This window comes from Rathayibacter festucae DSM 15932 (assembly GCF_004011135.1).
Taxonomy (GTDB): domain Bacteria; phylum Actinomycetota; class Actinomycetes; order Actinomycetales; family Microbacteriaceae; genus Rathayibacter; species Rathayibacter festucae.
This window is the reverse complement of the sequence record NZ_CP028137.1, coordinates 167235-221037: the sequence shown is the minus strand read 5'-3', so window position 1 is coordinate 221037 and position 53803 is coordinate 167235. Positions and strand designations below refer to the sequence as shown.

The following is a 53803-nucleotide window of genomic DNA, read 5'->3' as shown; positions in this document are numbered from 1 at the left end:
CCACCAGCCCGGCTGCTCGCCGTTCAGGCGCCCGCCGAGGATCTCGGCGCCACCCGGGACGAACTCGGAGCTGCCCGCCACGCGCTGGCCGTCGGCGGTCGCGGTGATCGGGCGCGACGGGGCGGCGACCTCGTCGAGCGGCAGCACCGTCTCGGAGACGCCGGAGTCGGGCGCGGCGGCCTCGACCGCGCGTCCCACCTGCCACTGGCCGAGGGCCGCGAAGAGCCCCGCGATGACGAGGGCCAGGGCCAGGGCCGCGAGCCAGCGCGGTCGCCGGGCGACCTGCCAGACCGTGCTCTGCGGCGGGGCGCTCTGCGTCATGCGTTCCTCGTTCGGGGCGGATCCGCTCGGCGGCGGCGGACCGGTGAAGCCTAACGAACCAGGGTGGGAGGACCCTCGGATCGTGACCCCTCGTGCTGGTCGAGCAGCCCCGCAGGAGCGTCTCCCATGCTGGTCGAGTAGCCCCGCAGGGGCGTCTCCCATGCTGGTCGAGTAGGCCCGCAGGGGCGTATCGAGACCCGACGTCATCAGCACGGCGGGCCCGCAGACTCGTCCTTCTGATTCACGCGGATCTCGATACGCCCGCTCCGCGGGCTATTCGATCAGCAGAGGGCGTCCGCCGAGCAACCGCGCCGGGTGGATCAGTAGTCGGGCTCGCGCGGGCGCCGCGGCCGGTCGGAGTCGATGCCGTCGGACTGCTGCATCGCCTGATCGATGAGGGCCTGCCGCATCGGGTCCGGGAACTCGTCGTCCAGCTCGTCGGGCTCGACGGGTCGGCGTGGGCGGGGAGCCGGCTCGGCGACCGGCGCCTCGGCGGGGTCGGCCGCCGGACGCTCGTCCGCCGTCCCGTCCGCCATCGCCGCCTCGACCAGAGCGAAGTCCTCCTCCGCCATCGCGCTGCGGGTGGCCGGCTTCGGCCGGTGCCGCCGCCGCGAGAGGAACTGCCCGATGCTCTCCGAGCGCGACGCGAGGATCGGGCCGACGATCGCCATGATCAGCACGTAGAGACCGGCGAACGGCTGGATCCGCTCGTCGAGCCCCGCCGAGAGCGAGAGCGTCGCGAGGATCAGCGCGAACTCGCCGCGGTTGTGCAGGATGAACGCCGCGTTCAGCCCGGCGCGCGGACCCAGCTTGTTCAGCCAGGCGACGAACTGGCCGGCGCCAAGGTTGAGCACGATCGTCATCACCGCGGCGGCGATCACCGGCAGCACGACGTCGGGGAAGGCTCCCGGATCGAGGCCGAGGCCGAAGTTCACGAAGAAGAAGGCGCCGAAGACGTCGCGCAGCGGGATCGCGATCCGCTCGACCCGCGCGCGGAACCGGGTGGCGCCGATCACCAGGCCGATCAGGAACGCGCCGATCGCGTCGGTCACGCCGAGCACCTCGCCGATCCCGCCGAAGAGGATCGCGAGACCGAAGAAGAGGATCGTGAACAGCTCGTCGTCGCGGGTGCGGAAGAACCGGGAGACCACCCGGCCGCCCCAGCGCGCGATCGCGAACATCACCACGAGGAACGCGAACGCGATGACCAGCTTCAGCACGACCGGCCACGGCTCCGTCTCGCCCGAGAGCACGACCGACACGATCGCCAGGTAGACCGCGATGAAGATGTCCTCCACGACGGTCACGCCGAGGATCATCGGCGTCTCCGGGTTGGCGAGGCGCTTGAGCTCGATCAGCAGCTTCGTCACGATGGCGCTCGAGCTCGTCGCCGTGATGCCCGCGATGATCAGCGCCTCGCGGCTGCCCCAGCCGAGCACGAAGCCGAAGGCGAGCCCGGCGGCCATGTTGACGGCGATGTAGGAGCCGCCGGAGAGGATGAGCCGCGCCGCGTTGCCGTAGAACTCGTCCTGATCGAACTCCAGGCCGAGGTTGAACAGCAGCAGGATCAGCCCGAAGACCGCCGTCAGCTCGATGTAGGACGACTCGAAGTCGAGCGGGAAGAGGTGGAAGTTCGGGCTGGCGAGCAGGCCGACGACCATGTAGATCGGGATGGCCGGAAGGCCGATCGTGCGCCCCAGCCGCCCGAGGACGTAGGCGACGACGAACAGGACACCGAGGACGATGAGGTCTTCGCCGTGGTGCATCCTCAGGCTCCGGGCGGCGTCTCGGGAGCCTTGGCGAAGACGCCGGAGCGGAAGAAGGCGAAGGCCTTGGCGACCTTCTCGGGGCTGCCTGCGACGACGAGCGTGTCGCCCGGGAACACCCGGAAGTCGGGGGCGGGAGCCGGGTTCGCGGCGTCACCGCGCACGACGGCGACGACGGTGAGGCCGACGATGCCGCGGTCGGCGGGCTTGCCGAGCTGCTGGCCCGCGATGTGGTCGTCGTAGTCGACGGTGAACCAGTCGATGGAGAGCCCGGGGATCTGATCGAGGGCGGTGAGCGACTCGGTGATCTGGGTGCCGCCGAGCAGCTCGGCGAGGGTGTGCGCCTCGTCGTCGCTGAGGCGGAGCGAGACCTTCGCGCCGTCCTGGTCGCCCTCGGCGAAGGTGATCAGGTCGCTGTGACCCGAGCGGTGCGCGATGACGCCGACCTTGCCGCCGTCGGCGGTGAGGAAGGTGTGCAGGACACCGACACCGGGCAGCTTGACCCTGCGGACCTCGACCATGCGTGCTCCATCCGCGCCTGACAGCGCTCCGACCTCGGGATTCCTCCCAGTTTAGGCGGCCACCGCCCACCCCCGACCCGCGTTCGCCCACGGAGGACCCGACCACCGGCCACCGGTCGCCGCGGCCGAGGCGTCCCCGAACGGTCGAGACGTCCACCCGCAGCAGGACGTCTCGACCACAGTGGGACGCCTCGCTCTCCACAGGGCGTCGCGCGCCGTCCACAGAGGTGGGAAGAGGTCGGCCGATGAGGGCGCCCGGAGTGGGAGGGTTCCGGAATGACACGGGTGGAGCTGTTCCGGGGAGGGGCCTGCGGGAGGTCGGCGGAGTTCGTCCGCCTCCGACGCGGGGTCCACGTGCGCGCGGCGGAGTGGGCGAGCGCCTCAGTCGACGCGCGCCACCGCGCCCGCATCGACGCGGTCGCCGCGACGTGGGGCCGGCCCGTCTTCCTCCGTGAATCCGCCGCCGCTGTCTGGGACCTCCCCCTGGTCGAGCCGCTCGACGAGACCGTGCACGTCGCGGCGTCGCCGGCGGTCGGCAGCCGATCGCGCAACCGCGTCGCGGAGCACCGCGGCGTGTCATCCGATTCGGTGGTGGTCGTCGACGGGCTGACGATCTCCGATCTCGCGCAGACCGTGCTCGACCTCTGCCGCTTCTCGTCCTTCCGGCGCGCCGTCACCGCGGCGGACCACGCCCTGCGGATGCGCGGCAGCCACGGCGAGCACCTTCTCGAGCTGGAGGAGCTGAGGGAGCGCCTCGCCGTCCTTCCCGGCGGGGCCCGCGGCCGTGCGGCGGCGGCGCGGGCGATCGACTTCGCCGACGAGCGCGCCGACTCGCCCTTGGAGTCGATCAGCCGGGTCGCGATGCACCAGGCGGGGCTCCCCCGTCCTGTGCTCCAGCGGCCGTTCCACGACGACGAGGGCCTGATCGGCCCGGTCGACTTCTTCTTCGAGGACGCCGACGTCATCGGCGAGGCCGATGGGGCGCACAAGTACACGGATCCGCGGTTCCTCCGCGGGCGCAGCCCCGAGCAGGCACTGCTGGACGAGAAGCGACGGGAGGACCGCCTCCGCGCTCTCGTCAGCGGTGTCGTCCGCTGGCGCTGGCAGGACGCCTACGCCGCGCGCCCGATGCTCGCCGCCCTCGCGCGCGCCGGAGTGCGCCCCACCGAGACGTCCTCGACCGGAGTGCCTGCTAGCTGGGCTGGTAGGGGGCGACGACGACCTCGACGCGCTGGAACTCCTTGAGGTCGGAGTAGCCGGTGGTCGCCATCGAGCGGCGCAGGGCGCCGATCAGGTTGGCGGTGCCGTTCGCGTCGGTCGCGGGGCCGTAGAGGACCTGCTCGAGCGTGCCGACGGTGCCGACCTGGACGCGGCGACCGCGCGGGAGCTGCTGGTGGTGCGCCTCGGCACCCCAGTGCCAGCCGCCGCCGGGCGCGTCGGTCGCGCGGGCGAGCGCGGAGCCGAGCATCACGGCGTCGGCGCCGACCGCGACGGCCTTGACGATGTCGCCGGAGGTGCCGAGGCCGCCGTCCGCGATGACGTGCACGTAGCGTCCGCCGGACTCGTCGAGGTAGTCGCGGCGAGCGCCGGCGACGTCGGCGACCGCGGTGGCCATCGGCGCCTGGATGCCGAGCGTCGCGCGGGTGGTCGAGGCGGCGCCGCCGCCGAAGCCGACGAGGACGCCCGCGGCGCCCGTGCGCATCAGGTGCAGGGCCGCCGTGTACGTCGAGGCCCCGCCGACGATGACCGGCACGTCGAGCTCGTAGATGAACTTCTTGAGGTTGAGCGGCTCCGTGTCCCGCGAGACGTGCTCGGCCGACACGGTCGTGCCGCGGATGACGAACACGTCGACCCCCGCGTCGACGACCGTCTGGTACAGCTCGGCGGTGCGCTGCGGCGACAGCGCGCCCGCGACGGTCACGCCGGCCGCGCGGATCTCCGCGAGCCGCGCCGTCACCAGCTCCGGCTTCACCGGCTCCGAGTAGATCTCCTGCATGCGCTGCGTCGCGCGCTCCGCCGGCAGCTCCCGGATCTCCGCCAGCAGCGGCTCCGGGTCCTCGTAGCGCGTCCACAGCCCCTCGAGGTCGAGGACGCCCAGCGCCCCCAGCCGGCCCAGCGTGATCGCCGTCGCCGGCGACACCACCGAGTCCATCGGGGCCGCGAGGATCGGAGTGCTGAACTGGTACGCGTCGATCGCCCACTTCACCGAGACCACCTCCGGGTCGCGGGTCCGGCGGCTCGGGACCACCGCGATGTCGTCGAAGGCGTAAGCGCGGCGAGCGCGCTTGGCGCGCCCGATCTCGATCTCCATATGTGCATTTTAGCCGTGCGCCTCGCTGCGCTCGTTGCACGGCCGCGGTCGGCTCAGGCAGGTGGCCGCGTCCCGCAGAGCGTCGTCCGTCCGCGCACGCCGATCCGCTGGCACGCGGATCGCCGGGCGGTGCTTCCTGCGCCGTGCGCCTCGCTGCGCTCGTTGCACGGCCGCGGTCGGCTCAGGCAGGTGGTCGCGTCCCGCAGAGCGTCCTCCGTCCGCGCACGGCGATCCGCTGGCACGCGGATCGCCGGATAGCGCTCCCACCTCTCTGCCGAGCGTGTCTGACGGGGCAGTCGCGGCGGGCACAGCCCGCTCGCGCTGCCGACAGCCGGCGCAGTCGCGGCGGCGCGTCAGCGCCGCTCGCGCTGCGTCTCTCGGTCTCCCCCAGGTCCGCATGCCCCGAGTGGGAGGCGTCGGGTCGTGAGGGCGGCCCCTCCGGCGTGGTGGGCGTATGGGCCGAAGGCCCATCGGGCAGAGGGGCCGCCCTCACGACCCGACGCCGACCCCCCTCAGACCCCAGCCACCAGCAGCAGCAGCAGCAGCCTCAGCGCCGGTAGTTCGGCGCCTCCACCACCATCTGCACATCATGCGGATGCGACTCCTTCAGCCCCGCCGCCGTGATCCGCACGAACTTCCCCCGCTCCTTGAGCTCCGAGATCGTCCGCGCCCCCACGTAGAACATCGACTGCCGCAGCCCGCCCGCCAGCTGGTACGCCACGTTCGCGAGCGGCCCGCGGTACGGCACCTGGCCCTCGATCCCCTCGGCGATCAGCTTGTCGTCGGTGGGGACGTCGGACTGGAAGTAGCGGTCCTTCGAGTAGGAGGTCCGCTCGCCGCGGGTCTGCAGCGCGCCGAGCGAGCCCATCCCGCGGTAGGTCTTGAACTGCTTGCCGTTCTGGAAGACGAGGTCACCGGGGCTCTCCTCGCAGCCCGCGAGGAGCGAGCCGAGCATGACGGTGTCGGCGCCGGCGACGAGCGCCTTCGCGATGTCGCCGGAGTACTGCAGCCCGCCGTCGGCGATCACCGGGACGCCCGACTCGCGGGCGGCGAGCGACGCCTCGTAGACGGCGGTCACCTGCGGCACGCCGACGCCGGCGACGACGCGGGTGGTGCAGATCGAGCCGGGGCCGACTCCGACCTTGATGGCGTCGGCGCCCGCGTCGACGAGCGCCTGGGCGCCGGAGCGAGTGGCGACGTTGCCGCCGATGACGTCGACGCCGGCGAAGGCGGGGTCCGACTTCAGTCGGCGGATGATCTCGAGGACGCCGGCGGAGTCGCCGTTGGCGGTGTCGACGACGAGGACGTCGACCCCGGCGTCGAGGAGCGCGGTGGCGCGCTGCCAGGCGTCGCCGAAGAAGCCGATGGCGGCGCCGACGCGCAGGCGACCCTCCTCGTCCTTGGTCGCGTTCGGGTACTGCTCGGACTTGTCGAAGTCCTTCACCGTGATGAGCCCGGCGAGCTTGCCCTGCGCGTCGACGAGGGGCAGCTTCTCGATCTTGTGCTGCGCGAAGAGCGCGATCACCTCGCTGTCGGGGATGCCGACGCGACCGGTGATCAGGCCGGCGCTCGTCATCACGTCGCGGACGAGGGTGGACGCCTTCTCGAACGGCGAGACGAAGCGCATGTCGCGGTTGGTGATGATGCCGACGAGGACGCCGCTCGCGTCGACGACGGGGAGGCCGCTGATCCGGTACTGGCCGCAGAGGTCGTCGACCTGCGCGACCGTCGCCTCGGGAGTGGTGGTGACGGGGTTCGACACCATGCCCGACTCGCTGCGCTTGACGCGGTCGACCTGGTCGGCCTGATCCGCGATCGAGAGGTTGCGGTGCAGGATGCCGAGCCCGCCCTGACGGGCCATGGCGATCGCCATCCGCGACTCGGTGACGGTGTCCATCGCCGCGGAGAGCAGCGGGGTCGCGACCGTGATGCGCTTGGTGAGCCGGGAGGCCGTGTCGGCCTCGCTCGGGATGACGTCGGTGTGCCCGGGGAGGAGCATGACGTCGTCGTAGGTGAGTCCGAGGAATCCGAAGGGATCCGGCTGGTCCATCAATGCCCCTTAGCAGGTCGTGCGGGTGGCCCGGTGGTGGAGGTCGCGCATCCGGTCACGGGTGTCCCGGATGCTCAATCTTAAGCGCGGCGACGCGCCCGGTATTCCTGCCCGGACGTCCCTCGGATGTGCTCCGGGCGCGCTCGCGACCCGTGCGGGGGACACGGGAGCGCTCTCCGCCCCGCATAATGTCGTCACGCAGTAGTGCAGGTGGGGAAACACCGCCGACACATGCGGAACGTATGGTCAACCAACGTTGTTTGACGACGGCGATCCGGGCGCGCCCGAGGACCCCATCCGTCTGTGCACCCTGACGAGAGGTAGACGTCTTGCTCACAGCCAGCCGTTCGACGCGCCACAAGCGCGCGACGACCCTGCATCCGACGGACCGGGAGGCTCCCCGTGCCTAGGCGGCTCCCCACACTCCGCACGCTCCGCGACGGCCTGGTCGCACTCGGCCTGCTCGCCGCGACCCTGACCGGCGTCGCCGCCGCAGCACCCGCCGCGACCGCCGAGACCACGGCCGACCAGTCGATCATCGCCTGGGTCCGCGTGCAGGGCACGAACGAGAACCTGGTGGGGGTGACCGTCGAGCTCGGCGGCGACGCCACCGCGACCCTCACCACGGGCGACGACGGCCGCGCCGTCTTCCCGCTCGAGGAGGCCGGCACCTTCAGCGTGACGGTCGACGAGGAGACGCTCCCCGCCGACAAGGGCTACCCGGCGGCGGGGCAGAACCCGAAGCAGGTGACGATCGTCTCCTCGCAGAACCAGATCGTGAACTTCATCGTCTCGACGGCCAACCCGATCGGCACGGGCGCGAGCGCTCCGGTCCCGACCGACTCCGCCGCCCCCACGAACCCCGCCACCGAGGGCACCACGGGCAACGACGCGACGAACCCCGACGGGACCTCGACCGCGGCGAACCAGCCGGTCACGGCGAACACCTTCTGGATCATCTTCTGGCCCAAGGTGGTCACCGGACTGATCTTCGGACTCCTGATCGCCCTCGCGGCGATCGGCGCCTCGCTGATCTACGGCGTCACCGGGCTGAACAACTTCGCCCACGGCGAGCTGGTCACCTTCGGCGCGCTGATGGCGTACCTCTTCTCCGGCGTCTTCGGGCTGCCGGCGCTGCTGGCGATCCCGATCGCGGTGATCCTCGGCGGGGTGTTCGGCTTCGCGCAGGACGGACTGCTCTGGAAGCCGCTGCGCAAGAGGAACATCCAGCTCATCCCGCTGATGATCGTGACGATCGGCCTGTCGCTCGCGCTGCGCTACACCTTCGTCTTCTTCTTCGGCGCGGACCGCCTCTCGCTGCCGAACAGCACGGCGCCGTTCTTCACGGTCCCGGCGCTCGGCATCAGCCTGAAGTTCACCGACCTCGTCGGCGCGGCCGTCGGCATCGTCTGCATCGTCGGTGTCGCCCTGCTGCTCACGAAGACCAAGATCGGCAAGGCGATGCGCGCGGTGTCCGACAACCGGGCCCTCGCCTCCGCCTCCGGCATCAACGTCGAGCGCGTCATCCGCGTGGTCTGGGTGCTCTCCGGAGCCCTCGCCGCGCTGGCCGGCGTCTACATCGGCTACTACCAGTCGCTGCGCTGGGACACCGGAGCGTCGATCCTGCTGCTGATCTTCGCGGCGATCACGCTCGGCGGACTCGGCTCCGCCTACGGAGCGCTGGTCGGCTCGCTCATCATCGGCCTGATGATGAACATCTCGACGATCTGGATCCCGGAGAACCTCAAGTACGTGGCTCCGCTCGTCCTCATGATCATCATCCTGCTGGTCAGACCGCAGGGCATCCTCGGTCGCAAGGAACGGATCGGCTGACACCATGAACCTCAACTTCATCTGGCTGGCGATCGGGCAGATCGTCGATCCCACCGTCGCCGCCTACGCGCTCGCGACCATCGGCCTGGTCATCCACTTCGGATTCACCGGCCTCCTCAACTTCGGCCAGGCCGGCTTCATGGCGGTGGGCGGCTACGCCTTCGCCATCACCTCGGTCAAGTTCGAATGGCCCGTCTGGGGCTCCCTGCTCGCGACGATCGTCGCGGCGACCCTCTTCGCCCTCATCCTCGGCATCCCGACGCTGAGACTGCGGGCGGACTACCTCTCGATCGTCACGATCGCGGCGGCCGAGATCGTCCGGCTCTCGGTCAAGACACCCGAGTTCTCGGCGGTGACCGGCGGCTCGGAGGGCATCAACGGCGCGGCGAAGGCGTTCAACGACCTCAACCCGCTGCCGGAGGGGCGCTTCGGGATCGGGATCCTCACCTACAACCAGGACCAGTGGTGGGTCCGCATCGTCGGCTGGGGCCTCGTGCTCCTGGCCTGCCTGCTGGTCTTCCTGCTGATGCGCAGCCCCTGGGGCCGCGTCATCAAGGGCATCCGCGAGGACGAGGACGCCGTGCGCTCGCTCGGCAAGAACGTCTTCTCCTACAAGATCCAGGCGCTGATCCTCGGCGGCGTGCTGGGCGGCCTGGCCGGAGCGCTGTTCATCCTGCCGCGCTCGCTGCAGCCCGACAACTACGGCACCCAGCTGACGTTCTTCCTCTACACGATCATGCTGCTGGGCGGTGCCGCGACGGTCTTCGGGCCGGTCGTCGGCTCGATCATCTTCTGGGTCGTCCTCGGTCTGACCGACGGACTGCTCACGCTCGGGATCGACACCGGGGTCCTCAACAACGACCTCATCAAGCTCACCACCGTGCAGACCGGACCGATCCGGTTCATCGTGGTGGGTGTGGCCCTCATGCTCCTGGTGATCTTCAGACCCCAGGGCATCTTCGGCAAGAAGAAGGATCTGCACTTTGCCTAAAACGCCGGTCTCGGACATCACCGAGCAGGAAATCGTCCCCGGGGTCGTCAAGAAGGACCCCATCCTCGTCGCCGACGGCGTCAGCCGCCGCTTCGGCGGCCTGACCGCGGTCGACGTCGCCCACGTCGAGATCCCGCGCGGCTCGATCACCGCGCTGATCGGCCCGAACGGCGCCGGCAAGACCACGTTCTTCAACCTGCTGACGGGCTTCGACAAGCCCAACACCGGTCGCTGGAACTTCAAGGGCAAGAACCTCGCGAACGTCCCCGCCTACAAGGTGTCCCGGATGGGCATGGTCCGCACCTTCCAGCTCACCAAGGCCCTCGGCGGCATGACGGTGCTCGAGAACATGCTCCTCGGCGCCAAGGGGCAGAAGGGCGAGAACATCCTCACCTCGCTCATCCGGCCGCTGTGGTCGAAGGAGGAGGAGTCGATCGAGAACCGCGCGATCCGGCTGCTGGAGAAGTTCAAGCTCGACACCAAGAAGGACGACTACGCGTCGAGCCTCTCGGGCGGCCAGAAGAAGCTGCTGGAGATGGCGCGCGCCCTGATGTCGGAGCCCGAGCTGGTCATGCTCGACGAGCCGATGGCTGGCGTGAACCCGGCGCTGACGCAGTCGCTGCTGGGCCACATCGTGAACCTCAAGGACGAGGGCATGACCGTGCTCTTCGTCGAGCACGACATGCACATGGTCAACACGATCGCCGACTGGGTGATCGTGATGGCCGAGGGCAAGGTCGTCGCCGAGGGTCCGCCCTCGACGGTGATGAACGACCCCGCGGTCATCGACGCCTATCTCGGCGCGCACCACGACACCGACCTCGGCACCATCGAGGGCCAGCTCGAGGTGGCGGAGGAGATGGACTCGGACCTCGTCCGCGAGGACGTCGAGAAGCGGGCCGAGGCGGCCGGCGTCGACGTGCACCCGCACCACGACGACGCGCCCGCCGCGGCCACCGCCGCGCCCTCCCCCGCCGTCGCGCACGCCGTGGACGCCGCCCCCGCGACGGCCGCCCCCGCGGACGGCGCACCGACGAGCATCGCGCCGACCACCGACGCGCCCGCCGTCGACTTCGGAAAGGACGAGAAGTGACCCAGAACACGCTCGAGACGCACGACCTCCACGCGGGGTACGTGCCGGGAGTCAACATCCTGAACGGGTCGAACGTCTACGTGAAGAAGGGCGAGCTCGTCGGCATCATCGGCCCGAACGGCGCCGGCAAGTCGACGCTGCTCAAGGCGATGTTCGGGCTGGTGAACATCCGCCAGGGCACGGTCCTGCTCAACGGCGAGGACATCACCGGCTTCAAGGCCGACAAGCTGGTCTCCAAGGGCGTCGGCTTCGTGCCGCAGAACAACAACGTCTTCCCGTCGCTCACCATCGAGGAGAACCTCGAGATGGGCATGTACCAGAAGCCGAAGATGTTCAAGGACCGCCTCGAGTTCGTGACGGAGCTCTTCCCCGAGCTGACCAAGCGCCTCAAGCAGCGCTCCGGCTCGCTCTCGGGCGGCGAGCGCCAGATGGTCGCGATGTCGCGGGCGCTGATGATGGACCCGTCGATGCTGCTGCTCGACGAGCCGAGCGCCGGTCTCTCGCCGATGCGCCAGGACGAGACCTTCGTCAACGTCCAGCGGATCAACCGCGCCGGCGTCTCGATCATGATCGTCGAGCAGAACGCCCGCCGCGCGCTGCAGATCTGCGACCGCGGCTACGTGCTCGATCAGGGCCGCGACGCCTACGAGGGCCCCGGCCGCGAGCTGATGAACGATCCGAAGGTGATCGAGCTCTACCTCGGCACGCTCGCGACGACCAACGAGGTCACCACGAGCACGCCCACCGTCGGCGGCTGAGGCCGCCGCACCCCCGGGCCCGTCACCCGCCGAGAGGCGGGGGCGGGCCCGTCGTCGTCGAGGAGGAGGACCGGATGCGCCGCCGCGCCGCTCTGATCGTCGTCGCGCTCGCGGCGGGGCTCCTCTCCGGCTGCGCACCCGGGCCGGTCTCGGAGCTGCCGGCGGGCGTCTCCGTCGGCGTGCAGCAGAACCGCGACGACTACGGTCCCCGCCGGCTCGAGGTCCTGGTGACGAACACCGCCGACGAGCCCCTGGACGTCTGGGAGGCGCGGCTCGACTCCCCCGCCTTCACCGACCCGGCCGCCACCGACGGCCCGACCACGGTGCGCCCGGGGACGACGACCGCGCTCCGGCTGCAGCTCGCTCCCCCGGACTGCGCGGACCCCGGCGCCGACGCCCGTGTGCGGCTCGCCTTCACGCAGGGCGGGGTGTCGGGGACGGCCGTGGTCGCGCCGGACGATCCGCTCGGCAGCCTGCCGCGCATCCACGCCGAGGACTGCCTCGCGCAGCGCGTGGCGGCGGTGGTGTCGATCGTGCCCGGGGACGCCGTCACGGTGGCGCAGGAGGGCGGAGAGCCCGTCGCGCACCTGGAGGTCGTCATGACCCCCACGGGGGCGGAAGGAGGCGTCTCGATCGCGGCGATCGGCCGGACGATCCTGCTCCGGCCCGCCTCGGGAGCGGACACCTGGCCCGTCGGCGTGCGCGTGGACGCCGACGCGGACGCCGCCCGCGTCGACCTCGCGATCCTGCCGAGCAACTGCAACACGCACACCGTCTCGGAGGACAAGCGCGGCACGTTCCTCCCGGTCGCCGTCACGCTCGACGACGGCACGTCGGGAGTCGTCGCGGTCGGCGTCTCCGACGCCGTGCGCGGGGCGCTCTACCGCTTCATCGCCGAGGACTCCTGCCGCTGGCAGTGACCACCGGCGCCTCACGGACATCGAGTCTCTCTCTGCGCTGGGACCCCCCGCCCGAGGGTCAGGACAGCGGCCGCCGTGCCGTAATTTTGGGGACAAGAAACATCGGCGCCGACACCTCGACCGGACTCCTCTCCCCCTGATCAGGGCCGGATTCCCGCCCCCCTCGGCACCGATTCCTTCCCCTTCCGCGTCCCCTCCCGGCGCCGCGGTCCCCGTCTTCGAAGGAGCCGACCCATGAAGAGCTACACCCCCGCACCCGTCGCCCTCGGCGCGACCTTCGGCACCGGTGCGATCGGCGACTACGAGCGCTGGTCCGTCGTCGGCGTCTACGCGCAGGTCGTCATCGCCGAGACCACCGGCGGCAAGCGCCGCAACTACAGCCGCTCGTTCGTGACCTACCGCCTGGCCCAGGAGGCGGAGCTCCTCCGCGCCTCCTGAGGCCGCACCGCCACGTCGTCGAGCGCGCGTCCCCCCGGGGGCGCGCGCTCGCTGCGTCGTACGGCACCGGGAGGGAAGGAGCGGGGACCCACGTTCGTTCGGTGGTGGATCTCGATACGCCCTCTCCGAGGGCTACTCGATCAGCATGGAGATGGCCTGCCGATCTGGATCGGCGCTTCATGCTGGTCGAGCAGCCGCGCAGCGGCGTATCGAGACCCGCCCGCCGGTCCTGCAGCGCTGAGCGCCGCGTCCGTGCCGATCGACGGCCTCCCGGGCACGACGAAGGGGCCCGGTCGGATGACCGGGCCCCTTCGCGCGTCGCGGCCGGAGCCGCAGGCGGGGTGCTAGTTCAGCGAGCCGTCGACGGTCTCCTCGAACGAGGTGACGTTGCCGGGGCCGTACTTGTAGATCGACACCGACGCCTCGGTCGGGTCGCCGTTCTCGTCCCACGAGATCGGGCCGGAGAGGCCGTCGTAGTCGATGTCCTCACCGTCGGCGAGCATCGTGGCGCAGTCGGCGAACGTGGTGCACTTCGTGCCCTCGGTCGAGACGTCCTGCAGGTTGTCGCGGATCGTCGCTCCGTCGGTCGCGCCGCCCTTGAGCGCGGCGAGAGCGGCGAGCACGGTGGCGTCGTAGGACTCGGGGGCGTAGCTGAACACCGTCAGCGCGTCGTTCCCCTGCTCCTCGACGAGAGCCTGGAGGTTCGACTGGAACTCGTCGGACGCCTGCACACCGGGGTTGGTGAACTGGGCGCCGTCGATGTCGACGTTGGTGTCCGCATCGGTGATGACGCCGTAGTTGCCGTCCGTGCCGTAGAGGTTCGCGAAGTCGAAGCCCTTGGCCGCGAGCTGCTCGGCGATCGTGGTGATCTCGTCGAACGAGATGACGACGAGCGCGTCCGGGTTCGGGGCGAGCAGCGAGGTCAGCGCCGAGTTGAAGTCGGTCGAGGCCGGCTCGAAGATCTCCTCGGCCGCGACGGTCGCGCCGCCCGCCTCGAGGGTCTCCTTGATGTTCGACTCGAGGCCGGTGCCGTACGCGTCGTTCAGGTACAGGATCGAGACGTTGGTCTTGCCGTCGCCGAGGATCTTGTTGCCGAGGATGCGGCCCTGGAGCACGTCCGAGGGGGCGGTGCGCCAGTAGTAGCCGTCGTCGTCGTAGGTGGTGAAGTCCGGCGAGGTGTTGGCCGGCGAGATCTGGACGACGCCCGCCTGGGTCACCTGGTCGATGAACGTCTTCGAGACGCCCGAGGAGGCCGCACCGATGATGACGCTCGCGCCGTCGGCGATCAGCGAGGTCGCGGACTGCGTCGCGATGTCCGTCGTGGTGTCGCCGGAGTCCTTCTGCTCGACATCGATGGTGAGGCCGGCAGCGGCGTCGTTGATGTCCTTGACCGCGAGGTCGACGCCCGCGATCTCGGGCGGGCCGAGGACGGCCAGGGTGCCGGTCTGCGGGAGGATCGTGCCGATCTTCAGGGACAGGTCGCCGGACTCGCCGCCGTCGGTGCCCGCGTCTCCGCCGCCGCCGCTGGCGCAACCGGCGAGGACGAGAGCGCTGGCGCCCAGGAAGGCGACCCCGCTCAGGGTCGCCCGGAGGGATCGCGTACGGGCCGTCCCGGCCTTCGCGTGAACGCGCATGTTTCTCCTTGAGAGGTTCTGTCGTGGGAGCGGTGCCGGAGGCAACCGCTCGGCCAACCTAACCTTCGGAGAAGCCGTGAACAATACGGGGGTGTTTCAGATGCGTTTCGCGACCTGATCGTTACTTTTCGTCGTCGGAGCGCTCTCCCGCGACGCGATCCGCAGGTCCGACCGTCACGCGCCGCCTCCGGCGCTCGGCCGAGACGAGGTCGACTGAGAAGATCGCCAGGGCCGCCCAGACGAGCGCGAAGCCGATCCAGCGCTCCGGCGGCATCTCCTCGTGCAGGAGGAAGGCGCCGACGACGAACTGCAGCACCGGCGTCAGGTACTGGATGAAGCCGACGATCGAGAGCGGCAGCCGCCGGGCGGCGCCCGCGAAGAGCAGCAGCGGCACGGCGGTGACGATGCCGGCCGAGGCGAGGATGAGCGCGTGCCCCGTGCCCTCCGTCGCCAGCGTCAGCCCGACGGTCGAGCCGACGACCAGCAGCTGCACGATCGCGAGCGGCGTGAGCCAGAGCGTCTCGAGAGTGAGACCGCTGACCGCGTCCATCCGACCGCCGACCCGGCTCTTCACCAGGCCGTAGAGGCCGAAGGAGAAGGCGAGCGCGAGCGAGACCCAGGGGAAGGAGCCGTAGCCGACGGCGATCACGAGGACGGCGACGGCGCTGATCGCCATCGCGACCCACTGCGCCCGCCGCAGCCGCTCGCGCAGCACGATCACGCCGAGCAGCACCGTGACGAGCGGGTTCATGAAGTAGCCGAGGGCCGCCTCGATCACGTGGCCCGTGGTCGTCGCGATGACGTAGACCTGCCAGTTGATGTAGATCAGCACGCCGGCGATCGCCATCACGCCGACCAGCCGCGGCTCGCGCAAGAGCGCCGCGAAGCCGCGCCAGCTGCGCGTCACCGTGAGCAGGAGCAGGCAGAAGACCAGCGAGAAGAGCACCCGCAGCGCGACGATCTCGAACGGCGAGGCGGGGGCCATCGCGATGAAGTAGAGCGGCATCGCGCCCCAGAGCAGGTAGGCGGCGAAGCCGAACCAGAGGCCGGTCGACGACAGCGCGCCGCCGGCGCCCGTCACGGGCAGGGCCTCGACGCCCTCGCCGGCCGCGGCATCGCCCGTCGTCGGCGAGGCGGGATCGGCGGGGAGGCGGGAGGCGGGCACCCGTCCGATGCTACGCAGGCCCGGAGCCCGCGGACCGCCCGGAACGGTCACCGGACGTCAGGATCAGGCCACCGGTCGCGAAGAGGACCGGGCGCACGACGAAGGGCCCGGCGACTCGCGTCGCCGGGCCCTTCGGGGATCCGTCTCTAGCGGACCACGACCGCGAGGACGTCGCGGGCGGAGAGGACCAGCAGGTCGTCCCCACCGAACTTGACCTCGGTTCCGCCGTACTTGGAGTAGATGACCTTGTCACCGACGGCCACGTCGAGCGGGACGCGGTTGCCGTTGTCGTCGATGCGGCCGGGGCCGACGGCGACGACTTCGCCCTCCTGGGGCTTCTCCTTGGCGGTGTCGGGGATGACGAGACCGGAAGCAGTGACCTGCTCGGCCTCGACCTGCTTGATGACGATGCGATCTTCGAGCGGCTTGATGGACACCGACACGGTTGACCTCTTTCTTGACGACGACGGGGGCGGAGCGCCGCCGTTGGCAGACACGCTCCGAGAGTGCTAGCTCCACTGTAGAGGCTCCGCTGGCACTCGTGCAATCAGAGTGCCAGGCAGGCGCGCCGCGTCGTGCGGAGGGCGTGGCCTAGCATGGCCGGATGCAACGCGCCGAGCTGGTCGAGCTCCTCTCCCCCGAGGGCCTCCGGCTCCTCGACTCGCTCGACGGCTACCGCGCGGACGACCTGGTGCGCGCCGTCGCCGCGCTCCGCTCCGCCGGCCACTCCCCCGGCCTGGTGTCGGCCGTGCTGACCCAGGCTCGGCTGCGGGCGAAGGCGACCGGGAAGTTCGGCGAGTTCGCCCGGTCGATGCTCTTCACGGACGCCGGGCTCGAGCAGGCGACCCGCCTCCGAGTCGCGGCGCTGCACGCCGGCCGCTTCTCCTCGGCCGGGCTCACCCGCATCGCCGACCTCGGCAGCGGCATCGGCGGCGACGCCCTCGCGATGGCGGCCATCGACCTCGAGGTGACCGCGGTGGACGCGGACGAGATCACCGCGACCCTCGCCAGCTTCAACCTCGCCCCGTTCCCCTCCGCTCAGGCCGTGCACGGCGACGCCGAGTCGTTCGACCTGGACGGCTTCGACGCCGTGTACCTGGACCCGGCCCGCCGCACCGCCGGCCACCGGGAGACCCGGCGCCTCGACGATCCCGACGACTACTCCCCCTCGCTCGACTTCGCCTTCGGCCTGGCCGAGGCGCGGCCCGTGGGCGTGAAGCTCGGGCCTGGCTTCGACCGCGAGCGAATCCCGGCGGACGCGGAGGCGCAGTGGGTGTCGGTCGACGGCGAGCTCGTCGAGACGGGCCTGTGGTTCGGTCCGCTCGCTCGGCCGGGCGTCCGCCGGTCCGCGCTCCTGCTCTCGGCGACCGGCGCCGTGGAGCTCACCGCACCGGCCGACAGCGACGACGAGGAGGTGGGCGACCTCGGCGCGTTCGTGCACGAGCCGGACGGGTCGGCCATCCGCGCGCGCCTGCTCGGCGAGCTGGCCCGCACCAGCGGCTCGCGGATGCTCTCGCCCGGCATCGCCTACCTCACGGGCGACGAGCCGTCCGCGTCGCCGTTCCTGCGGAGCTTCCGCGTGCTCGCGGAGCTGCCCCTGGACGAACGCACCCTCGCGCGCGAGCTGCGCGCCCGCGGCATCGGCGTCCTGGAGATCAAGAAGCGCGGCGTCGATGTGGACCCCGCGCGCTTCCGCAGGAAGCTCGGCCTGGCCGGGCGGGGCAGCGCCGTCCTGATCCTCACCAGGATCCAGGGGCGCCACCGCGCCCTGCTCGCCGAGCGCGTCTCCTGAGACCCGCCGCCGGCGCCTAGTAGCCGGAGGAGGAGGTCGCCGCGTCGAGGGCGACCACGAAGATCACGATCGTGACGGCCAGGTAGATCAGCGAGACCACGACGCCGGCGATGCCGGTGATGATCGCGGTCAGCGCGAAGCCGCGTGCTCCCGGCTCGCGACGGCGGCCGAGGAAGCCGAGCACGATCGCGGGCGCGGACAGGATGAAGCCGAAGCCCCAGCCGAAGATCGAGATCACCAGGCCGACGATGCCGAGGATCATGCCGGTGAGGCTCAGGGTCTTGGGCACCGTCGTGGGCGCCGGGACGTAGGCGTACTGCGGCGGCGCGGCGCTCGGGGCCGGCGGGAGCGGCGTCCCGTACGCGGGCGGCGGGGTGTCCTGGGCGCCCTGTCCCGGTGCCGTCGGGGTGCCACCCGAGTACGCGGGCGGGGCCGGGGGCGCCGGAGTGTCGCCGGAGTGCACCGGCGGGGCCGGGGGCGCGGTCGGCACGGGGGGAGCAGGGGGGACGGGAGGGCCCTGTCGGTCGTCGGACCCGGGCCGGCTGCTGTCGCTCATGCCTCGAAGTCTAGAACGAGGCCGCCGACCGGCTCAGGCCGGGAGGTAGCCGTCCGTCCGGAGTCCGCCGACGAAGGCCGAGTAGGCGAGAGCGCCGACCAGCAGCAGCACGAGCGCGAGGTAGCCGAGGAGGAAGCCGGCGATCGCGAGTCCGCGGCCGCGCTGCCCCGAGCGGCGCGCCTGCGCGAAGCCGACGTGCCCGAGGACGATCGCGGCGGGCGCGAGCCCGAGGATGCCGCAGATCAGGGCCGCGACGGCGAGGCCGTTCAGCGGCGGGCGCGGCGCGGGAGCACCGGGATGCGCGGAGCCGTCGAAGGCCTCCTGGCCGCTCGGGGCTCCGGGGGGAACGGCCTCCCCGGTCCAGCCGGACGCGGCACCGGCGGCCGGCGGAGCGGAGGCGGGGGACGGTGCTCCGGAGGGCGGCGCGTACCGCGGCGGCGGGGGCGGCACCGATCCCGGTGCCGGATTGCCGGTGGACTCGTCGTTCACGTCGCCCTCCTCGAGCGCTCCGCCGTCCCCGCCGTGCTGGGCGGGGCGGTGGGGATCAGTAGTTCGTCGTGCTCGCGATGCCCGCGAGGGAGAACAGCGCGACGGCGGAGATGATGGTGATGATGATCGCGACGAAGCCGATCACGACGGCGGCGATCGCGAGGCCGCGACCGCGCTCACCGGTCCGCTTGATCTGCGAGAGGGCGATGAAGCCGAGGACGATGCCGACGATCGAGACGAAGAACGAGGCGATGAAGCCGATGATCGCCAGGATGTTGTAGCGATCGGACGCGGGCGTGTACGGAGCGGTCATGGTGGATCCCCCTTGATCAGGAACGAGTGGATGCGCTCAGCGTGGCAGCGTCCCCGGAGGGCTGTCAAAACCCTGGCGGCGCTTGTGACGCGCGACGGCACTGCGGTAGAGCGCCTAGCGCACCTGGATCTCGGTGACGGGCAGCGTGGAGTCGGCGCCGAAGGAGAGGCTCGAGGGCGCGTGCCCCGCCTCGATCAGCTGCGCGCCGAGCGCCGCGATCATCGCACCGTTGTCGGTGCAGAGCGAGAGCGGGGGGATCCGCAGCGCGATGCCCGCCGCCGCGCAGCGCTCCTCGGCGAGCTCGCGGACCCGCGCGTTGGCGACGACTCCCCCGCCCAGCAGCAGCCGGGGCACCTCCCGGTCGACGCAGGCCGCGATCGCCTTGGTCAGCAGCACATCGGCGACCGCCTCGCGGAAGCTCGCGGCGACGTCGGCGACCGGCACCGCCTCGCCCGCGTCCTGGCGCTTCTCCACCCAGCGCGCGACGGCGGTCTTCAACCCGGAGAAGGAGAAGTCGTAGCGGTGCTTCTCCCTGTCCTTCGGGAGGGTGAGGCCGCGGGGGAAGCGGATGGCCCGCGGATCGCCGTCGGCGGCGACGCGGTCGATCTGCGGGCCGCCGGGGTAGGGCAGGCCGAGCACGCGGGCGACCTTGTCGAACGCCTCGCCGGCCGCGTCGTCGATGGTCTCGCCGAGCAGCTCGACGTCGGAGACGAGATCGCGCACGTGCAGGAGCGAGGTGTGCCCGCCCGAGACGAGCAGCGCGATGGTGGGCACCTCGACCGGGCCGCCCTCGCCGCCGTCGGCGCGCAGGACGTCGGCGCCGACGTGCCCGACGAGGTGGTTGACCGCGTAGAGCGGCTTCCCGAGCGAGACCGCGAGCGCCTTGGCCGCGCCGACGCCGACCATCAGCGCCCCGGAGAGCCCGGGACCGCTGGTGACCGCGATCGCGTCCAGCTCCTGCAGCGAGACGCCGGCCTCGGCGAGCGCCGTCCGCAGCGTCGGCTCGAGCGCCTCGAGGTGCGCGCGGGCGGCGACCTCGGGCACGACGCCGCCGTAGCGGGCGTGCTCCTCCATCGACGAGGCGATGGTGTTGGCGAGCAGCGTCGTGCCGCGGACGATGCCGATCCCGGTCTCGTCGCAGCTGGTCTCGATGCCGAGGACGAGCGGACCGGCGGTCATGGCGACTCCTGTCGAGAGGCGGCGATCGGCGCGCGCATCACGAGCGCGTCGACGCCGTCGGGCTGGTAGTAGGCGGGGCGGACCCCGATCTCCTCGAAGCCCTCCGAGCGGTAGAGCGACTGGGCGACGGGGTTGTCGGCGCGGACCTCGAGGAAGACCTCGCGGGCACCGCGCTCCGCCGCCGTGGCGACGAGCGCGCGCAGCAGGCGCCTGCCGAGCCCGGTGCGGCGGGCGGAGGCGAGCACCGCGATGGTCTGCACGTCTCCCTCGTGCGCGCCGACCGGGCAGAGCAGCCCGGCGTAGCCGACCAGCTCGCCCGCGTCCTCGGCGACCAGGTAGCGGGTGTGCCGGCTGCGGATCTCCTCGCGCATCATCGTGCGCGACCAGGCGTCACTGGTGAACTCCGACTCCTCGATCGCCATGATCGCGTCGAGGTCGTGGACGGTGGCGTCGCGCAGCTCCGCGCTCACGCGGTGACCCGCTTGGGACCGGCGGAGAGCGTGACGTCGGGTGAGCGGAGGTAGAGCGGCTCGTCCGCCGCGGGGGCGCGGCCGGCCGCGCGGGTGAGCGCGGCCACGACGCCCAGCTCGGCGGCGGACACCGTCTCCGCCTCGAGGCGGGGCAGCTCGGGGAAGGGCAGCGCGGGCGGCTTGTCGAGGCCGGGACCGGCGGTCCGAACGGGGAGACCCCGCTCGTCGAGGCCGGCGTAGGCGCTCCAGTAGAGCTCGCGGCGGCGTGCGTCGGTGACGACGAGGAAGCCGTCGGCGCGGCCGTGGCGCAGGGCGCCGAGCGCGACCGCGTCGTGCGAGACGACCGGCAGGGTGGGCACGCCGCGGCCGAACGCGAAGGCGCGGGCGGCGGCGATGCCGACCCGGAGTCCGGTGAAGGGGCCGGGGCCCATGCCGACGGCGACGGCCTCGATCGCGTCCGGGCCGATGCCGGCCGCCTCGAGGGCCTCCTCGATCAGCCGGCCGACGACCTCGGCGTGCCGCATGGTGTCGGTCTCGGTGCGCTCGGCGCGGACCTCGCCGTCGATGCCGACGACGGCGACGGAGGTACCGGAGGAGGTGTCGATCGCGAGCAGCACCCTGACAGGGTACCCGCGGGCGGACGGGCTCCGACCGAGGAGCCTGCGGCGCTCCGCAGTCGCTCGGTGGATCTCGATACGGCCTCTCCGAGGGCTCCTCAATCAGCAGGCACATCATGCTGGTCGAGTAGCCGCGCAGCGGCGTATCGAGACCCGCCGTGCTGGACTCGGTGGATCTCGATACGCCCTCTCCGAGGGCTACTCGATCAGCATGACGGCGGCCCTCTCCGAGGGCTGCTCGATCGGCAGGCACATCATGCTGGTCGAGCAGCCGCGCAGCGGCGTATCGAGACCCGCCGTCAGCAGAGCGGTCAGCGCCAGCCGGTGCCGCGGAAGCGCACCGTGCGCGGCTCGATCGGCTCCTCGCCGTCCTCGGCGTCGGAGCCGCCGGTCGGGCGCTCGATCACGATGTCGAGCCACGACTCGGCGACGCCGTCGAGCAGACCGGCGCCCCACTCGACCACGACGACCGAGTGCTCGAGGTCGAGGTCGAGGTCGTCCAGCTCAACCGCGGAGCCGACCCGGTAGGCGTCCACGTGCACGAGCGGCGGGCCGCCGTGCAGCGGCGGGTGCGTCCGCGCGATCACGAAGGTCGGGCTGGTCACCGGCCCGCGCACCCCGAGCCCCTCGCCGAGGCCGCGGGTGAAGGTCGTCTTGCCCGCGCCGAGCGGCCCGGTCAGCACCAGCAGGTCGCCCGCGCGCAGCACCCGGCCGAGGGAGCGGCCGAGCTCCTCCATCGCCTCCGGATCCGCGATCTCGACGGTGCTGTCGGCGAACCGGTCGCGCTCAGGCACGGACGCCTCCCGCGGCGCCGCCGACCGTTCTGCGCGGAACACGGTGCCCGATCCGCGTGACCAGCTCGTAGTTGATCGTGCCGCACCAGCGCGCCCACTCGTCGACCGACGGGACCCCGGTGGTCGGGTCGCCCCAGAGCGTCACCGGGTCGCCGACCGCGACGGGAGCGTCTCCGACGTCGACGACGAACTGGTCCATCGCCACCCTCCCGGCGATGCGGTGCCGGCGCCCGCCGATCGAGACCTCGGCGACTCCGGACGCGGCGCGCGGGATCCCGTCGGCGTAGCCGAACGGCACCAGCGCGAGCGTCGTCTCGCCGGACGCGCGGTAGGCGTAGTCGTAGCTGACGCCCGTCCCCGCGGGCACCCGCCGGACTCCGGCGACTCGCCCCTGCAGGGTCATCGCGGGTACGAGGCCGAGTCCGAGCGACGTCTCGTCGTCGAACGGCGAGAGCCCGTAGACGCCGATGCCGGTGCGCACCTGGTCGAGCCGCGCCTCCGGCAGGCGGAGCGCCGCGGCCGTGGCGGCCAGGTGCACCAGCGGCGCCGGCGTCCCGTGCGCGCGCAGCACCTCCTCCGCCCGGCGCAGGAGGGCGAGCTGCGCGAGGTCCTCCTCGCGCGAGGTGTTCGAGAGGTGCGAGAACAGCCCGGTGAGCTGCAGCGAGCCGCGCGCCGCGTGGTGGACGAGGGACTGCGCGAGCGGCACCCACTCCGCCTCCGCGGCGCCGTTCCGGCTGAGACCGGTGTCGACCTTGAGCTGCACCGCCCCGCGCACCCCGCGGTCCTCGGCGGCCTGCGCCAGCCGGTCGAGCTGCCCGACCGAGGACACGGCCACTTCGATCCCGTGCTCGAGGGCGGTGTCGAAGTCCTGCTCGGGGTCGTGCAGCCAGCAGAGCACCGGCGCCAGGATCCCGGCCTCGCGGAGGGCGACCGCCTCGTCGAGATCCGCCGTGCCGAGCGCGTCCGCGCCGCCGGCCAGCGCCGCCTGCGCGACCGCGAGGGCGCCGTGCCCGTAGGCGTTCGCCTTGACGACCGCCATCAGCCGGGGAGCAGCGGTCAGCTCGCGGAGCCGCGCGGTGTTCGCCGCGACGGCGTCCAGGTCGATCAGCGCCTCGCGGAAGGCGAGCGGCGCGATCACGACTCGGCCACCACGAACGCGCAGGCGACCCCGGCGTCGTGGCTCATCGAGAGGTGCACCCGCGCGATCCCGCGCGACTCCGCCGCCGCTCGAGCCGCACCGTGCAGGACGAAGGACGGATTCCCGTGCTCGTCCCGCTCGACCACCATGTCGTGCCAGCGCGCGCCGGCCGAGTCGCCGAGCGCCTTGATCAGCGCCTCCTTCGCCGCGAACCGTCCGGCCAGCGAGGCCGTCGGCAGGTCGCGTTCGCTCTCGGCGAACAGCCGCTCGCGGAGCCGGGGCGTGCGGGAGATCGCCCGCTCGAAGCGCGCGAGGTCCACCACGTCCACGCCGATCCCGACGATCACGGCAGGGTCACTCGACCGTGACCGACTTGGCGAGGTTGCGCGGCTGGTCGACGTCGAGGCCCTTCGCCGAGGCGAGCTCCATCGCGAACATCTGCAGCGGCGTCACCGCGAGCAGCGGCTCGAACAGCGGGTCGGCCAGCGGGATCGGCACGACCTCGTCGGCGATCTGGATCGCGGCGGCGTCGCCCTGCTCGGCGATCGCGATCACCCGGGCGCCGCGCGCCTTGATCTCCTGGATGTTCGAGATCACCTTGCGCTGCAGCTCGTACGACTCGCTCGGGCTCGGCACGATGACGAAGACGACCTGGCCCGGCTCGATCAGCGCGATCGGCCCGTGCTTGAGCTCCCCCGCGGCGAAGCCCTCGGCGTGGATGTAGGCGAGCTCCTTGAGCTTGAGCGCGCCCTCGAGGGCCACCGGGTAGCCGACGTGGCGGCCGAGGAAGAGCACCGCGCGGGTGTCCGCCATCCAGCCGGCGAGCTGGGCGATCGCCTCGGAGGCGTCGAGCACGCGCGAGAGCTTCTCCGGGATCGCCGCGAGCTGGGCGGCCTGCGAGGCGATCAGCTCGGGCGTGGCCGCGCCGCGCACCGCGGCCAGGTGCAGGCCGAAGAGGTAGAGCGCCGCGATCTGGGCGACGAACGCCTTGGTCGAGGCGACCGCGACCTCCGGGCCGGCGTGGGTGTAGAGCACGGCGTCGGACTCGCGCGGGATCGTCGCGCCCTGGGTGTTGCAGACGGAGAGCGTCTTCGCGCCCTTCTCGCGGGCGTACTTGACGGCCATCAGCGTGTCCATGGTCTCGCCGGACTGGCTGATCGAGACGACCAGGGTGCGCGGGGTCAGCACCGGGTCGCGGTAGCGGAACTCGTGGCTCAGCTCGACCTCGACGGGCACGCGCGCCCACTTCTCGATGGCGTACTTGGCGACCATGCCGGAGTAGGCGGCGGTGCCGCAGGCGATCACGGTGATGCGGTCGATGTCGGTGAGGGTCGCGTCGAGCGACGCGAGCTCCGGCAGGACGATCGCGCCGTCCTGGATGCGGCCGAGGAGCGTCTTGGCGACGGCCTCCGGGCCCTCGCTGATCTCCTTGGCCATGAAGCTCGACCAGCCGCCCTTCTCGGAGGCGGACGCGTCCCAGGCGATCTCGAACGGCTCGGTCTCGACGGCGTTGCCGAAGAAGTCGGTGACGGTGACCTCGTCCGGCGTGATGGTGACGATCTGGTCCTGCCCGATCGCGACCGCGCGGCGGGTGAACTCGACGAACGCGGCGACGTCGGAGCCGAGGAAGTTCTCGCCGTCGCCGAGGCCGATCACGAGCGGGGAGTTGCGGCGCGCGCCGACGACGACGCCGGGCTGGTCCTGGTGCAGCGCGAGCAGCGTGAAGGCGCCCTCGAGGCGCGCGACGACGGCCTGGAACGCGAGCACGAGGTCGCCGGTGCGGCGGTGCTCGCGGGCGATCAGGTGCGCGGCGACCTCGGTGTCGGTCTCGCTCTCGAAGACCGCGCCCTCGGCGAGCAGCTCCTCCTTGAGGGGCTGGAAGTTCTCGATGATGCCGTTGTGGATGACGGCGAGGCGCCCGTCGTCCGCGAGGTGCGGGTGCGCGTTGCGGTCGGTCGGGCCGCCGTGCGTCGCCCAGCGGGTGTGCCCGATGCCGGTGGTGCCCTGCGCGATCGGGTGCGCCTCGAGGTCGTCGACGAGGACGCTGAGCTTGCCCGAGCGCTTGCGGCTGTCGATCCGGCCGTCGGCGTCGATCACGGCCACACCGGCGGAGTCGTACCCGCGGTACTCCAGTCGCTTCAGTCCCCCGAGCAGCACGGCCAGGCTGTCGCGCGCGCCGACGTATCCAACGATTCCACACATGCGCTCGATCCTAATCGCGCGCGGGGGCGCTCCTGCGGCGACGGGGCCGAGCCGCGGCGGCCACTAGGATCGTGCAGATGTCCTCGTCAGCTCGCGAACCCGGGCGCGAGGCGCACCCCTCCCCGTTCGTCGAGATCGTCCGCTCCGACTGGGCCGAGCTCGCCCGCAGCACCGAGCTGCCGCTGAGCGAGACCGAGGTCGTGCAGCTGCGCGGGCTGGGCGACCGGCTGAGCCTCACCGAGGTCGCCGAGGTGTACCTCCCGCTGTCCCGGCTGCTGACCCTCTACGCCGGCGGCGCGCGCCAGCTGCACCGGGCGACGAGCACCTTCCTCGGCGAACGCGCGCGGCCCACCCCGTTCGTGATCGGCGTGGCCGGCTCCGTCGCTGTCGGCAAGTCGACCATCGCCCGCCTGCTCCGCGAGCTGCTCGCCCGCTGGGACGACACCCCGCGCGTCGAGCTCGTGACGACCGACGGCTTCCTCCTGCCCAACAGCGAGCTGGAGCGGCGCGGGCTGATGAGCCGGAAGGGCTTCCCGGAGTCGTACGACCGCCGCGCGCTGCTGCGCTTCGTCTCGGAGGTGAAGGGCGGGGCGGCCGAGGTGCGTGCTCCGTTCTACTCGCACCTCTCCTACGACATCGTCCGCGACGCCGAGATCGTGGTGCGGCGGCCCGACGTGCTGATCGTCGAGGGCCTGAACGTCCTGCAGCCGCCCGCGCCCGGGCACGGCCTCGCGGTCAGCGACCTCTTCGACTTCACGGTCTACGTCGACGCGCGGACGAGCGACATCGCGCGCTGGTACGAGGAGCGGTTCCTCGCGCTGCAGCAGGGCGCCTTCGCGAGCCCGAACTCCTACTTCCACCGCTACGCCTCGCTGACGCCCGACGAGGCGCGCGAGCGGGCCCGCAGCATCTGGTCCTCGATCAACGAGCCGAACCTGCTGCAGAACGTGCGGCCCACCCGCTCGCGCGCGAGCCTCGTCCTGCGCAAGCAGGCCGACCACACCGTCTCCTCGGTGCTCCTCCGCAAGATCTGACGCGGGATCGCCGACGGCTCACGCACTGGCGACGGCGGGTCTCGATACGCGCCTGCGGCGCTACTCGACCAGCAGGGGAGGCACAGCCCTCCACTCGGTGAGCGGGCGCCGCTCATGTTGATCGAGTAGCCCCGCAGGGGCGTATCGAGATCCCCGGGCCAGCGGCGGGTGAGGCCGCTAGGCCGCGACGCGCAGCTGCTCGAGCACGACGGCGGCGAGGGACTCGGCCAGCCGGTCGGCGGTCTCCTTGGTGGAGGCCTCGACCATGACGCGGACCATCGGCTCGGTGCCCGAGGGGCGGAGCAGCACGCGCCCGCCGGTGCCGAGCTCGCGCTCCGCCTCGGCGATGGCGGCCGCGATGACGGCGTCGTCGTGCACGCCCTCGCGGTCGACGCCGCGGACGTTGACGAGCGTCTGCGGGAACACCCGCATCACCGAGGCGAGCTCGGCGAGCGACTTCCCGGTCCGCGCCACCTCGGCCGCGAGCTGCAGCCCGGTGAGGACGCCGTCGCCGGTCGTCGCGAAGCGGCTCATGATCACGTGGCCCGACTGCTCGCCGCCGAGCGAGTACCCGCCCTCGTTCATCGCCTCGAGCACGTAGCGGTCGCCCACGCCGGTCTCGATCACGCGGATGCCGGCATCGGCCATCGCCGTCTTGAGGCCGAGGTTGCTCATCACCGTGGCGACGAGCACGTTCTCGCGGAGGACGCCGCGCCGCGCCATCGACGTCGCGAGGATCGCCATGATCTGGTCGCCGTCGACGACGCGCCCCTCGGCGTCGACCGCGAGGCAGCGGTCCGCGTCGCCGTCGTGCGCGATGCCGAGATCGGCGCCCGCCTCGCGGACCGCCTCGGCGACGTGGTCGAGGTGGGTCGATCCCACGCCGTCGTTGATGTTGATGCCGTCCGGATCGTTGCCGATCACGGTGACGGTCGCGCCGGCGTCGGTGAAGACCTCCGGCGAGATGCCCGCGGCGGCGCCGTGCGCGCAGTCGATGACCACGTGCAGTCCGTCCAGGCGGGTGCTGCCGAGCGAGCCGAGCAGGTGGAGGACGTAGCGGTCCTCGGCATCGGCGAAGCGGCGGATGCGGCCCACGTCCGGGCCGAGCGGCGTGAGCGGCGGGACCCCGAGAGCCGCCTCGATGCGGTTCTCGAGCTCGTCCGGGAGCTTGCGGCCGCCGGCCGCGAAGAACTTGATGCCGTTGTCGGCGGCGGGGTTGTGCGACGCCGAGATCATCACGCCGAAGTCGGCGCTCTCGTCGGCGATGAGATAGGCGGCGGCGGGCGTCGGGATCACTCCCGCGTCCAGCACGTCGACGCCGGCGCTCGCGAGGCCGGCCGCGACGGCGGCACCGATGAACTGGCCCGAGATCCGAGGATCGCGGGCCAGGACGGCGAGGGGCCGACGGCCCTCCGCCCGGGCGGCCGCACCGAGTACACGGGCGGCCGCCTGAGCGAGGCCGAGGGCCAGGTCGGCCGTGACGTCGCGATTCGCGAGGCCACGGACGCCATCTGTTCCGAACAGGCGCGGCATGATGCCAGTCCCCTTCTGAAGCTGCTGATCGGCGGCCACGGGGGCCGCAGCGACTAGCGCTTCGAGAACTGGGACGCCTTGCGGGCCTTCTTGAGACCGGCCTTCTTGCGCTCGATGACGCGAGCGTCGCGAGTGAGGAAGCCGGCCTTCTTCAGGATGGCGCGGTTGTTCTCGCGGTCGATCTCGTTCAGCGCACGCGCGATCGCGAGACGGAGCGCACCGGCCTGGCCGGAGGGGCCGCCGCCGGTGATCTTCGCGACGACGTCGTACGAGCCGAGGAGGTCGAGGACCTTGAACGGGTCGTTGATCAGCTGCTGGTGCAGCTTGTTCGGGAAGTACTCCGCGAACTCGCGGGCGTTCACGGTCAGGCTGCCGGAGCCCGGGACCAGGCGCACGCGGGCGATGGCCTGCTTGCGACGGCCCACGGCTGCGCCGGAGACGTTGAGGACGGCGCGGGGCGTCGAGGACGCCTCGGTGGCCGGGCTTTCGGTGGAGTAGCTCTCGGGAGCCACGTCGATCTGGTCTGCGATCTTCGCCACGGTGTAGGTGATCCTTTGTCTTCGAAGTCTGGGGTGTCGGGGAGGGCCGGAGCCTACTGGGCGACCTGGGTGAAGGCGTACGCCTTGGGCTGCTGAGCCGCGTGAGGGTGCTCGGTGCCCGTGTAGACCTTCAGCTTGCGCAGCTGCGCACGACCGAGGGAGTTCTTGGGGAGCATTCCGCGGATGGCCTTCTCGACGGCGCGGATCGGGTTCTTCTCGAGGAGCTCGGCGTACGTGGTGGCCGTGAGGCCGCCCGGGTAGCCGGAGTGGCGGTACGCCTTCTTCTGGAGGAGCTTCTGCCCGGTGAGGGCCACCTTCTCGGCGTTGACGATGATGACGAAGTCGCCCATGTCCATGTGCGGCGCGAACGTCGGCTTGTGCTTGCCGCGCAGGAGCGCAGCGGCGTGGGTGGCCAGACGGCCGAGCACGACGTCGGACGCGTCGATGACGATCCAGTCGTGCTGGACGTCAGCCGGCTTCGGAGAAAAAGTGCGAGTCACGTGAGTGCTGCTTTCTGATCGGAGTGAGGAGTTCGTGAATCCCGCTCCGTGGCCGTTCGACCCGCGAGGGGGCCGAACCGATCCGGTGGAGGGCTCAACTTCGGGTGCCGGCACGCGGCCGAGAACACCAAGGGTCGACAGTACAGCAATCCGGACCGGAGCGGAAGCTCACGGGCTCGCCGCCGCTCTCCCCCGGGCGGTCCGGGTCAGGAGTCGTCCTGCCCCAGCGCGGCCAGGACCTCGGTCGCCAGCTCCTCGAGCGGGGCCTGGCCGCCGACGTAGGAGCGGAGCGAGAGCAGCCGGTCCCCGGCGAGCACGACCACCGTGGCGGCCGGGTCGACCGCCGGGTCGCCGGCGCGGAAGAAGGCGGCGTCGCCGAGCCCGCTCGGCTCGACGGGGGCCTCGGACTCCTGCGCGGCGACGTCGGCGGTGGTGGCGCCGGTCGCCGTCTGCAGGACGAGCGCGGCGGGGTTGCCCGCCATCGCCCAGGCGCAGCCCGAGCCCTGGTCCGAGGCGGTGACGAAGCCCTCGGGCAGCTCGAGGGCCGCCTCGATCGCCGTCACCGGCAGCACCGCGGCGCAGTCGAGGACCTCGACCGTCGCACCGGCGGTCGGCTCGGCCGCGGGAGCGGTCGGCACCGCGGTGGGCACGGCGGTCGGCGCGGTGGAGTCGACCGCGGCGGCGGGCGCCCGGTGCGGCACGTCGATCGCCGACGACGAGCAGCCGGCCAGCAGCAGCGCCGCCGGCAGGACGAGCGCGGCGACGAGCGCCCTCACGCGGTGGTTCCTGCGGATCACTCGTCGTCCTCCCCCTGGGCGTCCCCGCCGGGCAGGGTGCGCTTCACCCGGGTGAGCACGGCCCGCTCGGCCAGTTCCGAGTCCTCAGGGTAATCGACCTCGCGCAGGATGAGGCCGCGCGCCGGCATGACCGCGAAGGCGTTCGTGCGGCGGGCGGCGTCGCGCAGCAGCGGGAGCTCGCCCGCGTCCAGCTTGCCGATCCCCACGGCCACGCAGGAGCCGACGAGCGCCCGCACCATGCTGTGGCAGAAGGCGTCGGCGCGCAGGTGCGCGTGCAGCACGCCGTCCTCGTCGCGCTCCCAGGTGAAGTCGAGGAGGCTCCGGATGGTGGTGGCTCCGACGCGCGCGCGGCAGAACGAGGCGTAGTCGTGCAGGCCGAGCAGCGACTCGGCCGCCTGCGCCATCACGCCCTCGTCGACCGCCTCGTTGATCCAGGTCGTGAAGCCGCGCTCGAGCGGCCGCCGCAGCGAGGTGCGGTCGGCGAGCCGGTACTCGTAGCGCCGCCAGCGCGCGGAGAAGCGCGCGTCGAAGCCCTCGGGCGCCCGGGTCACCCGGTGCACGGACAGGTCCGAGTACTGACCGAGGATCCCCTGCAGCTTGCGCTGGAGCACGACCTCGGGCGCGACCTTCTCGGTGCCGGCCCGCGGGCTGCCGTTCAGGCGCGACCACTGCTGGGGCGTGAGGTCCAGGTGCGCCACCTGAGCGCTCGCGTGCACGCCGGCGTCGGTACGGCCCGCGACGGTGACCACCGTCCGCTCCTCCGAGCGCAGCAGCACGCCGAGCGCGTCCTCGAGGACGCCCTGCACCGTGCGGAGGCCGGGCTGGAGCGCCCAGCCCGCGAAGTGGGTGCCGTCGTAGGCCAGATCGAGGCGGACGCGGTGGAGCACCCGACGAGTCTAGGTCGTCCGCCGCGCCGTTCCGGGTCGCCGGATCAGCCGGCCGAGAGCCGAACGCCGAGCGAGTCGAAGACGGCCACCGCCCAGTCGGCGAGGACGTCCTGGTCCCCGACGAAGGACTCGACGTGCAGCTCGTAGCCGCCCGCCAGCACGGCCAGCTGGGACGGCGTCGCCGCCGAGCCGTCGAGCCGGTAGGCCGCCTCCCCCAGCGGAGCCGGCACGGCGCCGACGGCCTCGCCCGCGCCGGCGAACGTCTCCGCGAGCCGCGCGGGCCCGACGCTGACGAGGACCGCCGACGGGTTGCCGGCGATGCCGTAGGAGCAGGTGTCCCCCGCCTGGACGAGCGCAGCCGTCCCGGCGGGCAGACCGACCGCCGTCTCGACCGCCGAGGCGGGCAGGGCCGCGGAGCAGTCCAGCTCGGGAGCCGGCGCGACGGTCGCAGCGGTCGCGCTGGGCACGGACTCGGGGGCGGCGACCGCGCTCGGCGCCGTCGTGCGCGCCGACTCCGGCACGTCGACGACCCCGGTGGAGGAGCAGCCCGCCAGCAGGGCCGTCGCGGCGAGGAGCAGGACCGCATGGTGCGCGCGCACGGAACTCCTCCTGCTGGCCGACGAAGACGGGGGTCCGGGGATCCGGACGCATCCCGTCCCTCTGTCGGGACGATCCCGCCATCGTAAGCGACGTTCCGCGCCACCGAGCACGCAGGAGTGCCACGGCCGGGAACGACGAGAGCCCTCCGTCCCCGAGGGGGCGGAGGGCTCTCGAGACGTGCTCGGGACTACTTGGTCTCGGCGGTCGTCTCGACCGGGGCGTCCTCGACGGGCGCGTCCTGGACGGTCGCGTCGGCCTCGGTCGTGTCGGCGACGGGCGCCTCCTCGACAGTGGCGTCCTCGGCGGGGGCGTCTGCGACGACGTTCTCGTCCTCGACCGGAGCCGAGACGGGAGCGGCGCCGGTGCGCGACTTCTTGACCTTCGGCGTCACGGGCTCGAGGACGAGCTCGATGACGGCCATCGGGGCGTTGTCGCCCTTGCGGGGACCGATCTTCGTGATGCGGGTGTAGCCGCCCTCACGCTCGGCGACGAGCGGCGCGATCTCAGTGAAGAGCTCGTGCACGACGCTCTTGTCGCCGATGGTCGCGAGGACGCGGCGGCGGGCGTGCAGGTCGCCGCGCTTCGCGAACGTCACCAGACGCTCGGCGAGGGGACGCAGGCGCTTGGCCTTGGTCTCGGTCGTCTTGATGCTCTTGTGCGTGAACAGGGCCGCGGCCAGGTTCGCGAGCAGCAGACGCTCGTGTGCGGGACCGCCTCCGAGGCGGGGGCCCTTCGTGGGCTTGGGCATGGCTTTACTCCAGTACTAAAGGGGTGTCAGAAGGTCGAACGCCGGAGCGGAGACCTAGATGCTCTCGTCGTCGTAGCTGTAGAAGTGGGCGCCGTCGAACCCGGGGACCGAGTCCTTCAGCGACAGGCCCAGCTCCGTCAGCTTCTCCTTGACCTCATCCACCGACTTCTGACCGAAGTTGCGGATGTTCATGAGCTGCGTCTCCGAGAGGGCGACGAGCTCGTTGACGTTGTTGATGCCCTCGCGCTTGAGGCAGTTGTAGCTACGCACCGAGAGGTCGAGGTCCTCGATGGGCATGGACAGCTCGGTCGAGAGGACGGCGTCGACCGGCGCGGGGCCGATCTCGATGCCCTCGGCCGCGTTGTTCAGCTCGCGGGCGAGGCCGAACAGCTCGGTCAGCGTGCGACCGGCCGATGCGATGGCGTCGCGCGGCGTGATGGCCGGCTTCGACTCGACGTCGACGACGAGGCGGTCGAAGTCGGTGCGCTCGCCGGCGCGGGTGGCCTCGACGCGGTAGGTGACCTTGAGCACGGGCGAGTAGATCGAGTCGACCGGGATCTGGCCGGCCTCGGAGAACTCGCTGCGGTTCTGGGTCGCCGAGACGTAGCCGCGGCCGCGCTCGATGGTGAGCTCGAGCTCGAACTTCGCCTTGTCGTTCAGGGTCGCGATGACGAGGTCCGGGTTGTGGATCTCGACACCGGCCGGAGCCGAGATGTCGGCGGCGGTGACCTGGCCGGCGCCCTGCTTGCGCAGGTAGGCGGTGATCGGCTCGTCGTGCTCGGAGGAGACGACGAGTCCCTTGATGTTCAGGATGATCTCGGTGACGTCCTCGCGGACGCCCGGGACGGTCGTGAACTCGTGCAGGACTCCGTCGATCCGGATGCTGGTGACAGCGGCGCCGGGGATGGAGGACAGCAGGGTGCGACGCAGCGAGTTGCCGAGCGTGTAGCCGAAGCCGGGCTCGAGGGGCTCGATGACGAAGCGGGAACGGAACTCCGAGATGTTCTCCTCGGTGAGCGTCGGACGCTGTGCGATAAGCACTGTTGATTCCTTTCGATCACGTGTCCGCTATATGACACGTGCGTTTGCGAGTCTGAAGTTGTGAAAGAAATGCGCGATCCGCCGGCCGGCCTCACGCCACGCTGGAGAGCGCTTCGTTCGGCCGGCCGACGGCTGCGAGTGCTGCGTTAGACGCGACGGCGCTTCGGCGGGCGGCAGCCGTTGTGCGCCTGCGGGGTGACGTCGTTGATCGAGCCGACCTCGAGGCCTGCGGCCTGGAGCGAGCGGATCGCGGTCTCGCGACCCGAGCCCGGGCCCTTCACGAAGACGTCGACCTTCTTCATGCCGTGCTCCTGCGCCTGACGCGCGGCCGACTCGGCAGCGAGCTGGGCGGCGAACGGCGTCGACTTGCGCGAGCCCTTGAAGCCGACTCCACCGGACGAGGCCCAGCTGATGACGGCCCCGGCGGGGTCGGTGATCGACACGATGGTGTTGTTGAACGTCGACTTGATGTGGGCCTGGCCCACAGCGATGTTCTTCTTCTCCTTGCGGCGCGGCTTGCGCGCGGCCGACTTGGGGGTAGCCACTTGTTATCTCCTCTAGGTCCGTGTCGCCCGCGTTACTTGCGGCCGGCCTTCTTCTTGCCGGCGACGGTGCGCTTCGGGCCCTTGCGGGTGCGAGCGTTCGTCTTGGTGCGCTGTCCACGGACCGGGAGGCCGCGACGGTGGCGGATGCCCTCGTAGGACCCGATCTCGACCTTGCGGCGGATGTCGGCGGCGACCTCGCGGCGGAGGTCTCCCTCCACCTTGTAGTTGCCCTCGATGTAGTCGCGGAGCGCGACGAGCTGGTCGTCGGTGAGGTCCTTGACGCGGATGTCGCCGTCGATCCCCGTGTCGCTCAGCGTCTTCAGCGCGCTGGTGCGGCCGACTCCGTAGATGTAGGTCAGTGCGACCTCCACGCGCTTCTCGCGCGGGATGTCTACTCCTGCCAGACGTGCCATGGTGGCTTCTCCTGTGAGTGAGTGGAGGTGTGAAGCAACGTCGGTGCCTCGGCCTCCGACCGAAGGTGTCCTCGCCGTTCACTCCGGGAGACCCGGAGTGCTGCGCGATTTCTGACGTTGCGGGGTGGTGTGTTGCCGTGCTGCTGGGCGGTTTCCCGCCCGCGCTCCTCGCAGGAGCGCCGGGAGTCCCGGAGGACTAGCCCTGGCGCTGCTTGTGGCGGGGGTTGCTGCTGCAGATGACCATCACGTTGCCGTGGCGGCGGATGATCTTGCAGTGGTCGCAGATGCGCTTGACGCTGGGGTTGACCTTCATTGTTCTGTTCCTTGTTTTCGCTGGCGTCGTGCTCCCGGCGGATGCCGGGGCCGTTCCTTACAGGACACGCACGTCGCGAACTGAGCGGAGCGAACGTCTACTTGTAGCGGTAGACGATCCGGCCGCGGGTCAGGTCGTAGGGGCTGAGCTCCACGATCACGCGGTCCTCGGGGAGGATGCGGATGTAGTGCTGACGCATCTTGCCCGAGATGTGGGCGAGAACCTTGTGTCCGTTGGTGAGCTCCACGCGGAACATCGCGTTGGGGAGCGCCTCGACAACCGCACCTTCGATTTCGATGACACCGTCTTTTTTGGCCATAGCCTCACTGTCGTTCGGAAGTAGTGTGTGTACTGGTCGTGCGAATGCTTCCGCGACGATCCTCCCCCCGGGCGGAGCCTGGGGAGCGGTGCGCGGGCGTGCCGGAGCACGCGCAAACACCAAGGGTCGATACTACGCGAATCCCCGCTTCTCCGCCAGCCCGGGCGTGTCGCCTCAGGGCGGGGGCGGGCACCCGCCGGGGACGGCGGTGTGCGCGCCGCGGAGCGCGAGCACGACGGCCGCCGCCTAGGCTCTCCCTCGTCGAAGGGACCGCGGATGGCGCGCACGGAGAAGACGACGGACGGCACGGCGAGGAGCCGGCGGAGCTGGTACTCGCACCCCCTGGTGACCGTGCTCGTCGCGATCGTCGTCATCGCCCTCGTGCAGACCTTCTTCGTGAAGGTGTACACCGTGCCGACCGGCTCGATGGAGAACACCCTGCAGGGCGGCGGCTTCTTCGGCGACCGCATCCTGGTCGACCGCACCGCGGCGCTCCACGGCGAGCCGGAGTCGGAGCAGATCGTCGTCTTCTCGCGGGACGCGCGCTGGGGCGCGACCGACGCGGTCGGGAACCCGCTCTCCGAGGCGGTGAAGTACTTCGGCGACGTCACGAGCATCGGCCCGTCGCACGAGGAGTTCCTCGTGAAGCGCGTGATCGCGACCGCCGGCCAGACGGTCTCCTGCTGCGACGCCGAGGGGCACGTGCTCGTGGACGGGCAGCCGCTCGCGGGCGACTACGTCTTCGAGGACTTCCCGTTCATCCCCGGCACCCAGGACTGCGACTCGCAGCCCGCCTCCACCCGCTGCTTCCAGGAGTACACGGTGCCGGAGGACACGCTCTTCGTCCTCGGTGACCACCGCTCGAACTCCAACGACTCGCTCGGCGACTGCCGCGGAGCCCCGGGTCCGATCGACTCCTGCGTGAAGACGGTGCCGATCGAGCGGGTGGTCGGGCGCGTCTTCGCCGTCGCCTGGCCGCTGACCCGCTGGCGCCTCTTCTAGCCCGGGTCGCGTTCCGGATCGCGGCGCGAACCGCGAAGGGGCGGGGCCGGATGCCGGAGCACCCGATCCCGCCCCTCCGGACGCGGCCTCGCGAGGGTCAGCCGCGGACGACCGCGACGACCTGCTCGAAGAGCGGGTGGTCCGCGCCGAGGCCGGTCACCTCGGCGACGAACTCCTCCGGCGACAGCGCCGCCAGGTTCTCCTTCAGCTCGACGCTCTGCGGGTCCTCCGGCACGTCGAAGCGGAGGGCCGCGCCGATCGCCGTCAGCAGTCCGCTCGGCACGTGCCCGCGCTCGGCGAGCTCGGCCGCCGGGCCGATGAAGCGCTCGTGCCGCGAGAGCTTGCGCAGCGGCTGGCGCCCGACCCGGTCCACCGTGTCGGTCAGACCCGGGTTCGCGAAGCGCTTCAGCGTCTTCTGGAGGTAGGCCTCCTGCTCCTCGTCGCTGAAGCCGTGCTTCTCGACGATCAGCGTCTTGGTGTCCTCGAGCGCGGCCTTCACCGCGTCGTGCACCTCGGGCAGCGCGAGCGCGTCCGACAGCTTGTGCGCGCCGGCCGCGAAGCCGACGTACGCCGCGGTGGCGTGCCCGGTGTTCACCGTGAAGAGCTTGCGCTCGATGAACGGCTCGAGGTCGTCGACCCAGGTGGCGCCGGGGATCTCGGGCTCGGAGCCCTCGAACGGCGTGCGGTCGACGACCCACTCGAAGAAGCTCTCGACCGTGACGTCGAGACCCTGGCCGGCCGCCTGGTTCGGCACGATGCGGTCGACCGCGGTGTCGGCGAAGACCGCGCGGGTGCGCAGGCGCTCCCACTCGTCCGCGCCCAGGCTCGCGGCGACCTCGGTCTGCAGCAGCCGGGTCGCGTTGATCGCGTTCTCGCAGGCCATCACGGCGAGGCGGGGCGCGGAGTCCGCGCGGGCCGCGAGGCCCTTCGCGATCACCGGCGCGACGAAGCGCAGGATGTTCGGCCCCACCGCGGTGGTGACGAGGTCCGCGGCGGCGATCTCGCGGACGAGGGCCTCCTCGTCGCTCGCCGAGTTGATCGCGCGGAAGCCGTCGACGACGTGCGTCGCGGACGACTCCCCCACCTCGTGCACCTCGTAGCTGTCGGCGGCGGCGAGCTGGTCGATCAGCGCCGCGTTGACGTCGGCGAAGACGAGCTCGTAGCCGGCGCCGTGCAGGATCAGCCCGACGAAGCCGCGGCCGATGTTGCCGGCGCCGAAGTGGACGGCGGTGGGCATCAGGAGTTGACCTCGCCCAGCAGCGCGTAGAGCGACTGCGCGTCCGGGGCGTCGAGGAGCTTCTGCACCTCGTCCTCCTCGGAGAAGATGATCGCGATCTTGGAGAGGATCTCGAGGTGCTCGTTGTTGACGCCGGCGATGCCGACGACGAAGCGGACCTCGTTGCCGTCCCAGTCGATCGGCTGCGCGTAGCGGACGAAGGACAGCGCCGAGGAGCGGATCTCGTCCTTCGCGTCGTTCGTGCCGTGCGGGATGGCGAGCAGGTTGCCCATGTAGGTGGAGACGGTCGCCTCGCGGGCGAGCATCGCCTCGTGGTAGGCGGGCGTGACGGCGCCGACGCCGACCAGCATGTCGGCGGCCTCCTTGATGGCGGTCTCCTTCGACGTGGCGGTGCCGGAGGCGTTGATCTGTCCGATGGTGAGCACATCGCTCATGGCGTGCGTCCTTTCCGTGGGTGGTGAACGAATGAGGGAACCCGCAGGGGCGAGCGGAGCGTCTCCGCCACGTCGCACCCTACGGGCTCCCTCAGGGGTGTTCCCGACTACTTGCCGTGCTGCTCCGCGACGAGCGAGACGACCTCGTCGTACTTGGGGCTGTTCATGAAGTTGTCGACGGAGACGTGGATCGCGCCCGGCGTGCGCTGGCGCGCCCGCTCGGTCAGCTCGGCCTGGGTGATGACCAGGTCGACGTCGTCCTCGAGGGCCGCGATCGCCTTGTTGGTGACCGTGACGTCCTCGAAGCCCGCCTTCTTCATCTTGTTGCGCAGGACGGAGGCGCCCATGGCGGACGATCCCATCCCGGCGTCGCAGGCGAAGACGATGTTGCGCACCTGCGTGGCGGTGGCGGTCGCCGAGGCGCCGTCCTGGTTGGACGCGCCGCTCGCGTTGAGGAGCGAGCCGACGGCGCTCTCCTTGCCCTTGTTCGACGAGTTGGCGGCGACGGCGGCGGCGAGCTTGTCGTCTCCGGCCTCCATGGCGTCGAGGTCGCGCTTGCGGCTGCCGCGGATGATGAACGACGCGACGACGAACGACACGGCCATCGAGAGCAGGACCGAGAGGATCACGCCGAGGTAGCTGTCACGCGAGGTCTGCAGGAGCACCGCGATGATCGATCCCGGGGACGCCGGGGCGACGAGGCCGGAGTCGAACGCGACGTTGGTCGCGACGCCGGTCATGCCGCCGAGGATAACGGCCGCGACCAGCGCGGGCTTCATCAGCACGTAGGGGAAGTAGATCTCGTGGATGCCGCCGACGAAGTGGATCAGCGCGGCGCCGGGAGCGGAGCCGCGGGCGATGCCCACACCGAAGATCGCGAAGGCGAGCAGCACGCCCATGCCGGGGCCGGGGTTCGCCTCGAGCAGGAACAGGTACGACTTGCCCTGGTCCTGCGCCATGACGGTGCCGAGCGGGGTGAGAACGCCCTGGTTGATGGCGTTGTTGAGGAACAGGATCTTGGCCGGCTCGATGAAGATCGAGGTCAGCGGCAGCAGGCCCGCGTTCACCAGGAGGTCGACGCCGTCGCCGAGGATCTTGGTGAGGAACGAGATGATCGGCGCGATGCCGAAGAACGCGCCCAGCGAGAGGAGCATGCCGAGGATTCCGGCGGAGAAGTTGTTGACCAGCATCTCGAAGCCGGGCTTGATCTTGCCGTCCCAGATCGAGTCGACCTTCTTCATCAGCCACGCGGCGAGCGGGCCGATGATCATGGCGCCGAGGAACATCGGGATGGTGGCGCCGACGATGACGCCCATGGTGGCGATCGAGGCGACCACGCCACCGCGCTGGCCGTAGACCATGCGGCCACCGGTGTTCGCGATGAGCAGCGGGAGCAGGTAGGTGATCATCGGGGCGACGAGACCGACGTACTGCTGGAAGGTCGCGCCGTCCTCACCGGCGGCGAGCTGGGTGCGGGCACCCTCCCAGCCGATCTGGGCCGCGTCGCCGAAGCCGCCGAGGATGCCGTTGGGCAGCCAGCCCGCGGCGATGAAGAGCGAGGTGATGAGACCCCACGCGATGAAGGCCGCGATGTTCGGCATGACCATCCCCGAGAGGAAGGTGCCGAATCGCTGGACGTGGACGCGCGTACCTCCGCGCGTCGACGTCGCTGACGTCGTTGTCATGTGGTGTGTTCTCCGATTCTGAGGGTGGGAGATCCGGTCGCTCCTGAGGCGGACCGGGCTCCCGCGGGGCGGGACGAGACGGGGTGGTGCAGGGGTGGTGCGGGATGGTGCGGTGGTGCGGGGTGGTGCTGCGGAGGATCGTGCGCATGCGGGCCGCGCGATCCCCGGGATCAGGAGGCGGCGATCGCCTCGGTGACGGCGGACCGGGCGTCCGCCGCGCTGTCGGCCGCGAGGGCGAGCTCGGCGTAGCGCTTCGCGTCCTCGAGGGTGTGCTCGGCCAGCTCGGCGCGGACGTCGGCGAGAGCCGACGGCGACATCGAGAGGGTCGTCGCGCCGAGGCCCACGAGGACCACGGCGAGCAGCGGATCCGCGGCGGCCTCGCCGCAGATGCCGACGGGCTTGCCCAGTGCGGCGCCCGCGCGGCCGACCTCGCCGACGAGGCGGAGGACGGCGGGGTGCCACGGGTCCTGGAAGGCGGACACGGTGCCGAGCATCCGGTCCGCTGCCAGGGTGTACTGGGTCAGGTCGTTGGTGCCGATGGAGGCGAAGTCGGCGACTCCGAGGATCCGGTCGGCGAGCAGGGCGGAGGAGGGGACCTCCACCATCACGCCGGCGGTGCGGATCCCGAGCTCCTTGGCCATGGAGGTGAAGTAGCGGGTCTCGTCGACCGTCGCGACCATCGGCGCCATGACCCAGAGGTCGGCGTCCGTCGCGGCGTCGGCCTGGGCGAGCGCGGTGAGCTGGTCGCGGAGGATCTGCTCGCTCGCGCGCAGGGCGCGGAGGCCGCGGAGGCCGAGCGCCGGGTTCTCCTCGTGGTTGTCGTTGAGGAAGGCGAGCGGCTTGTCGGCGCCGGCGTCGAGCGCGCGCACCACGACCTTGCGGCCGGGGAAGGCGGCGAGGAGGCGGGTGTACTGCTCGGCCTGCTCGGCGACGGTCGGCGCCTCCTTCGCGTCGAGGAAGAGGAACTCGGTGCGGAACAGGCCCACGCCCTCCGCGCCGAGCTCGACGGCGTTCTCGGCGCCGTCGGCCGAGCCGAGGTTCGCCAGCAGCGGCACGGCGTGACCGTCGGCGAGGGCGCCGGGGACGACGGGGGCGGCGAGCATCTCGGCGCGCTCCGCGATCGAGGACTTCGCGTCGCCGATCTCGACGTCGGACGGGTTCACCGTCACGACACCGGAGGACGCGTCGAGGATGACGAGCTGGCCGTCGCGCAGGTCGAGCGCCCCGGTGGTGCCGACGATGGCGGTGATCGACTTCTCGCGGGCGAGGATCGCCGTGTGCGAGGTCGGGCCGCCGTCGCTCGTGATCAGGCCGAGGACCTTCTCGAGGTCGAGCAGCGCGGTGTCGGCCGGCGCGAGGTCGCGGGCGACGAGCACGAACGGCTCGTCCGACTCCGGGACGCCGGGCGCCGGGACGCCGCGCAGGTGGGCGACGACCCGCTGCGAGACGTCGTCGAGGTCGGTCGCGCGCTCGGCCATGTAGCCGCCCATCGCGACCAGCAGGTCGCGGAAGCCGGCGAACGCCTCGTGCACCGCGCGCTCGGCGGTCTTGCCCGCGGCGAGGCGGGTCTTGACGTCGTCCGCGAGCGAGGGGTCCTCCGCCATCAGCGCCTGGGCGTCGAGGACGTCCTTCGCCGAGCCGCCGGCGCGCTCACCGCGGTGGCGGATGGTCGCTGCCGTCGCCGACAGCGAGGCGACCGCGCGCTCCTCCTCCTGGGCGACGGAGCGGGTGCTGGCGGTGTCCTCGGGCTCGGGGAGCGGATCGGGCATGCGCAGCACCGGCCCGAGGGCCAGGCCGCGGCCGACTCCGGTGCCCTGGAGCTTCGCGGAGGCGTAGGCGGTGGAAGGAGTGGACAGCGTCATGGGTTCCCGGTTCCTGTCGTGCGTCTCGTCGGTGAGAGGGCGGTGGGGGCGAGGGGGTGGAAGTCAGGAGGAGCTGATGCGACCCATTGAGGGTCGCCGTCACGACTCGCGGTCTTCCGCGGCTGCCGGCGCCGTGTGCGCCGGGGCTGCCGCCTTTCGTGACGCTATGCGTCACGCATCGTGATCAGTGCTGAGGAACTCGGACAGCTCGTCGAGGATCGCCTGCTCGTTGTCGCCCTCGACCGAGAGGGTCAGCGAGTCGCCGTGCTCGATGCCGAGCGAGATGATGCCGAGGATCGAGGCCGCGTTCACCGCGGTGCCCTCGCCCTTCTTCACCAGGACCTTCTGACCCGACTTCGCCGCGGCCTGGCTGAAGAGCGAGGCGGGGCGGGCGTGGAGGCCCTTCGACGATGCAACCTGCACGGTGCGCTCGACCATGAACGTTTCTCCTTGATCCTGCAGTCGGAACTGCGTCAGTGGTTCCCGGCGCCGGGCGCGAGGCCCGGGGCGGGAGGTGGGGCGTCCCCGTCCGATCCCGCGACGACCGCGCGAGCGGCGAAGAGGACGGGAAGGGTGTCGAGCACGGCATCGGCACCGTGCGCCCCGAAGACGTCGTGCGGGAGGAGTGCTGCCGCGGCGCCGACGTGCACCGCGCGCTGGCGGAGCTCGTCGAACTGCGGCTCGAGGTGCGGTCCGACCAGGAGGACGTCCGCCTGGGGCAGAGTGTCCGCGAGACCGGGAAGGGTCTCGGATCGGAACACGGCATCGATGCCGCGCTGCTTCGCGCCCGCTCGCAGCCGGTGGGCCAGGAACGTGCTCGACGCGCCTGCACCGCAGACGATCAGGATCGTGCGCACCTCGTTCGCCTCCTCGCGTCCGGGTCTTGCCTCATCCAAGCATCTCGGGGGCCGCGCGTCCGCCCCCCGCAGACAATCTTCCGCGGGGGCGGAAGAGCGCTCCCGGCGGCTTCGGCGCGGGTCCGACCCCGCCGGCCCGGAGATGGTTGACTGGAAGACCGATGCCTGACAACCGCGAACGACTGCTGGAGTACCTCTCCCGCGCCGACGGCTGGGTGACCGCGCACGAGCTGGCTGACCGGCTCGGGGTCACCACCCGGAGCGTCCGCAGCTACGTGACGGCGGTGAAGGCCCAGGCGGCCCCGCTGGAGCCCGTGGAGTCGTCGGCCAACGGCTACCGGCTGGCGCGCGACGCGTACACGGCGTTCCTCGAGACCCGGCTGCTCCGTGACGTCGAGCCGGACACCCCGCGCGACCGGCTGTACAGCATCGTCCGGCGCCTGGTCGACTCCGACGACGGACTCGACGTCGCGGCGCTCGCGGAGACGCTCTCCGTCAGCGAGTCGACGATCGACGCCGATCTGCGCCGGGTGAAGGCGCTGGCGGACGAGTCCGGCCTGGCCCTCGTGCGCCGCGGCCCTTCCGTTCGTCTCGAGGGCAGCGAGGAGGCCCGGCGCCGGCTGATCTCGCGGATGTTCCGCGACGAGAGCGCGCAGGGCGTCTTCACGCTCGACGACGTGCAGCGCGAGTTCGCCTCCCCCGGTCTCGGCGCGTTCAAGACCGAGCTGCTGGCCGAGCTCGAGACCCGCGGCTACTACATCAACGACTACGGCGTGAACAGCGTGCTGCTGCACATCGCGATCGCCGTCGACCGCGTCTCCCGGGGCATCGGCGACCCGTCGGGCTCGCGCCCCTCCCCCGCGGTGCACGGCGAGCTCGCCGCGCTGCTCGCCGAGCTGGTCGAGCGCCACTTCGCCACGCGGCTCACCGACGCCGAGCTCGCCCAGCTCGCGATCCTGATGACGACGCGGGTGGCGACGCCGGGGCAGAACGAGCCCGTCGCCGCCGTCGTCGAGAACTACCTCGATCCGGAGGACGTCGCCGTCGTCCGCGAGCTCGTCGCCGATGTGAACGAGGCGTACCTCGTCGACCTGGACGACGAGGGCTTCATCGTCCGCCTCGCGTTGCACGTGCGGAACCTCGTCGCGCGGGCGGCCGAGGGCGGCTACTCGCGGAACCCGCTCACCCGCTCGATCAAGACCAGCTTCCCGATGACCTACGAGATCGCGGTGTTCCTCGCGAGCGGACTGCAGCGGCTGCGCGGGATCACCGTCAACGAGGACGAGATCGCCTACATCGCCCTGCACGTCGGCTCCTTCCTCGAGCGGGTGTCCCGGCGCGAGGAGCGGCTCTCCTGCGTCATCGTCTGCCCCAACTACTACGACCTCGCGCACATGCTGCGGCTGCGGGTCGAGCGCTCGCTCGGCACCGAGGTGGAGGTCCGCTCGCTGATCACCCGGAGCGACGTCGACTGGGACCGCCTGACCGCGGATCTGGTGATCACCACGATCGACGAGCGGCCCGCCTCCGAGGACGTCGTCGTGGTGCAGCCGTTCCTCACCGACCACGACGTGGACGCCGTGCGCCGCGCGATCGCCCGGGTGCGCCGGCACCGCCGCCGCGCGCGGATCAAGGACGAGCTGCTGCAGTTCTTCGACGAGTCGCTCTTCTTCCGGAACGTGCACGCCCGCGACGAGCCGGCGATGATCCGGCTGCTCGGCGAGCGGATGATCGCCGGCGGCATCATCGACGAGGACTACGTCGACGGTGCGATCGAGCGCGAGCGGATGAGCTCCACCGCGTTCACCGACAATCTCGCCGTCCCGCACGCGATGGCGATGAGCGCGCGCCGGACCGCGATCGCCATCGTCGTGAACGACGTGCCGATGGCGTGGGGCGAGCAGCGGGTGAACGTGATCGCGATGATCGCCTTCGCCTCGGCCGGGCGCAGCAGCTTCCAGTCGGTCTTCGACCAGTTCGTCGAGGTCTTCGCCGACCGCGCCGAGGTGCAGCGCCTGATCCGCCGCTCCGCGGACTTCGGCGGCTTCATCGAGGAGCTCGTCCGCGTCATCGACAGCTGACGCGGGTCTCGAGACGCCGCTCCGCGGCTACTCGACCAGCATGTCCTTTCATGCTGATCGAGTAGCCCTCGCAGAGGGCGTATCGAGATCCACCCGCGTCAGAAGACGAGTCTGCAGACCCGCCCTGCTGACGACGGCAGGTCTCGATACGCCCCTGCGGGGCTACTCGACCAGCATGTATCGGCCACCCCCTCCGGAAGCAGCGCACCCGAGCACCCGTGCTGATCGAGTAGCCCGCGCGCCCATGCTGATCGAGTAGCCCGTGCAGCGGGCGTATCGAGATCCGCCCCCGCAAGCACGCCGGGTCTCCACACGCCCCTGCACAATGCGCGGCGCCCGATCCGCCGCTCCAGGAAACCCGATCCGGGCGTGCCCCTGTCCCTGCCGGGGGTGGGCGGCCAGACTCGGCAGGGGGCGCCCCCGATCGCTGCGACGAAGGAGCATCCCATGTCTGTCGATCCCGAGGTCTACCGTTCTGCGCTGGATCGATCGTCCGCCGCCGCGATGCGGTGGATCGAGTCCCTTCCGGGTCGGCCGATACCGCCGTCCAGGACCGTCGAGCAGATGGCGGAGAGGTTCGGCGGGCCGTGGCAGGAGGGCCCGCTCGAGCCCGCCGCCGTGGTGGAGGAGCTCGCGACGCTCGCCGAGCCCGGACTGATGGCGATGCCCTCCGGGCGCTTCTTCGGCTGGGTGATCGGCGGCACCCTGCCCGCCGCACTCGGCGCGGACTGGCTGGTCAGCGCCTGGGATCAGAACGCCGCCATGCGCTACGCCTCACCGGCGACCGCCGCCGTCGAGCAGATCGCCGGCGAGTGGCTGCTCGCCGCCCTCGGGCTCCCGGCGACGGCGGACGTCGGCTTCACCACCGGGGCGACGATGGCGAACTTCGTGGGGCTGGCCGCCGCCCGCGCCTTCGCACTGGATCGGGTCGGCTGGGACGTGAACGCCCACGGCCTGCAGGGAGCACCGCGGCTCACCGTGCTCGCCGGAGCGGAGCGGCACACCTCCGTCGACCTCGCCCTGCGCTACCTGGGGCTCGGGGCACCCGCTGTCGTCGACACCGACGACCAGGGCCGCCTCCTCGTCGACGCCCTCCGCGTCGCGCTGAAGCGTGCGGACGGCCCCGTGATCGTCTGCCTCCAGGCGGGGAACCTGCACTCCGGCGCCTTCGATCCGATGGCCGACGCGATCGCGGTCGCGCACGGGCACGGCGCGTGGGTCCACGTCGACGGCGCCTTCGGGTTGTGGGCGGGAGCCAGCCCCGCGCTCCGTCCGCTCCTGCGCGGCATCGAGACGGCGGACTCCTGGGCGACGGACGCGCACAAGACGCTCAACGTGCCGTACGACTGCGGAGTCGCCGTCGTGGCGCGGAGCGGCGCCGCGGGAGCGGCACTGGGGACCCGGACGGCCTACCTGATCCGAGCCGACGGCGACGAGCCCGACCCCATGGACCTGACACCGGAGATGTCCCGCCGGGCGCGCGGTGTCCCGGTGTGGGCGGCCCTGCGCCAGCTCGGCCGAGGCGGCCTCGTCTCCCTGGTCGACGGACTGGTCGCCGCCGCGCGGGATCTGGCGGATCAGCTCTCGGCGATCCCGGGCGTCACCGTGCTGAACGAGGTCGTCTTCACCCAGGTCTGCCTGGCCTTCGAGTCCGACGAGCGGACCCGGGAGGTGACCCGCCGGCTGATCGAGGACGGGACCGTCTGGATGTCCGGCTCCCACTGGCGGGGGCGGGACGTCCTGCGGATCTCGGTGAGCAACTGGTCCACCGACGCCGCCGATGTCGCCACGAGCGTCGCCGCCGTCCGCGCGGCGGCCGGCGCTCCCCCGATGTGACCTCGCCGAGGCGCGGCCGGACGCCGGAGCGTCTCAGGCGATCGGCGTCGGCACGATCCCGTACGGCGCCAGGCCCGCAGCGCCGCCGTCGGCGAGCGTCGTCACCCAGATGCCGTCGCGGTGCACCGCGACCGAGTGCTCCCAGTGCGCCGACATGCTGCCGTCGATGGTCGCCACCGTCCAGTCGTCCTCGCGGACGACCGTCTCGGCACTGCCCGCGGTGACCATCGGCTCGATGGCGACGACGAGACCGGGCTTCACCTCCGGGCCGCGCTGGCGGACCCGGTAGTTGAACACCGGCGGCGCCTCGTGCATCGTCCGGCCGATGCCGTGGCCGATGTAGTCGGTGAGGATGCCGTAGACGGCGCCGGAGGCCTCCGCCTCGTCCTCGATGTACTCCTCGATCGCCGCGCCCACCTCGTTGAGGTGCCGGGCGGACGCCAGAGCTGCGATGCCGCGCCAGAGCGAGCCCTCGGTGACGCGGGACAGCGCCTCGCGGCGCGCGACCTCGTCGGGGCGCTCGGCGTCGGGCAGGACGATCGTCATGGCGGAGTCGCCGTTCCAGCCGTCGATCTCGGCGCCGCTGTCGATCGAGACGATGTCACCGGGCTCGAGGACACGGCCGCCGGGGATCCCGTGCACGACCTCCTCGTTCACCGAGGCGCAGATCGTGTGCCGGTAGCCCGGAACGAGCTGGAAGTTCGAGTGCCCGCCGAGCGCGACGATCGCAGCCTCGGCGATCGCGTCGAGCTCGAGCGTGCTGACGCCGGGACGCACGGCGGCACGGACGGCGTCCAGAGACGCGGCGGTCGCCAGCCCGGGCGCGATCATCGATCGCAGCTGGGCCGGCGTCTTGTAGAGGGAGGAGCGCAGCGCCACGGGTCAGGCGGCCGGCGAGTCGCCGACGAGGCGACCGACGCGGTGGCCCTCGAGGGCGACGACGATGCGCTCGGTGACCTCGTCGACCGGGCCGAGGCCGTCGACGACGATGACGAGCCCGCGCGCGGCGTAGATGTCGATCAGCGGCGCGGTCTGCTCCTCGTAGAGGGCGAGACGGTGCCGGATGACCTCCTCGGTGTCATCACTGCGACCCTGCTCCGCGGAGCGCTTGAGCAGACGCGCCACGACCTCGTCGGGATCGGCGGTGAGCTGCACGACCGCGTCGAGCCGGTTGCCGTCGGCCGCGACGATGCGATCGAGCTCATCGACCTGCTCCGTCGTTCGCGGGTAGCCGTCGAGGAGGAAGCCCGTCGAGACGTCGGCCTCCTGCAGCCGGTCGTGCACGATGGCGTTCGTCAGCTCGTCGGGCACGTAGCGGCCGGCGTCGAGGTAGGACTTGGCCTGCAGGCCGAGCTCGGTCTCGTTGGCGACGTTGGCGCGGAAGATGTCTCCGGTCGAGATCGCGGGGACCTTCAGGACCTCGCTGAGCCGAGCGGCCTGAGTCCCCTTGCCGGCGCCCGGAGGGCCGATCAGCAGCAGACGGAAGCCGACCGGGGTCGAGGTCATCGGAGGAGCCCTTCGTAGTGGCGCTGCTGCAGCTGGGAGTCGATCTGCTTCACCGTCTCGAGTCCGACTCCGACGATGATCAGGATGGACGTGCCGCCGAACGGGAAGTTCTGGTTGGCGCCGACGAGCGCGAGTGCCACGAGGGGCACGAGCGCGATCAGACCGAGGTAGACCGAGCCGGGCAGCGTCACCCGGGTCAGCACGTAGTTCAGGTACTCGGCGGTCGGACGGCCGGCGCGGATGCCGGGGATGAAGCCGCCGTAGCGCTTCATGTTGTCGGCGACCTCGTCCGGGTTGAAGGTGATCGCGACGTAGAAGTAGGTGAAGCCGACGATCAGCAGGAAGTACAGCGCCATGTAGAGCGGGTGATCGCCCTTGGTGAGGTAGTTCGTGATCCAGGTCACCCAGAACGGCGCCTCCTGGCCGGCCGCGGGCTGGTTGAACTGCGCGATGAGCGCGGGCAGGTACAGCAGCGACGAGGCGAAGATGACGGGCACGACGCCGGCCATGTTGACCTTGATCGGGATGTACGTGTTGTTGCCGCCGTACGTTCTGCGCCCGACCATCCGCTTGGCGTACTGCACGGGGATCCGCCGCTGCGACTGCTCGACGAAGACGACCGCGACGACGAGCACGAGCCCGACCGCGAGGACGAGGAGGAAGGTCTCGAAGCCGCGCGACTGCGCGATCGACCAGAGCGAGGTGGGGAATTGGGCGGCGATCGAGGTGAAGATCAGGAGCGACATGCCGTTGCCGATGCCGCGCTCGGTGATGAGCTCGCCCATCCACATGATGATGCCGGTGCCCGCGGTCATGGTGATGACCATGAGCAGGATGGAGTACCACTCGTCGGTGATGATGAGCGCCGAGCACTCCGGGACACCGGAGTTGCCGAACAGCGCGCCCGAGCGGGCGACGGTGATGAGGGTGGTCGACTGCAGGACGCCCAGCGCGATCGTGAGATAGCGGGTGTACTGCGTCAGACGGCCCTGGCCCGACTGGCCCTCCTTGTAGAGGGTCTCGAAGTGCGGGATGACCACGCGCAGGAGCTGCACGATGATCGACGCCGTGATGTACGGCATGATGCCGAGCGCGAAGATCGACAGCTGGAGCAGGGCTCCACCGCTGAAGAGGTTCACGAGCTCGTAGAGACCCGAGGTGCCCTGGTTGCCGGCGAGGCAGGCCTGGACGGCCTCGAAGTCGACGAACGGAGCGGGGATGAAGGATCCCAGCCGGAAGATCGCCACGATCGCGAGAGTGAAGCCGATCTTGCGGCGGAGGTCGGGGGTGCGGAAGATCCGCGCTACGGCGCCAAACATCTACCTAGGGTCTCCTGCTCAGTTCTTGGTGCGGGATACAGGTCGAGCTTGCCACGCGCTCTCCAGGGGCGAGGTGCCCGTGGGGAGTCGTCGTGGCAAGCCCGACCGACAAGCTGCTGGTGCTACTTGATGGATCCGCCCGCGGCGACGATCTTCTGCTCGGCAGAGCTGGAGACCTTGTCGACCGCGACGTTCAGCGTAACCGCAATGTCCCCGTCGCCGAGAACCTTGACCTTCTCGTTCTTGCGGACGGCACCCTTCGCGACCAGGTCGCTGATGGTGACGTCGCCGCCCTGAGGGTAGAGCTCCGCGAGAGCGGACAGGTTCACGACCTGGTACTCGACGCGGAACGGGTTCTTGAAGCCGCGGAGCTTCGGGGTGCGCATGTGCAACGGCATCTGCCCACCCTCGAAGCCGACGCGCACCTGGTAGCGGGCCTTGGTGCCCTTGGTGCCGCGACCGGCGGTCTTTCCCTTGGATCCCTCACCGCGGCCGACGCGAGTCTTCGCCTTCTTGGCGCCCACTGCGGGTCGGAGGTGGTGGACCTTGAGCACGTGCTCCTTGGTCGAGGCCTGCGCGGGAGTCGTGGACTCCGCGACGGCCTGGTTCTTCTCAGCCATTAGTCAATCTCCTCGACCTTCACCAGGTGGGCGACGGTCTTCACGTATCCGCGGTTCTGAGAGTTGTCCTCGCGGACGACGCTCTGACCGATCTTCCTGAGGCCGAGCGAGCGCAGCGTGTCGCGCTGGTACTGCTTCTCGCTGACCTTCGACTTGATCTGGGTCACCTTGAGCTGGGCCATCAGGCACCTGCCTTCGACTTGGACGCGGCGGCGAGGGCGTCGGCCTCGGCACGGACGAGCCGGGGCGGCGCGACCTGGTCGAAGTCGAGCCCGCGACGAGCGGCGACGGCGCGCGGCTCCTCGAGCTGCTGCAGGGCCGTCACCGTCGCGTGGACGATGTTGATGGTGTTCGACGAGCCGAGCGACTTGCTCAGGACGTCGTGGATGCCGGCGCACTCGAGCACGGCGCGGACGGGACCGCCGGCGATGACACCGGTACCCGACGACGCGGGGCGCAGGAGCACGACTCCGGCAGCGGCCTCACCCTGGACGGGGTGCGGGATGGTCGAGCCGACGCGCGGGACGCGGAAGAAGTTCTTCTTCGCCTCCTCGACGCCCTTGGAGATGGCGGTGGGGACCTCGCGGGCCTTGCCGTAGCCGACTCCGACGAGTCCGTTGCCGTCGCCGACGACGACGAGCGCGGTGAAGCTGAAGCGACGACCGCCCTTGACGACCTTCGACACGCGGTTGATGGTCACGACGCGCTCGAGGAACTGGCTCTTCTCGGAGTCGCGGCCACCGCGGTCGCGGCCACCCTGGTTGCGGTCACGGCCGCCACGACGGGGCTCGCGAGCCTCCTGCTGGGGCTGCGTGGACGCAGCGGTCTCGACGGGGGCCTCCGACACGGCGGCGACCTCGGGTTCCTTGCTCTCTGCGGCGGTCACAGGTTGAGCCCTGCCTCTCGTGCTCCATCGGCGATCGCGGCGACGCGACCGGCGTACTTGTTGCCTCCGCGGTCGAAGACGACCGCCTCGACTCCTGCGGTCTTCGCGCGCTCGGCGAGAAGCTCGCCGACCCGGCGGGCCTTGGCGGTCTTGTCACCGTCGAACACGCGGAGGTCGGCCTCGAGGGTCGACGCGGACGCGAGGGTGCGGCCCAGCGAGTCGTCGACGATCTGCACGAAGACGTGACGGGCCGATCGGTTGACGACGAGACGGGGGCGCTCGGCGGAGCCGACGACCTTCTTGCGCAGACGGTCGTGACGACGACCGCGCGCAGCGGACTTGCTCTTTCCTCTGGTTCCGAGTCCCATGATCACTTACCGCTCTTTCCGGCCTTGCGGCGAACGACCTCGCCGGCGTAGCGCACGCCCTTGCCCTTGTAGGGCTCGGGCTTGCGGATCTTACGAATGTTGGCGGCCACTTCACCGACGGCCTGCTTGGAGATGCCGTGCACGGTGACCTTGTTGTTGCCCTCGACCGTGAACGAGATGCCCGCGGGAGGGGTGACGACGACCGGGTGCGAGAAGCCGAGGGCGAACTCGATGTCCGAGCCCTTCACCAGCACGCGGTAACCGGTTCCGACGACCTCGAGGCCCTTGGAGTAGCCCTGCGTGACACCGATGATGTCGTTCGCGATGAGCGTCCGGGTGAGGCCGTGGAGCGAGCGCGACTCGCGCTCGTCGTCGGGGCGGGAGACCAGGACCTGGCCGCCTTCGACGGCGACCTGGATCGGGCTGGCGACCGGGACGGTCAGCTCGCCCTTGGGGCCCTTGACGGTGACGAGGGATCCGGCGACGGAGACGTCGACGCCCGCCGGGATCTCGATGGGGAGTCTTCCGATTCGCGACATGGGGTTACCACACGTAGGCGAGGATCTCCCCACCCACGCCCTTCTTCTCGGCCTGACGGTCGGTCAGCAGACCGCTCGACGTGGACAGGATGGCGACGCCGAGGCCACCGAGGACGGTGGGGATCTCGGTCGACTTCGCGTAGACGCGCAGGCCGGGCTTCGAGACGCGCTTGATGCCGGCGATGGAGCGCTCGCGGTTCGGTCCGTACTTGAGGGAGATGGAGAGCGTCGTGCCGACGCGCGCCTCCTCGACCTTCCAGTCGGAGATGTAGCCCTCGCGCTTGAGGATCTCGGCGATGTTCGCCTTGAGCTTCGAGCCGGGGAGGGCGATGGAGTCGTGGTGCGCGGAGTTCGCGTTGCGGATTCTGGTCAGCAGATCTGCGACCGGATCAGTCATGGTCATGGCTGATGGTGCCTTTCTCGCCTGGTTTCGGCACCCTTTACAAGAGTGACGACCTGTGGTGTGGGACGGCGCCGACGACGTCGACGCCCATGCGGCCGCGCGAGCGCAGGCCAACGAGCCATGGTACACGGCTGAGGGCCGGCGGTCGAGGGCCGACGGCCGATCCTCCCGGGAGAGGACCGGAGCTCTGAGAGTGCTTCCGCGCCGCGGGGCGGGCGGGTGCACAGCGAGGCCGGAGGGCGGGTGATCCGCTCTCCGGCCTCGGGGGTCGTGCTACGCGTTGTCCGCCGACTTGAACGGGAAGCCGAGCTGCTTGAGCAGCGCGCGACCCTCGTCGTCGGTCTTCGCGGTGGTGACCACGGTCACGTCGAAGCCGCGGACGCGGTCGATGCGGTCCTGGTCGATCTCGTGGAAGATCGACTGCTCCGTGATGCCGAAGGTGTAGTTGCCGTTGCCGTCGAACTGGCGGTCCGAGAGACCGCGGAAGTCGCGGATGCGCGGCAGCGCCACCGAGAGCAGGCGGTCCAGGAACTCCCACGCGCGGTCACCGCGGAGGGTGACGTGCGCGCCGATGGCCTGGCCCTCGCGCAGCTTGAACTGCGCGATGGACTTGCGGGCCTTCGTGACCTGGGGCTTCTGGCCCGTGATCGCGGTGAGGTCCTTGATGGCGCCGTCGATGATCTTGCCGTCGCGGGCAGCCTCGCCGACTCCGGTGTTCACGACCACCTTGACCAGGCCGGGGACCTGGTGGATGTTCGAGAAGCCGAACTGCTCCTTGAGAGCGGGGATGATGTCGGCCTGGTACTTGGCCTTGAGCCGCGGCTGAACCTTCGCAGCCACTGCGGTGGTGTCAGTCATTACAGTTCCTCACCCGACGCCTTCGCGTAGCGAACGCGAACCGTCTTGGTCACGCCGTCCTTGGTGACGGCCACGTTGCGGTGGCCGACCCGGGTCGGCTTCTTGGTCTTCGGGTCGACGACCGCGACGTTCGAGATGTGGAGGGGGGCCTCGATGGTCTCGATGCCGCCCTCCTTCGAGCCGCGCTGCGACTGGCCGACGCGGTTGTGCTTCTTGACGAAGTTCACACCCTCGACGACGACGCGGTTCTTCTCGACCAGGACCTCGAGAACCTTGCCCTGCTTGCCGCGGTCTCCGCCGCGGGCCTGGGTCGCGCCCGAGATGACCTGCACGAGGTCACCCTTCTTGATCTTGGCCATGACTAGATAACCTCCGGTGCCAGCGAGACGATCTTCATGAACTTCTTGTCGCGGAGCTCGCGACCGACCGGACCGAAGATGCGGGTGCCGCGGGGGTCCCCGTCGTTCTTCAGGATCACGGCGGCGTTCTCGTCGAACTTGATGTACGAGCCGTCGGGACGACGGGTCTGCTTGATGGTCCGGACGATGACGGCCTTGACCACATCGCCCTTCTTGACGTTTCCGCCGGGGATCGCGTCCTTGACGGTCGCGACGATGACGTCACCGAGGCCGGCGTAGCGGCGGCCGGAGCCACCGAGCACGCGGATGGTGAGGAGCATCTTGGCGCCGGTGTTGTCGGCGACCTTGACTCGGGATTCTTGCTGAAGCATGTGTCTCTCCTGCTAACTCAAGCGGGCCGTGGCCTACTTGGCCTTCTCGAGGATCTCGACCAGGCGCCAGCGCTTGGTGGCGCTGAGGGGACGGGTCTCGCTGATGACGACGGAGTCGCCGATGCCGGCGGAGTTCAGCTCGTCGTGGACCTTGACCTTGGACGTGCGGCGGATGACCTTGCCGTACAGCGGGTGCTTCACCCGGTCCTCGACCTCGACGACGATGGTCTTGTCCATCTTGTCGCTGGTCACGTAGCCGCGACGGGTCTTGCGGTAACCGCGAGCGCCCGCCTCCTTGATGTCGTGGGCGGCCGACTCGTGGCCGGCGCTGTCAGTGACGGTTGCCATTACTTGGCCTCCTCGTTCGACTCGGTCGCCGCGACCTCGGCCTTGGCGGCCTTCTTGGTCTTCGGCTTCTTCTCCGCCTTGGCCGGGGCCTCGACGGGTGCGGGGGTGGCGCGGATGCCCAGCTCGCGCTCACGGATGACCGTGTAGATGCGGGCGATGTCGCGCTTGACGGCACGCAGGCGGCCGTTGGTGTCCAGCTGGCCGGTGGCCGACTGGAAGCGGAGGTTGAACAGCTCCTCCTTGGCCTTCTTCAGCTCCGTGACGAGACGCTCGTCCTCGAAGGTGTCGAGCTCGGTGGGAACGAGCTCCTTGGATCCGATCGCCATTATGCGTCTCCCTCCTCGCGCTTGATGATGCGTGCCTTGAGGGGCAGCTTGTGGATGGCACGGGTCATGGCCTCACGAGCGAGCTGCTCGTCGACGCCGGCGACCTCGAAGAGGACGCGACCCGGCTTGACGTTCGCGACCCACCACTCCGGCGAGCCCTTTCCGGAACCCATGCGGGTCTCGGCGGGCTTCTTGGTCAGCGGGCGGTCGGGGTAGATGTTGATCCACACCTTTCCGCCGCGCTTGATGTGGCGCGTCATGGCGATACGAGCGGACTCGATCTGAC

General features: G+C 71.0%; 63 protein-coding genes (2 of these 63 only partly in view). 12 read left to right on the top strand and 51 right to left on the bottom strand.

Translation table 11 applies throughout. From position 1 onward, the window contains the following. From C1I64_RS01120 to C1I64_RS01110, 3 genes are all read right to left on the bottom strand, one after another. Positions 1 to 321: the 5' portion of an SURF1 family cytochrome oxidase biogenesis protein gene (locus C1I64_RS01120; RefSeq protein WP_164874412.1), read on the bottom strand. It extends 498 nt beyond the left edge of the window; 321 of the gene's 819 nt are visible here — the first part of the coding sequence; the start codon lies at positions 319 to 321; the stop codon falls past the left edge of the window. A gap of 320 nt (positions 322 to 641) precedes the next feature. Further along, positions 642 to 2087 carry a cation:proton antiporter gene (locus C1I64_RS01115; protein ID WP_127885936.1) on the bottom strand — a complete coding sequence of 482 codons (1446 nt, stop codon included), beginning with the start codon at positions 2085 to 2087 and terminating at the stop codon, positions 642 to 644. Between the two features lie 2 nt (positions 2088 to 2089). Further along, positions 2090 to 2608, bottom strand: a complete 519-nt coding sequence (locus C1I64_RS01110; protein ID WP_123445096.1) for a cation:proton antiporter regulatory subunit — start codon at positions 2606 to 2608, stop codon at positions 2090 to 2092. Between the two features lie 276 nt (positions 2609 to 2884). On the opposite strand from C1I64_RS01110, the gene C1I64_RS01105 reads away from it, so the two are divergent. Continuing rightward, the gene (locus tag C1I64_RS01105) at positions 2885 to 3853 is read left to right on the top strand and encodes a hypothetical protein (RefSeq protein WP_127885935.1); all 969 of its coding nucleotides are present in this window, start codon (positions 2885 to 2887) and stop codon (positions 3851 to 3853) included. On the opposite strand, the gene C1I64_RS01100 is transcribed toward C1I64_RS01105, so the two are convergent. Beyond that, a complete protein-coding gene (locus C1I64_RS01100; RefSeq protein WP_123733534.1) occupies positions 3801 to 4919 on the bottom strand; it encodes a GuaB3 family IMP dehydrogenase-related protein in 1119 nt (372 codons plus the stop codon). The genes C1I64_RS01105 and C1I64_RS01100 overlap by 53 nt on opposite strands. A gap of 547 nt (positions 4920 to 5466) precedes the next feature. Further along, a complete protein-coding gene (gene guaB, locus C1I64_RS01095) occupies positions 5467 to 6969 on the bottom strand; it encodes an IMP dehydrogenase (protein ID WP_127885934.1) in 1503 nt (500 codons plus the stop codon). A 402-nt stretch (positions 6970 to 7371) separates the two neighbouring features. On the opposite strand from guaB, the gene C1I64_RS01090 reads away from it, so the two are divergent. The 6 genes from C1I64_RS01090 to C1I64_RS01065 all read left to right on the top strand — a co-directional run bounded on the left by C1I64_RS01090 (position 7372) and on the right by C1I64_RS01065 (position 13002). Next, positions 7372 to 8802 (top strand): branched-chain amino acid ABC transporter permease, encoded by a 1431-nt coding sequence (locus C1I64_RS01090; RefSeq protein ID WP_243600572.1) that lies wholly within the window; start codon positions 7372 to 7374, stop codon positions 8800 to 8802. 4 nt (positions 8803 to 8806) lie between these two features. After that, positions 8807 to 9793: a branched-chain amino acid ABC transporter permease gene (locus tag C1I64_RS01085; protein ID WP_123445092.1), complete on the top strand. Its 987-nt coding sequence runs from the start codon at positions 8807 to 8809 to the stop codon at positions 9791 to 9793. Next, entirely contained in the window at positions 9786 to 10886 is a 1101-nt protein-coding gene (locus C1I64_RS01080; RefSeq protein WP_127885933.1) for an ABC transporter ATP-binding protein, read from the top strand. The genes C1I64_RS01085 and C1I64_RS01080 overlap by 8 nt, the downstream gene beginning before the upstream one ends. Further along, positions 10883 to 11644: an ABC transporter ATP-binding protein gene (locus tag C1I64_RS01075; protein ID WP_123445090.1), complete on the top strand. Its 762-nt coding sequence runs from the start codon at positions 10883 to 10885 to the stop codon at positions 11642 to 11644. The genes C1I64_RS01080 and C1I64_RS01075 overlap by 4 nt, the downstream gene beginning before the upstream one ends. A 74-nt stretch (positions 11645 to 11718) precedes the next feature. Further along, positions 11719 to 12564, top strand: a complete 846-nt coding sequence (locus C1I64_RS01070) for a hypothetical protein (RefSeq protein WP_127885932.1) — start codon at positions 11719 to 11721, stop codon at positions 12562 to 12564. Between the two features lie 234 nt (positions 12565 to 12798). Continuing rightward, on the top strand, positions 12799 to 13002 hold the full coding sequence (locus C1I64_RS01065; RefSeq protein ID WP_123445088.1) for a hypothetical protein: 204 nt from the start codon (positions 12799 to 12801) through the stop codon (positions 13000 to 13002). Positions 13003 to 13346: 344 nt separating this feature from the next. Here the strand turns inward: C1I64_RS01065 and C1I64_RS01060 are convergent, their stop codons facing one another. The 3 genes from C1I64_RS01060 to groES all read right to left on the bottom strand — a co-directional run bounded on the left by C1I64_RS01060 (position 13347) and on the right by groES (position 16244). Continuing rightward, positions 13347 to 14636, bottom strand: coding sequence for an ABC transporter substrate-binding protein (locus tag C1I64_RS01060; RefSeq protein WP_123445087.1), 1290 nt, complete (start codon positions 14634 to 14636; stop codon positions 13347 to 13349). 121 nt (positions 14637 to 14757) lie between these two features. After that, entirely contained in the window at positions 14758 to 15717 is a 960-nt protein-coding gene (gene rarD, locus C1I64_RS01055) for an EamA family transporter RarD (protein ID WP_244209555.1), read from the bottom strand. A gap of 230 nt (positions 15718 to 15947) precedes the next feature. Beyond that, on the bottom strand, positions 15948 to 16244 hold the full coding sequence (gene groES, locus C1I64_RS01050) for a co-chaperone GroES (protein ID WP_068251574.1): 297 nt from the start codon (positions 16242 to 16244) through the stop codon (positions 15948 to 15950). A gap of 161 nt (positions 16245 to 16405) precedes the next feature. Here groES and C1I64_RS01045 point away from each other — a divergent pair, with 161 nt between their 5' ends. Further along, positions 16406 to 17593, top strand: a complete 1188-nt coding sequence (locus tag C1I64_RS01045; RefSeq protein ID WP_127885931.1) for a class I SAM-dependent methyltransferase — start codon at positions 16406 to 16408, stop codon at positions 17591 to 17593. Positions 17594 to 17609: 16 nt separating this feature from the next. Here the strand turns inward: C1I64_RS01045 and C1I64_RS19925 are convergent, their stop codons facing one another. The 10 genes from C1I64_RS19925 to glmS all read right to left on the bottom strand — a co-directional run bounded on the left by C1I64_RS19925 (position 17610) and on the right by glmS (position 25351). Beyond that, positions 17610 to 18149 (bottom strand): DUF4190 domain-containing protein, encoded by a 540-nt coding sequence (locus C1I64_RS19925; protein ID WP_164874411.1) that lies wholly within the window; start codon positions 18147 to 18149, stop codon positions 17610 to 17612. A 33-nt stretch (positions 18150 to 18182) separates the two neighbouring features. Then, positions 18183 to 18638 (bottom strand): DUF4190 domain-containing protein, encoded by a 456-nt coding sequence (locus C1I64_RS01030; protein WP_127885930.1) that lies wholly within the window; start codon positions 18636 to 18638, stop codon positions 18183 to 18185. Between the two features lie 55 nt (positions 18639 to 18693). Continuing rightward, a complete protein-coding gene (locus C1I64_RS01025) occupies positions 18694 to 18951 on the bottom strand; it encodes a DUF4190 domain-containing protein (RefSeq protein ID WP_123445082.1) in 258 nt (85 codons plus the stop codon). A gap of 114 nt (positions 18952 to 19065) precedes the next feature. Beyond that, positions 19066 to 20130: a tRNA (adenosine(37)-N6)-threonylcarbamoyltransferase complex transferase subunit TsaD gene (tsaD, locus tag C1I64_RS01020; protein WP_127885929.1), complete on the bottom strand. Its 1065-nt coding sequence runs from the start codon at positions 20128 to 20130 to the stop codon at positions 19066 to 19068. Further along, positions 20127 to 20600, bottom strand: coding sequence for a ribosomal protein S18-alanine N-acetyltransferase (gene rimI / locus C1I64_RS01015; RefSeq protein WP_243732768.1), 474 nt, complete (start codon positions 20598 to 20600; stop codon positions 20127 to 20129). Before rimI ends, tsaD begins: the two co-directional genes overlap by 4 nt. Then, the gene (gene tsaB / locus C1I64_RS01010; protein ID WP_127885928.1) at positions 20597 to 21217 is read right to left on the bottom strand and encodes a tRNA (adenosine(37)-N6)-threonylcarbamoyltransferase complex dimerization subunit type 1 TsaB; all 621 of its coding nucleotides are present in this window, start codon (positions 21215 to 21217) and stop codon (positions 20597 to 20599) included. The genes rimI and tsaB overlap by 4 nt, the downstream gene beginning before the upstream one ends. Before the next feature lie 311 nt (positions 21218 to 21528). Beyond that, entirely contained in the window at positions 21529 to 21954 is a 426-nt protein-coding gene (gene tsaE / locus C1I64_RS01005; RefSeq protein WP_123733554.1) for a tRNA (adenosine(37)-N6)-threonylcarbamoyltransferase complex ATPase subunit type 1 TsaE, read from the bottom strand. 49 nt (positions 21955 to 22003) lie between these two features. Then, positions 22004 to 23149 (bottom strand): alanine racemase, encoded by a 1146-nt coding sequence (gene alr, locus C1I64_RS01000; RefSeq protein WP_127885927.1) that lies wholly within the window; start codon positions 23147 to 23149, stop codon positions 22004 to 22006. Next, positions 23146 to 23496 (bottom strand): holo-ACP synthase, encoded by a 351-nt coding sequence (locus C1I64_RS00995; RefSeq protein ID WP_123445078.1) that lies wholly within the window; start codon positions 23494 to 23496, stop codon positions 23146 to 23148. The genes alr and C1I64_RS00995 overlap by 4 nt, the downstream gene beginning before the upstream one ends. Positions 23497 to 23503: 7 nt before the next feature. Continuing rightward, positions 23504 to 25351 carry a glutamine--fructose-6-phosphate transaminase (isomerizing) gene (gene glmS / locus C1I64_RS00990; protein ID WP_127885926.1) on the bottom strand — a complete coding sequence of 616 codons (1848 nt, stop codon included), beginning with the start codon at positions 25349 to 25351 and terminating at the stop codon, positions 23504 to 23506. Between the two features lie 77 nt (positions 25352 to 25428). On the opposite strand from glmS, the gene coaA reads away from it, so the two are divergent. Further along, complete coding sequence (gene coaA / locus C1I64_RS00985; protein ID WP_127885925.1) at positions 25429 to 26385, top strand: type I pantothenate kinase; 957 nt, start codon at positions 25429 to 25431, stop codon at positions 26383 to 26385. A gap of 177 nt (positions 26386 to 26562) precedes the next feature. Here coaA and glmM read toward each other — a convergent pair whose 3' ends face one another. The 12 genes from glmM to infA all read right to left on the bottom strand — a co-directional run bounded on the left by glmM (position 26563) and on the right by infA (position 34620). Then, a complete protein-coding gene (glmM, locus tag C1I64_RS00980; RefSeq protein ID WP_127885924.1) occupies positions 26563 to 27918 on the bottom strand; it encodes a phosphoglucosamine mutase in 1356 nt (451 codons plus the stop codon). 53 nt (positions 27919 to 27971) lie between these two features. Further along, the gene (gene rpsI / locus C1I64_RS00975; protein ID WP_123445075.1) at positions 27972 to 28457 is read right to left on the bottom strand and encodes a 30S ribosomal protein S9; all 486 of its coding nucleotides are present in this window, start codon (positions 28455 to 28457) and stop codon (positions 27972 to 27974) included. A 53-nt stretch (positions 28458 to 28510) separates the two neighbouring features. Beyond that, the gene (rplM, locus tag C1I64_RS00970) at positions 28511 to 28957 is read right to left on the bottom strand and encodes a 50S ribosomal protein L13 (protein WP_123445074.1); all 447 of its coding nucleotides are present in this window, start codon (positions 28955 to 28957) and stop codon (positions 28511 to 28513) included. Positions 28958 to 29163: 206 nt separating this feature from the next. Further along, the gene (locus C1I64_RS00965; protein WP_127885923.1) at positions 29164 to 29733 is read right to left on the bottom strand and encodes a hypothetical protein; all 570 of its coding nucleotides are present in this window, start codon (positions 29731 to 29733) and stop codon (positions 29164 to 29166) included. A 17-nt stretch (positions 29734 to 29750) separates the two neighbouring features. After that, the gene (locus C1I64_RS00960) at positions 29751 to 30641 is read right to left on the bottom strand and encodes a tRNA pseudouridine synthase A (protein WP_127885922.1); all 891 of its coding nucleotides are present in this window, start codon (positions 30639 to 30641) and stop codon (positions 29751 to 29753) included. Positions 30642 to 30685: 44 nt separating this feature from the next. Further along, a complete protein-coding gene (locus C1I64_RS00955) occupies positions 30686 to 31240 on the bottom strand; it encodes a hypothetical protein (RefSeq protein WP_127885921.1) in 555 nt (184 codons plus the stop codon). A 188-nt stretch (positions 31241 to 31428) separates the two neighbouring features. Continuing rightward, positions 31429 to 31989, bottom strand: a complete 561-nt coding sequence (gene rplQ / locus C1I64_RS00950) for a 50S ribosomal protein L17 (RefSeq protein WP_127885920.1) — start codon at positions 31987 to 31989, stop codon at positions 31429 to 31431. A gap of 54 nt (positions 31990 to 32043) precedes the next feature. Next, positions 32044 to 33030, bottom strand: a complete 987-nt coding sequence (locus tag C1I64_RS00945; RefSeq protein WP_123445069.1) for a DNA-directed RNA polymerase subunit alpha — start codon at positions 33028 to 33030, stop codon at positions 32044 to 32046. A 146-nt stretch (positions 33031 to 33176) separates the two neighbouring features. Continuing rightward, positions 33177 to 33575, bottom strand: a complete 399-nt coding sequence (rpsK, locus tag C1I64_RS00940; protein WP_056037257.1) for a 30S ribosomal protein S11 — start codon at positions 33573 to 33575, stop codon at positions 33177 to 33179. 32 nt (positions 33576 to 33607) lie between these two features. Beyond that, complete coding sequence (gene rpsM, locus C1I64_RS00935; protein ID WP_123445068.1) at positions 33608 to 33988, bottom strand: 30S ribosomal protein S13; 381 nt, start codon at positions 33986 to 33988, stop codon at positions 33608 to 33610. A gap of 196 nt (positions 33989 to 34184) precedes the next feature. Further along, the gene (gene rpmJ / locus C1I64_RS00930; RefSeq protein ID WP_055787164.1) at positions 34185 to 34301 is read right to left on the bottom strand and encodes a 50S ribosomal protein L36; all 117 of its coding nucleotides are present in this window, start codon (positions 34299 to 34301) and stop codon (positions 34185 to 34187) included. A 97-nt stretch (positions 34302 to 34398) separates the two neighbouring features. Continuing rightward, positions 34399 to 34620 carry a translation initiation factor IF-1 gene (gene infA / locus C1I64_RS00925; protein WP_022883252.1) on the bottom strand — a complete coding sequence of 74 codons (222 nt, stop codon included), beginning with the start codon at positions 34618 to 34620 and terminating at the stop codon, positions 34399 to 34401. Positions 34621 to 34896: 276 nt separating this feature from the next. On the opposite strand from infA, the gene lepB reads away from it, so the two are divergent. Continuing rightward, positions 34897 to 35622, top strand: a complete 726-nt coding sequence (gene lepB, locus C1I64_RS00920) for a signal peptidase I (RefSeq protein ID WP_127885919.1) — start codon at positions 34897 to 34899, stop codon at positions 35620 to 35622. Positions 35623 to 35719: 97 nt separating this feature from the next. Here lepB and C1I64_RS00915 read toward each other — a convergent pair whose 3' ends face one another. The 6 genes from C1I64_RS00915 to C1I64_RS00885 all read right to left on the bottom strand — a co-directional run bounded on the left by C1I64_RS00915 (position 35720) and on the right by C1I64_RS00885 (position 41697). Next, on the bottom strand, positions 35720 to 36859 hold the full coding sequence (locus C1I64_RS00915) for a mannitol-1-phosphate 5-dehydrogenase (RefSeq protein WP_127885918.1): 1140 nt from the start codon (positions 36857 to 36859) through the stop codon (positions 35720 to 35722). Beyond that, positions 36859 to 37293, bottom strand: a complete 435-nt coding sequence (locus C1I64_RS00910; RefSeq protein ID WP_123445065.1) for a PTS mannitol transporter subunit IIA — start codon at positions 37291 to 37293, stop codon at positions 36859 to 36861. The genes C1I64_RS00915 and C1I64_RS00910 overlap by 1 nt, the downstream gene beginning before the upstream one ends. Positions 37294 to 37400: 107 nt before the next feature. After that, positions 37401 to 38978, bottom strand: coding sequence for a PTS mannitol transporter subunit IIBC (locus C1I64_RS00905; RefSeq protein ID WP_123445064.1), 1578 nt, complete (start codon positions 38976 to 38978; stop codon positions 37401 to 37403). Positions 38979 to 39148: 170 nt separating this feature from the next. Then, a complete protein-coding gene (ptsP, locus tag C1I64_RS00895) occupies positions 39149 to 40747 on the bottom strand; it encodes a phosphoenolpyruvate--protein phosphotransferase (RefSeq protein WP_243839880.1) in 1599 nt (532 codons plus the stop codon). 264 nt (positions 40748 to 41011) lie between these two features. Then, positions 41012 to 41278, bottom strand: a complete 267-nt coding sequence (locus tag C1I64_RS00890; protein ID WP_123445062.1) for an HPr family phosphocarrier protein — start codon at positions 41276 to 41278, stop codon at positions 41012 to 41014. Positions 41279 to 41313: 35 nt separating this feature from the next. Next, positions 41314 to 41697, bottom strand: a complete 384-nt coding sequence (locus tag C1I64_RS00885) for a PTS sugar transporter subunit IIB (RefSeq protein WP_164874410.1) — start codon at positions 41695 to 41697, stop codon at positions 41314 to 41316. Between the two features lie 161 nt (positions 41698 to 41858). Between C1I64_RS00885 and C1I64_RS00880 the strand changes: the two genes are divergently transcribed. Together C1I64_RS00880 and C1I64_RS00875 are read left to right on the top strand one after the other, a co-directional pair. After that, positions 41859 to 43778 carry a BglG family transcription antiterminator gene (locus C1I64_RS00880; protein ID WP_127885914.1) on the top strand — a complete coding sequence of 640 codons (1920 nt, stop codon included), beginning with the start codon at positions 41859 to 41861 and terminating at the stop codon, positions 43776 to 43778. Positions 43779 to 44225: 447 nt separating this feature from the next. Further along, the gene (locus tag C1I64_RS00875; protein WP_127885913.1) at positions 44226 to 45614 is read left to right on the top strand and encodes a pyridoxal phosphate-dependent decarboxylase family protein; all 1389 of its coding nucleotides are present in this window, start codon (positions 44226 to 44228) and stop codon (positions 45612 to 45614) included. Between the two features lie 33 nt (positions 45615 to 45647). Here C1I64_RS00875 and map read toward each other — a convergent pair whose 3' ends face one another. The 15 genes from map to rplP form a co-directional block, all read right to left on the bottom strand. Then, on the bottom strand, positions 45648 to 46493 hold the full coding sequence (gene map, locus C1I64_RS00870; RefSeq protein ID WP_127885912.1) for a type I methionyl aminopeptidase: 846 nt from the start codon (positions 46491 to 46493) through the stop codon (positions 45648 to 45650). A 3-nt stretch (positions 46494 to 46496) separates the two neighbouring features. Then, a complete protein-coding gene (locus tag C1I64_RS00865) occupies positions 46497 to 47120 on the bottom strand; it encodes an adenylate kinase (protein ID WP_123445057.1) in 624 nt (207 codons plus the stop codon). Then, complete coding sequence (gene secY, locus C1I64_RS00860) at positions 47117 to 48439, bottom strand: preprotein translocase subunit SecY (protein ID WP_123445056.1); 1323 nt, start codon at positions 48437 to 48439, stop codon at positions 47117 to 47119. Before secY ends, C1I64_RS00865 begins: the two co-directional genes overlap by 4 nt. Before the next feature lie 122 nt (positions 48440 to 48561). Then, complete coding sequence (gene rplO / locus C1I64_RS00855) at positions 48562 to 49059, bottom strand: 50S ribosomal protein L15 (protein WP_123445055.1); 498 nt, start codon at positions 49057 to 49059, stop codon at positions 48562 to 48564. Further along, on the bottom strand, positions 49059 to 49241 hold the full coding sequence (rpmD, locus tag C1I64_RS00850; protein WP_173232138.1) for a 50S ribosomal protein L30: 183 nt from the start codon (positions 49239 to 49241) through the stop codon (positions 49059 to 49061). The genes rplO and rpmD overlap by 1 nt, the downstream gene beginning before the upstream one ends. Next, positions 49241 to 49945 (bottom strand): 30S ribosomal protein S5, encoded by a 705-nt coding sequence (gene rpsE, locus C1I64_RS00845; RefSeq protein ID WP_123445054.1) that lies wholly within the window; start codon positions 49943 to 49945, stop codon positions 49241 to 49243. Before rpsE ends, rpmD begins: the two co-directional genes overlap by 1 nt. Then, positions 49942 to 50313 carry a 50S ribosomal protein L18 gene (rplR, locus tag C1I64_RS00840; protein WP_123445053.1) on the bottom strand — a complete coding sequence of 124 codons (372 nt, stop codon included), beginning with the start codon at positions 50311 to 50313 and terminating at the stop codon, positions 49942 to 49944. The genes rpsE and rplR overlap by 4 nt, the downstream gene beginning before the upstream one ends. A gap of 2 nt (positions 50314 to 50315) precedes the next feature. Then, positions 50316 to 50852, bottom strand: a complete 537-nt coding sequence (gene rplF / locus C1I64_RS00835) for a 50S ribosomal protein L6 (RefSeq protein ID WP_123445052.1) — start codon at positions 50850 to 50852, stop codon at positions 50316 to 50318. Between the two features lie 4 nt (positions 50853 to 50856). Beyond that, positions 50857 to 51255 (bottom strand): 30S ribosomal protein S8, encoded by a 399-nt coding sequence (rpsH, locus tag C1I64_RS00830; RefSeq protein WP_123445051.1) that lies wholly within the window; start codon positions 51253 to 51255, stop codon positions 50857 to 50859. A 273-nt stretch (positions 51256 to 51528) separates the two neighbouring features. Continuing rightward, positions 51529 to 52113, bottom strand: a complete 585-nt coding sequence (gene rplE / locus C1I64_RS00825) for a 50S ribosomal protein L5 (protein WP_123445050.1) — start codon at positions 52111 to 52113, stop codon at positions 51529 to 51531. Next, complete coding sequence (gene rplX / locus C1I64_RS00820; RefSeq protein WP_123445049.1) at positions 52113 to 52472, bottom strand: 50S ribosomal protein L24; 360 nt, start codon at positions 52470 to 52472, stop codon at positions 52113 to 52115. The genes rplE and rplX overlap by 1 nt, the downstream gene beginning before the upstream one ends. A gap of 2 nt (positions 52473 to 52474) precedes the next feature. Then, the gene (gene rplN / locus C1I64_RS00815) at positions 52475 to 52843 is read right to left on the bottom strand and encodes a 50S ribosomal protein L14 (RefSeq protein ID WP_123445048.1); all 369 of its coding nucleotides are present in this window, start codon (positions 52841 to 52843) and stop codon (positions 52475 to 52477) included. Between the two features lie 33 nt (positions 52844 to 52876). Continuing rightward, positions 52877 to 53191 (bottom strand): 30S ribosomal protein S17, encoded by a 315-nt coding sequence (gene rpsQ, locus C1I64_RS00810; protein ID WP_123445047.1) that lies wholly within the window; start codon positions 53189 to 53191, stop codon positions 52877 to 52879. Next, entirely contained in the window at positions 53191 to 53517 is a 327-nt protein-coding gene (gene rpmC, locus C1I64_RS00805; protein ID WP_123445046.1) for a 50S ribosomal protein L29, read from the bottom strand. Before rpmC ends, rpsQ begins: the two co-directional genes overlap by 1 nt. Beyond that, on the bottom strand, positions 53517 to 53803 hold the 3' portion of the coding sequence (rplP, locus tag C1I64_RS00800) for a 50S ribosomal protein L16 (protein ID WP_123445045.1). 133 nt of this gene lie beyond the right edge of the window; the window shows 287 of its 420 coding nt (coding positions 134-420); the start codon falls outside the window, past its right edge; its stop codon occupies positions 53517 to 53519. The genes rpmC and rplP overlap by 1 nt, the downstream gene beginning before the upstream one ends.

Excerpts from the sequence above, each read along its gene's own strand:
- C1I64_RS01115 (WP_127885936.1), bottom strand. The coding sequence starts at position 2,087 with ATGCACCACGGCGAAGACCTCATCGTCCTCGGTGTCCTGTTCGTCGTC.
- C1I64_RS01110 (WP_123445096.1), bottom strand. The coding sequence starts at position 2,608 with ATGGTCGAGGTCCGCAGGGTCAAGCTGCCCGGTGTCGGTGTCCTGCAC.
- C1I64_RS01105 (WP_127885935.1), top strand. The coding sequence starts at position 2,885 with ATGACACGGGTGGAGCTGTTCCGGGGAGGGGCCTGCGGGAGGTCGGCG.
- C1I64_RS01100 (WP_123733534.1), bottom strand. The coding sequence starts at position 4,919 with ATGGAGATCGAGATCGGGCGCGCCAAGCGCGCTCGCCGCGCTTACGCC.
- guaB (WP_127885934.1), bottom strand. The coding sequence starts at position 6,969 with ATGGACCAGCCGGATCCCTTCGGATTCCTCGGACTCACCTACGACGAC.
- C1I64_RS01085 (WP_123445092.1), top strand. The coding sequence starts at position 8,807 with ATGAACCTCAACTTCATCTGGCTGGCGATCGGGCAGATCGTCGATCCC.
- C1I64_RS01070 (WP_127885932.1), top strand. The coding sequence starts at position 11,719 with ATGCGCCGCCGCGCCGCTCTGATCGTCGTCGCGCTCGCGGCGGGGCTC.
- C1I64_RS01065 (WP_123445088.1), top strand. The coding sequence starts at position 12,799 with ATGAAGAGCTACACCCCCGCACCCGTCGCCCTCGGCGCGACCTTCGGC.
- C1I64_RS01060 (WP_123445087.1), bottom strand. The coding sequence starts at position 14,636 with ATGCGCGTTCACGCGAAGGCCGGGACGGCCCGTACGCGATCCCTCCGG.
- C1I64_RS01045 (WP_127885931.1), top strand. The coding sequence starts at position 16,406 with ATGCAACGCGCCGAGCTGGTCGAGCTCCTCTCCCCCGAGGGCCTCCGG.
- C1I64_RS19925 (WP_164874411.1), bottom strand. The coding sequence starts at position 18,149 with ATGAGCGACAGCAGCCGGCCCGGGTCCGACGACCGACAGGGCCCTCCC.
- C1I64_RS01025 (WP_123445082.1), bottom strand. The coding sequence starts at position 18,951 with ATGACCGCTCCGTACACGCCCGCGTCCGATCGCTACAACATCCTGGCG.
- tsaD (WP_127885929.1), bottom strand. The coding sequence starts at position 20,130 with ATGACCGCCGGTCCGCTCGTCCTCGGCATCGAGACCAGCTGCGACGAG.
- tsaE (WP_123733554.1), bottom strand. The coding sequence starts at position 21,954 with ATGGAGGAGCTCGGCCGCTCCCTCGGCCGGGTGCTGCGCGCGGGCGAC.
- glmS (WP_127885926.1), bottom strand. The coding sequence starts at position 25,351 with ATGTGTGGAATCGTTGGATACGTCGGCGCGCGCGACAGCCTGGCCGTG.
- coaA (WP_127885925.1), top strand. The coding sequence starts at position 25,429 with ATGTCCTCGTCAGCTCGCGAACCCGGGCGCGAGGCGCACCCCTCCCCG.
- glmM (WP_127885924.1), bottom strand. The coding sequence starts at position 27,918 with ATGCCGCGCCTGTTCGGAACAGATGGCGTCCGTGGCCTCGCGAATCGC.
- rplQ (WP_127885920.1), bottom strand. The coding sequence starts at position 31,989 with ATGCCCAAGCCCACGAAGGGCCCCCGCCTCGGAGGCGGTCCCGCACAC.
- rpsM (WP_123445068.1), bottom strand. The coding sequence starts at position 33,988 with ATGGCACGTCTGGCAGGAGTAGACATCCCGCGCGAGAAGCGCGTGGAG.
- rpmJ (WP_055787164.1), bottom strand. The coding sequence starts at position 34,301 with ATGAAGGTCAACCCCAGCGTCAAGCGCATCTGCGACCACTGCAAGATC.
- infA (WP_022883252.1), bottom strand. The coding sequence starts at position 34,620 with ATGGCCAAAAAAGACGGTGTCATCGAAATCGAAGGTGCGGTTGTCGAG.
- lepB (WP_127885919.1), top strand. The coding sequence starts at position 34,897 with ATGGCGCGCACGGAGAAGACGACGGACGGCACGGCGAGGAGCCGGCGG.
- C1I64_RS00915 (WP_127885918.1), bottom strand. The coding sequence starts at position 36,859 with ATGCCCACCGCCGTCCACTTCGGCGCCGGCAACATCGGCCGCGGCTTC.
- C1I64_RS00910 (WP_123445065.1), bottom strand. The coding sequence starts at position 37,293 with ATGAGCGATGTGCTCACCATCGGACAGATCAACGCCTCCGGCACCGCC.
- C1I64_RS00905 (WP_123445064.1), bottom strand. The coding sequence starts at position 38,978 with ATGACAACGACGTCAGCGACGTCGACGCGCGGAGGTACGCGCGTCCAC.
- ptsP (WP_243839880.1), bottom strand. The coding sequence starts at position 40,747 with ATGCCCGATCCGCTCCCCGAGCCCGAGGACACCGCCAGCACCCGCTCC.
- C1I64_RS00890 (WP_123445062.1), bottom strand. The coding sequence starts at position 41,278 with ATGGTCGAGCGCACCGTGCAGGTTGCATCGTCGAAGGGCCTCCACGCC.
- C1I64_RS00880 (WP_127885914.1), top strand. The coding sequence starts at position 41,859 with ATGCCTGACAACCGCGAACGACTGCTGGAGTACCTCTCCCGCGCCGAC.
- C1I64_RS00875 (WP_127885913.1), top strand. The coding sequence starts at position 44,226 with ATGTCTGTCGATCCCGAGGTCTACCGTTCTGCGCTGGATCGATCGTCC.
- C1I64_RS00865 (WP_123445057.1), bottom strand. The coding sequence starts at position 47,120 with ATGACCTCGACCCCGGTCGGCTTCCGTCTGCTGCTGATCGGCCCTCCG.
- secY (WP_123445056.1), bottom strand. The coding sequence starts at position 48,439 with ATGTTTGGCGCCGTAGCGCGGATCTTCCGCACCCCCGACCTCCGCCGC.
- rplO (WP_123445055.1), bottom strand. The coding sequence starts at position 49,059 with ATGGCTGAGAAGAACCAGGCCGTCGCGGAGTCCACGACTCCCGCGCAG.
- rpmD (WP_173232138.1), bottom strand. The coding sequence starts at position 49,241 with ATGGCCCAGCTCAAGGTGACCCAGATCAAGTCGAAGGTCAGCGAGAAG.
- rplR (WP_123445053.1), bottom strand. The coding sequence starts at position 50,313 with ATGGGACTCGGAACCAGAGGAAAGAGCAAGTCCGCTGCGCGCGGTCGT.
- rplF (WP_123445052.1), bottom strand. The coding sequence starts at position 50,852 with ATGTCGCGAATCGGAAGACTCCCCATCGAGATCCCGGCGGGCGTCGAC.
- rpsH (WP_123445051.1), bottom strand. The coding sequence starts at position 51,255 with ATGACCATGACTGATCCGGTCGCAGATCTGCTGACCAGAATCCGCAAC.
- rplE (WP_123445050.1), bottom strand. The coding sequence starts at position 52,113 with ATGACTGACACCACCGCAGTGGCTGCGAAGGTTCAGCCGCGGCTCAAG.
- rplX (WP_123445049.1), bottom strand. The coding sequence starts at position 52,472 with ATGGCCAAGATCAAGAAGGGTGACCTCGTGCAGGTCATCTCGGGCGCG.
- rplN (WP_123445048.1), bottom strand. The coding sequence starts at position 52,843 with ATGCTTCAGCAAGAATCCCGAGTCAAGGTCGCCGACAACACCGGCGCC.
- rpsQ (WP_123445047.1), bottom strand. The coding sequence starts at position 53,191 with ATGGCAACCGTCACTGACAGCGCCGGCCACGAGTCGGCCGCCCACGAC.
- rpmC (WP_123445046.1), bottom strand. The coding sequence starts at position 53,517 with ATGGCGATCGGATCCAAGGAGCTCGTTCCCACCGAGCTCGACACCTTC.